Annotated in this window: 58 protein-coding genes and 1 other annotated feature (1 of these 59 running past the window's edge); of the genes, 46 read left to right on the top strand and 12 right to left on the bottom strand. The window is 37.2% G+C overall.

Going from position 1 to position 57,671, the window contains the following annotated elements:
- Both GMJ66_RS15155 and GMJ66_RS15150 read right to left on the bottom strand, forming a co-directional pair.
- A protein-coding gene (locus GMJ66_RS15155; RefSeq protein WP_156291160.1) for an RsfA family transcriptional regulator crosses the window boundary here: on the bottom strand, positions 1-435 show its 5' portion. 240 nt of this gene lie to the left of the window's left edge; only the first 435 of its 675 coding nucleotides appear in the window; it begins with the start codon at positions 433-435; the stop codon falls past the left edge of the window.
- Positions 436-623: 188 nt separating this feature from the next.
- Positions 624-1,907 carry a replication-associated recombination protein A gene (locus GMJ66_RS15150; RefSeq protein ID WP_156291159.1) on the bottom strand — a complete coding sequence of 428 codons (1,284 nt, stop codon included), beginning with the start codon at positions 1,905-1,907 and terminating at the stop codon, positions 624-626.
- 731 nt (positions 1,908-2,638) lie between these two features.
- Between GMJ66_RS15150 and cymR the strand changes: the two genes are divergently transcribed.
- The 17 genes from cymR to mtnN all read left to right on the top strand — a co-directional run bounded on the left by cymR (position 2,639) and on the right by mtnN (position 19,907).
- Positions 2,639-3,058, top strand: coding sequence for a cysteine metabolism transcriptional regulator CymR (gene cymR / locus GMJ66_RS15145; RefSeq protein WP_156291158.1), 420 nt, complete (start codon positions 2,639-2,641; stop codon positions 3,056-3,058).
- Positions 3,059-3,101: 43 nt separating this feature from the next.
- Positions 3,102-4,244 carry a cysteine desulfurase family protein gene (locus tag GMJ66_RS15140; protein ID WP_156291175.1) on the top strand — a complete coding sequence of 381 codons (1,143 nt, stop codon included), beginning with the start codon at positions 3,102-3,104 and terminating at the stop codon, positions 4,242-4,244.
- 17 nt (positions 4,245-4,261) lie between these two features.
- On the top strand, positions 4,262-5,374 hold the full coding sequence (gene mnmA / locus GMJ66_RS15135; protein ID WP_156291157.1) for a tRNA 2-thiouridine(34) synthase MnmA: 1,113 nt from the start codon (positions 4,262-4,264) through the stop codon (positions 5,372-5,374).
- Positions 5,375-5,393: 19 nt separating this feature from the next.
- Positions 5,394-6,065 carry a tetratricopeptide repeat protein gene (locus GMJ66_RS15130; protein ID WP_156291156.1) on the top strand — a complete coding sequence of 224 codons (672 nt, stop codon included), beginning with the start codon at positions 5,394-5,396 and terminating at the stop codon, positions 6,063-6,065.
- 13 nt (positions 6,066-6,078) lie between these two features.
- Complete coding sequence (recD2, locus tag GMJ66_RS15125) at positions 6,079-8,406, top strand: SF1B family DNA helicase RecD2 (protein ID WP_156291155.1); 2,328 nt, start codon at positions 6,079-6,081, stop codon at positions 8,404-8,406.
- Positions 8,407-8,481: 75 nt separating this feature from the next.
- Positions 8,482-8,667, top strand: a complete 186-nt coding sequence (locus GMJ66_RS15120; RefSeq protein ID WP_197046725.1) for a hypothetical protein — start codon at positions 8,482-8,484, stop codon at positions 8,665-8,667.
- 44 nt (positions 8,668-8,711) lie between these two features.
- A complete protein-coding gene (locus tag GMJ66_RS15115; RefSeq protein ID WP_156291153.1) occupies positions 8,712-9,785 on the top strand; it encodes an AI-2E family transporter in 1,074 nt (357 codons plus the stop codon).
- 55 nt (positions 9,786-9,840) lie between these two features.
- Positions 9,841-10,052, top strand: a binding site (T-box leader).
- Positions 10,053-10,180: 128 nt separating this feature from the next.
- Positions 10,181-12,820, top strand: a complete 2,640-nt coding sequence (gene alaS / locus GMJ66_RS15110) for an alanine--tRNA ligase (protein WP_156291152.1) — start codon at positions 10,181-10,183, stop codon at positions 12,818-12,820.
- 436 nt (positions 12,821-13,256) lie between these two features.
- Positions 13,257-13,523: an IreB family regulatory phosphoprotein gene (locus GMJ66_RS15105; protein WP_156291151.1), complete on the top strand. Its 267-nt coding sequence runs from the start codon at positions 13,257-13,259 to the stop codon at positions 13,521-13,523.
- Positions 13,524-13,937, top strand: a complete 414-nt coding sequence (gene ruvX, locus GMJ66_RS15100) for a Holliday junction resolvase RuvX (protein WP_156291150.1) — start codon at positions 13,524-13,526, stop codon at positions 13,935-13,937.
- Between the two features lie 16 nt (positions 13,938-13,953).
- Positions 13,954-14,235, top strand: a complete 282-nt coding sequence (locus GMJ66_RS15095; RefSeq protein ID WP_156291149.1) for a DUF1292 domain-containing protein — start codon at positions 13,954-13,956, stop codon at positions 14,233-14,235.
- A gap of 664 nt (positions 14,236-14,899) precedes the next feature.
- Positions 14,900-16,015, top strand: a complete 1,116-nt coding sequence (gene mltG, locus GMJ66_RS15090) for an endolytic transglycosylase MltG (protein WP_156291148.1) — start codon at positions 14,900-14,902, stop codon at positions 16,013-16,015.
- Positions 16,016-16,136: 121 nt separating this feature from the next.
- Positions 16,137-16,778 (top strand): O-methyltransferase, encoded by a 642-nt coding sequence (locus GMJ66_RS15085; RefSeq protein WP_156291147.1) that lies wholly within the window; start codon positions 16,137-16,139, stop codon positions 16,776-16,778.
- Between the two features lie 14 nt (positions 16,779-16,792).
- Positions 16,793-17,443, top strand: a complete 651-nt coding sequence (udk, locus tag GMJ66_RS15080) for a uridine kinase (protein ID WP_156291146.1) — start codon at positions 16,793-16,795, stop codon at positions 17,441-17,443.
- A gap of 113 nt (positions 17,444-17,556) precedes the next feature.
- Positions 17,557-18,033, top strand: a complete 477-nt coding sequence (gene greA, locus GMJ66_RS15075; protein WP_156291145.1) for a transcription elongation factor GreA — start codon at positions 17,557-17,559, stop codon at positions 18,031-18,033.
- Between the two features lie 499 nt (positions 18,034-18,532).
- Positions 18,533-19,189 (top strand): YrrS family protein, encoded by a 657-nt coding sequence (locus GMJ66_RS15070; protein WP_156291174.1) that lies wholly within the window; start codon positions 18,533-18,535, stop codon positions 19,187-19,189.
- A 25-nt stretch (positions 19,190-19,214) separates the two neighbouring features.
- Entirely contained in the window at positions 19,215-19,907 is a 693-nt protein-coding gene (mtnN, locus tag GMJ66_RS15065; protein WP_156291144.1) for a 5'-methylthioadenosine/S-adenosylhomocysteine nucleosidase, read from the top strand.
- A 218-nt stretch (positions 19,908-20,125) separates the two neighbouring features.
- Here the strand turns inward: mtnN and sigK are convergent, their stop codons facing one another.
- The 8 genes from sigK to sda all read right to left on the bottom strand — a co-directional run bounded on the left by sigK (position 20,126) and on the right by sda (position 27,276).
- Positions 20,126-20,833, bottom strand: coding sequence for an RNA polymerase sporulation sigma factor SigK (gene sigK / locus GMJ66_RS15060; protein WP_156291143.1), 708 nt, complete (start codon positions 20,831-20,833; stop codon positions 20,126-20,128).
- 380 nt (positions 20,834-21,213) lie between these two features.
- Complete coding sequence (gene mnhG, locus GMJ66_RS15055) at positions 21,214-21,591, bottom strand: monovalent cation/H(+) antiporter subunit G (protein ID WP_407939237.1); 378 nt, start codon at positions 21,589-21,591, stop codon at positions 21,214-21,216.
- Positions 21,578-21,883, bottom strand: coding sequence for a monovalent cation/H+ antiporter complex subunit F (locus GMJ66_RS15050; protein ID WP_156291142.1), 306 nt, complete (start codon positions 21,881-21,883; stop codon positions 21,578-21,580). Before GMJ66_RS15050 ends, mnhG begins: the two co-directional genes overlap by 14 nt.
- A complete protein-coding gene (locus GMJ66_RS15045; RefSeq protein ID WP_156291141.1) occupies positions 21,880-22,356 on the bottom strand; it encodes a Na+/H+ antiporter subunit E in 477 nt (158 codons plus the stop codon). The genes GMJ66_RS15050 and GMJ66_RS15045 overlap by 4 nt, the downstream gene beginning before the upstream one ends.
- A 6-nt stretch (positions 22,357-22,362) precedes the next feature.
- On the bottom strand, positions 22,363-23,844 hold the full coding sequence (locus GMJ66_RS15040; RefSeq protein WP_156291140.1) for a Na+/H+ antiporter subunit D: 1,482 nt from the start codon (positions 23,842-23,844) through the stop codon (positions 22,363-22,365).
- The gene (locus GMJ66_RS15035) at positions 23,837-24,175 is read right to left on the bottom strand and encodes a Na(+)/H(+) antiporter subunit C (protein WP_156291139.1); all 339 of its coding nucleotides are present in this window, start codon (positions 24,173-24,175) and stop codon (positions 23,837-23,839) included. The genes GMJ66_RS15040 and GMJ66_RS15035 overlap by 8 nt, the downstream gene beginning before the upstream one ends.
- Positions 24,176-26,494 (bottom strand): Na+/H+ antiporter subunit A, encoded by a 2,319-nt coding sequence (locus GMJ66_RS15030; RefSeq protein ID WP_156291138.1) that lies wholly within the window; start codon positions 26,492-26,494, stop codon positions 24,176-24,178.
- Positions 26,495-27,129: 635 nt separating this feature from the next.
- Positions 27,130-27,276: a sporulation histidine kinase inhibitor Sda gene (gene sda / locus GMJ66_RS15025; RefSeq protein WP_156291137.1), complete on the bottom strand. Its 147-nt coding sequence runs from the start codon at positions 27,274-27,276 to the stop codon at positions 27,130-27,132.
- Positions 27,277-27,776: 500 nt separating this feature from the next.
- Between sda and GMJ66_RS15020 the strand changes: the two genes are divergently transcribed.
- The 12 genes from GMJ66_RS15020 (at position 27,777) to GMJ66_RS14965 (ending at position 37,014) form a co-directional block, all read left to right on the top strand.
- Entirely contained in the window at positions 27,777-28,292 is a 516-nt protein-coding gene (locus GMJ66_RS15020) for a YqeG family HAD IIIA-type phosphatase (protein WP_156291136.1), read from the top strand.
- Positions 28,293-28,294: 2 nt separating this feature from the next.
- Positions 28,295-29,395: a ribosome biogenesis GTPase YqeH gene (gene yqeH / locus GMJ66_RS15015; RefSeq protein WP_156291135.1), complete on the top strand. Its 1,101-nt coding sequence runs from the start codon at positions 28,295-28,297 to the stop codon at positions 29,393-29,395.
- Between the two features lie 207 nt (positions 29,396-29,602).
- Positions 29,603-29,746 (top strand): hypothetical protein, encoded by a 144-nt coding sequence (locus GMJ66_RS15010; protein ID WP_156291134.1) that lies wholly within the window; start codon positions 29,603-29,605, stop codon positions 29,744-29,746.
- Between the two features lie 227 nt (positions 29,747-29,973).
- Positions 29,974-30,819 carry a shikimate dehydrogenase gene (gene aroE / locus GMJ66_RS15005; RefSeq protein WP_156291133.1) on the top strand — a complete coding sequence of 282 codons (846 nt, stop codon included), beginning with the start codon at positions 29,974-29,976 and terminating at the stop codon, positions 30,817-30,819.
- Between the two features lies 1 nt (position 30,820).
- The gene (gene yhbY, locus GMJ66_RS15000; protein ID WP_156291132.1) at positions 30,821-31,111 is read left to right on the top strand and encodes a ribosome assembly RNA-binding protein YhbY; all 291 of its coding nucleotides are present in this window, start codon (positions 30,821-30,823) and stop codon (positions 31,109-31,111) included.
- Between the two features lie 11 nt (positions 31,112-31,122).
- On the top strand, positions 31,123-31,692 hold the full coding sequence (locus tag GMJ66_RS14995) for a nicotinate-nucleotide adenylyltransferase (RefSeq protein WP_156291131.1): 570 nt from the start codon (positions 31,123-31,125) through the stop codon (positions 31,690-31,692).
- Entirely contained in the window at positions 31,679-32,266 is a 588-nt protein-coding gene (gene yqeK / locus GMJ66_RS14990) for a bis(5'-nucleosyl)-tetraphosphatase (symmetrical) YqeK (RefSeq protein WP_156291130.1), read from the top strand. Before GMJ66_RS14995 ends, yqeK begins: the two co-directional genes overlap by 14 nt.
- Complete coding sequence (rsfS, locus tag GMJ66_RS14985; RefSeq protein ID WP_156291129.1) at positions 32,256-32,612, top strand: ribosome silencing factor; 357 nt, start codon at positions 32,256-32,258, stop codon at positions 32,610-32,612. The genes yqeK and rsfS overlap by 11 nt, the downstream gene beginning before the upstream one ends.
- 4 nt (positions 32,613-32,616) lie before the next feature.
- Positions 32,617-33,354, top strand: coding sequence for a class I SAM-dependent DNA methyltransferase (locus GMJ66_RS14980; RefSeq protein ID WP_156291128.1), 738 nt, complete (start codon positions 32,617-32,619; stop codon positions 33,352-33,354).
- Between the two features lie 120 nt (positions 33,355-33,474).
- Positions 33,475-34,068 (top strand): helix-hairpin-helix domain-containing protein, encoded by a 594-nt coding sequence (locus GMJ66_RS14975; RefSeq protein ID WP_156291127.1) that lies wholly within the window; start codon positions 33,475-33,477, stop codon positions 34,066-34,068.
- An 81-nt stretch (positions 34,069-34,149) separates the two neighbouring features.
- The gene (locus GMJ66_RS14970) at positions 34,150-34,716 is read left to right on the top strand and encodes a ComE operon protein 2 (protein WP_156291126.1); all 567 of its coding nucleotides are present in this window, start codon (positions 34,150-34,152) and stop codon (positions 34,714-34,716) included.
- Positions 34,717-34,731: 15 nt separating this feature from the next.
- Entirely contained in the window at positions 34,732-37,014 is a 2,283-nt protein-coding gene (locus GMJ66_RS14965) for a DNA internalization-related competence protein ComEC/Rec2 (protein WP_156291125.1), read from the top strand.
- Positions 37,015-37,153: 139 nt separating this feature from the next.
- Here GMJ66_RS14965 and GMJ66_RS14960 read toward each other — a convergent pair whose 3' ends face one another.
- Positions 37,154-37,288 carry a YqzM family protein gene (locus GMJ66_RS14960; RefSeq protein ID WP_156291124.1) on the bottom strand — a complete coding sequence of 45 codons (135 nt, stop codon included), beginning with the start codon at positions 37,286-37,288 and terminating at the stop codon, positions 37,154-37,156.
- A gap of 454 nt (positions 37,289-37,742) precedes the next feature.
- Here GMJ66_RS14960 and holA point away from each other — a divergent pair, with 454 nt between their 5' ends.
- Complete coding sequence (holA, locus tag GMJ66_RS14955) at positions 37,743-38,762, top strand: DNA polymerase III subunit delta (protein ID WP_156291123.1); 1,020 nt, start codon at positions 37,743-37,745, stop codon at positions 38,760-38,762.
- A gap of 188 nt (positions 38,763-38,950) precedes the next feature.
- On the opposite strand, the gene rpsT is transcribed toward holA, so the two are convergent.
- A complete protein-coding gene (rpsT, locus tag GMJ66_RS14950) occupies positions 38,951-39,217 on the bottom strand; it encodes a 30S ribosomal protein S20 (protein ID WP_156291122.1) in 267 nt (88 codons plus the stop codon).
- A 966-nt stretch (positions 39,218-40,183) separates the two neighbouring features.
- On the opposite strand from rpsT, the gene gpr reads away from it, so the two are divergent.
- The 16 genes from gpr to GMJ66_RS14870 all read left to right on the top strand — a co-directional run bounded on the left by gpr (position 40,184) and on the right by GMJ66_RS14870 (position 57,572).
- Positions 40,184-41,332, top strand: coding sequence for a GPR endopeptidase (gpr, locus tag GMJ66_RS14945; protein WP_156291121.1), 1,149 nt, complete (start codon positions 40,184-40,186; stop codon positions 41,330-41,332).
- Between the two features lie 109 nt (positions 41,333-41,441).
- Positions 41,442-42,623: a stage II sporulation protein P gene (gene spoIIP, locus GMJ66_RS14940; RefSeq protein ID WP_156291120.1), complete on the top strand. Its 1,182-nt coding sequence runs from the start codon at positions 41,442-41,444 to the stop codon at positions 42,621-42,623.
- The gene (locus GMJ66_RS14935; protein ID WP_156291119.1) at positions 42,620-42,943 is read left to right on the top strand and encodes a hypothetical protein; all 324 of its coding nucleotides are present in this window, start codon (positions 42,620-42,622) and stop codon (positions 42,941-42,943) included. Before spoIIP ends, GMJ66_RS14935 begins: the two co-directional genes overlap by 4 nt.
- Before the next feature lie 316 nt (positions 42,944-43,259).
- Positions 43,260-45,068: a translation elongation factor 4 gene (gene lepA / locus GMJ66_RS14930; protein ID WP_156291118.1), complete on the top strand. Its 1,809-nt coding sequence runs from the start codon at positions 43,260-43,262 to the stop codon at positions 45,066-45,068.
- 119 nt (positions 45,069-45,187) lie between these two features.
- Positions 45,188-46,348: a radical SAM family heme chaperone HemW gene (hemW, locus tag GMJ66_RS14925; RefSeq protein WP_156291117.1), complete on the top strand. Its 1,161-nt coding sequence runs from the start codon at positions 45,188-45,190 to the stop codon at positions 46,346-46,348.
- A 90-nt stretch (positions 46,349-46,438) separates the two neighbouring features.
- Positions 46,439-47,470, top strand: a complete 1,032-nt coding sequence (gene hrcA / locus GMJ66_RS14920) for a heat-inducible transcriptional repressor HrcA (protein ID WP_156291116.1) — start codon at positions 46,439-46,441, stop codon at positions 47,468-47,470.
- 112 nt (positions 47,471-47,582) lie between these two features.
- A complete protein-coding gene (gene grpE / locus GMJ66_RS14915; RefSeq protein WP_407939239.1) occupies positions 47,583-48,152 on the top strand; it encodes a nucleotide exchange factor GrpE in 570 nt (189 codons plus the stop codon).
- A 33-nt stretch (positions 48,153-48,185) separates the two neighbouring features.
- A complete protein-coding gene (gene dnaK, locus GMJ66_RS14910) occupies positions 48,186-50,018 on the top strand; it encodes a molecular chaperone DnaK (RefSeq protein WP_156291114.1) in 1,833 nt (610 codons plus the stop codon).
- A 204-nt stretch (positions 50,019-50,222) separates the two neighbouring features.
- Positions 50,223-51,353 (top strand): molecular chaperone DnaJ, encoded by a 1,131-nt coding sequence (dnaJ, locus tag GMJ66_RS14905; RefSeq protein ID WP_156291113.1) that lies wholly within the window; start codon positions 50,223-50,225, stop codon positions 51,351-51,353.
- A 115-nt stretch (positions 51,354-51,468) separates the two neighbouring features.
- Positions 51,469-52,407 (top strand): 50S ribosomal protein L11 methyltransferase, encoded by a 939-nt coding sequence (gene prmA, locus GMJ66_RS14900; protein ID WP_156291112.1) that lies wholly within the window; start codon positions 51,469-51,471, stop codon positions 52,405-52,407.
- Between the two features lie 79 nt (positions 52,408-52,486).
- Positions 52,487-53,242: a 16S rRNA (uracil(1498)-N(3))-methyltransferase gene (locus tag GMJ66_RS14895; protein WP_156291111.1), complete on the top strand. Its 756-nt coding sequence runs from the start codon at positions 52,487-52,489 to the stop codon at positions 53,240-53,242.
- 369 nt (positions 53,243-53,611) lie between these two features.
- Positions 53,612-53,788 (top strand): 30S ribosomal protein S21, encoded by a 177-nt coding sequence (rpsU, locus tag GMJ66_RS14890; RefSeq protein ID WP_156291110.1) that lies wholly within the window; start codon positions 53,612-53,614, stop codon positions 53,786-53,788.
- Between the two features lie 15 nt (positions 53,789-53,803).
- Complete coding sequence (locus GMJ66_RS14885; protein ID WP_156291109.1) at positions 53,804-54,250, top strand: GatB/YqeY domain-containing protein; 447 nt, start codon at positions 53,804-53,806, stop codon at positions 54,248-54,250.
- A gap of 490 nt (positions 54,251-54,740) precedes the next feature.
- Positions 54,741-56,021 (top strand): NfeD family protein, encoded by a 1,281-nt coding sequence (locus GMJ66_RS14880; RefSeq protein ID WP_407939238.1) that lies wholly within the window; start codon positions 54,741-54,743, stop codon positions 56,019-56,021.
- 18 nt (positions 56,022-56,039) lie between these two features.
- A complete protein-coding gene (gene floA, locus GMJ66_RS14875) occupies positions 56,040-57,032 on the top strand; it encodes a flotillin-like protein FloA (RefSeq protein WP_156291108.1) in 993 nt (330 codons plus the stop codon).
- Between the two features lie 30 nt (positions 57,033-57,062).
- On the top strand, positions 57,063-57,572 hold the full coding sequence (locus GMJ66_RS14870) for a hypothetical protein (RefSeq protein WP_156291107.1): 510 nt from the start codon (positions 57,063-57,065) through the stop codon (positions 57,570-57,572).
- Positions 57,573-57,671: the final 99 nt, after the last annotated feature.

Raw genomic sequence — 57,671 nt, 5'->3', positions numbered from 1 at the left:
TGATGCTTTTGATTGATTGGAAGCATAATAGTCTTTTTTTAGTTCTCTTAAAAATTGAATAACCATATCTATCGTAATAGAAGGTGCTTCTGTTTGATTTACTTCTGATTGAATAGAAGTTTGTTCATCTCCGTTTGAAACTTCATAGTTGGAAGGTACGGCCATAACCGGTTTCCGAATTGGGCCGGATTTCTTTGCCATTGCACGCTTTTTCTCTTTTCGCTGTCTTTTCGCAAGGTCGATTGCACTCTCGTATTTTTGTCTGACCTCCGCATTCCAACGAAATCCGCAAGCGGCAGAGGTGCGATTTAATTTGTCTCCAACTTCTTCAAACGCATTTAATTGTGTGCTACCTTCTCTGATATGGCGTAATACAGTTTCTGCTAACAGTAAATCATCTTCATGTGACCAAGCATCTTGTCTGACTTTTGCCATTATGTTCAACTCCTTTTCCTAGCAGCATAAACAATAGATTTGTACAGATAGTTATTTTTAAAACTTAAATGAGTTTAGTAGGATATCTATCTGTATGAATTGTTTGTTACAAGTTAGTTCATCTAAGGAAAATAGATTTTCCTGATGACTAGTGACTTTTTTATTATTCTTACCGCAAGGAATCGGATTTATACCTTATTTCTTTTTTCTCGTTTAATTTTATCGTAGACTTTTTTCAGAGCCTGTTCAAATTTGCCAGATTCCTTTGGATGGTAATAGTGTTTATTTTTTATAGAATCCGGTAAATATTGTTGACTCACCCATCCGTTTTCATAATCATGGGGGTAGATATAATCCACACCTCTTCCCAGTTTTTTTGCTCCTTGGTAGTGTGCGTCTTTCAGATGTGCAGGGATTTCTCCACCTTTTCCGCTTCTGATATCGGACAGAGCTGCATCCAATGCTTGATATGCGGTATTGGATTTCGGTGAAAGGCAAAGTTCAATTATTGCTACACTAAGCGGGATGCGTGCTTCTGGAAAACCTAATCGCTCCGCAGCTTGAACAGCTGCAATTGCTCTTGGTCCAGCTTGTGGGTTAGCCAGACCAATATCTTCATACGCCGTTACAATCATCCTTCTAGCAATACTATCCAGATCCCCAGCTTCAATTAATCTTCCTAAATAATGCAGTGCTGCATCTACATCACTGCCGCGTATGGATTTTTGAAAAGCAGAAATAACATCATAGTGTGCATCCCCATCTTTATCATGGGAGAAGCTTTTCTTTTGCATACATTCCTCCGCAGCCTCCAGTGAAATGTTGATCTTATTCTGTTCATTAGGTGGAGTGGATGAAATGGCTAATTCCAATCCGTTTAATGCCGAACGTAAATCGCCACCTGAAGCGACGGCGAAATGTTCTAACGCTTCATCTGTTATATGTATATTTTTGTTTCCAAATCCCTTTTCCTCATCATATATAGCACGCTGTAACGCGGTTTTAATGTTTTCTATCGTTAATGGATGAAGTTCAAATAGGTGACATCGGCTTCTGATTGCCGGATTGATTGCGTGATACGGATTGCTGGTTGTGCAGCCTATTAATGTTACCAGGTTGCTTTCCAAATGGGGGAGAAGAAAATCCTGTTTTGCTTTATCTAGACGATGAACCTCATCAAGAATAAGGACAAGGTTTCCACGCATTTTGGCTTCTTCCACTACTATTTCCATATCTTTCTTTTTATCCGTTACAGCATTAAGTAATTTTACAGGCAGTCCTAAGCTTTTCGCTAAAGCATTTGCCATTGATGTTTTTCCTGTACCTGGAGGTCCGAACAGTATCATGGAAGAAAGCTGTTCTGCCTTGATCATTCGATATAAGATTTTTCCTTCTCCAACCAAATGTTCTTGTCCAATGATTTCTTCAATATGGTTAGGGCGCATTCGAAAAGCTAGTGGTTCGTGTTTCATTTCAATCGTCCTTTACTAGTACGCTTCAAAAAGGTACAATCACTTTTGCACTTCTTTTGAAGACATTTAATTTTAATGATAATTTAGTATAAAGCTTAATTCCAATTCGGTATAAATGCAAGAGACAGGTTATTCATGCTATAATATCATGGATTATGAAATAATGTTCAAACAGGGCACTAAACTCTGCTGGTTTTTCTTTTGAATATATGTCGAAAAGGCTTTTTTCAAAGCTTGTTGCATCTAACTATCGCAGTTGATATAAACTATGACATAGTTTCAGATGATGTTGGAGGTATTCTACCGCTACGGAATACACTTCGCGCACCTTAGGGTGACCCGTGAGCCTCCTCGTGCTGTCTCGTCTTTTGGGGTCTCACTTTGGCCACTTTTCCCGCAGGAGTCTTCGTGTATTTCCTTCGCTGGTTTCGTGCTTTTAATTTATTTTAGCTTAATTAATTTTTAGCATAGCGAACCACTAATAAGTGGTTGATTGGAGCAGAGGGCAGTCGACTCTTGCGGGAAAACGGGCAACTGAAGACCTAGCAGGAAGTGCTTTTCTTCCGAGGAGGCTGAAGCGTTGCCCTAAGGTGCTCCATTGCCCGGAGCGGAAATCGGAGCACTATATTCGCAGTTTATGTATTTTATGTCCAAACGACAATTTTTTTGAAAATAGAGATCAAAAAATAAGAACGTTTAGTTTAACGATGAAAAAATAGAGGTGTTAATTAATGAAAATTTCAACTAAAGGAAGATACGGTTTAACGATTATGATTGATTTAGCAAAAAAGCAAGGGGAAGGCCCAGTATCGCTTAAATCGATTGCAAAGGACAATAATCTATCCGAGCATTATTTAGAACAACTCGCATCTCCATTGCGAAATGCGGGTCTAATAAAAAGTATACGTGGAGCATATGGTGGTTATGTTTTAGCAAAAGATGCAAAAGATATGACTGCAGGAGATATTATTCGGGTGTTGGAAGGGCCAATCACATTGGTTGAAGGCATTGAAGAGGAACAGCCTGCCCAGCAGGAGCTGTGGGGTCGAATTCGGGATGCGATTAAAAATGTGTTGGATAAAACTACATTGGAAGATCTTAAAAATCATGATGATGATGAAAAGCAGCAAGCATATATGTTTTATATTTAAAGATGTATCAAGTACGGCTTATGTTTAGAAGGGAAAGAGATTGATGGAAGCAATATATTTGGATCATGCAGCAACGACACCAATAGAGCAAGAAGTAATTGACACCATGTACCCAATCTATCAACAAACATTTGGTAATCCATCCAGTGTCCATTCTTTTGGGAGAAGAGCGAGGCGACTGCTGGATGAAGCAAGACGTGTCATGGCTAAAAGTATTCATGCCAATGAAAAAGAGATTGTCTTTACCAGTGGGGGGACAGAAGCCGATAATTTAGCGCTGATTGGAACAGCTTTGGCAAACCGGGATAAAGGAAATCACATCATTACTTCCGTTCAGGAGCATCATGCGACACTCCATACGGCAGAATATCTAGAAAAAGAAGGGTTTGATGTGACGTATTTACCTATTTATGAAGATGGGAAAGTACGAGTGGAGGATTTACAAGAAGCATTACGTGATGATACGATTCTTGTTTCTATTATGTTTGTTAATAATGAGACAGGAATAATTCAGCCAATCAAGGAAATCGGTGAAATACTTACCGACCATCAAGCATATTTACATACGGATGCGGTACAGGCTTTTGGGTTATTGGATATTGATGTGAAAAAAATGGGAATCGATTTATTATCGGTATCTTCTCATAAAATATACGGACCAAAAGGTGTAGGTTTTTTATATGTAAGAGAAGGTATTCCAATCAACACGTTGCAGTTTGGTGGAGAACAGGAACGTAAACGACGTCCTGGAACGGAGAATGTCGTTAGTATCGTGGGTTTCCAAAAAGCGGTGGAGCTAGCGATGGAAAATAAAGAAAATCGAAGACAACAGTACCAACGTTTTAAAGAGTTATTTTTAAGAATACTTAGGGAAAATCATGTAACATTTGAGATAAATGGGGATTACCATACGCAAATTGAATCGATTGTTAATTTGAGTTTCCCTGGGGCAAATGTCGAACAACTCCTGACAAACTTTGATTTAGAAGGAATTGCTGCATCTAGTGGAAGTGCATGTACGGCAGGAAGTGTGGAACCTTCTCATGTATTAACTGCTATGTTTGGTAAAAATAATCCTTGTACAACCAATTCCATTCGATTCAGCTTTGGTAATTTTAATACCATGGAAAATGTAAACGAGGCGGCTAACCGAGTGGCAAAGATTGTAAATCGATTAACTTCATAAAAGGATAGTGAATAAATATGAAAGATAATAAAGATATACGTGTTGTAGTAGGTATGAGTGGTGGTGTTGACTCCTCTGTAGCGGCACTGTTGTTAAAAGAGCAGGGTTATGATGTTGTCGGTATTTTTATGAAGAACTGGGATGATACGGACGAATTTGGAGTTTGTACCGCAACAGAAGATTTTGACGATGTAGTTCGTGTTTGTAATCAACTGGATATACCTTATTACTCCGTCAATTTTGAGAAGGAATACTGGGATAAAGTATTTACTTACTTTCTCGATGAATATAAGGCAGGCAGAACACCAAATCCGGATGTGATGTGCAATAAAGAAATCAAGTTTAAAGCCTTTCTGGATCATGCATTATCGTTAGGGGCGGACTACTTAGCGACTGGTCACTATGCCCGGGTGAGGGAAGTGGACGGGAAGGTGCAAATGCTTCGTGGTGTCGATGATAATAAGGATCAAACCTATTTCCTTAATCAATTATCAGAGGATATTTTAAGTAAAGTCATGTTTCCACTAGGTGAATTACCAAAACCTAAAGTACGGGAAATCGCGAAAGAAGCTGGCTTAGTAACAGCTACGAAAAAAGATTCAACAGGGATTTGTTTTATTGGGGAGCGAAATTTCAAACAATTCTTAAGTGAATATTTACCTGCACAACCTGGTGAAATGAAAACGTTGGATGGCGAAGTAATGGGACGTCATGAAGGGTTGATGTATTATACCATTGGACAGCGTCAAGGGCTCGGAATTGGCGGCCCAGGAGATCCATGGTTTGTTGTCGGTAAGAATTTAGGAGACAATGTATTATATGTTGAACAAGGCTATTCCAATGATAAACTATATTCAGAAGCATTAATTGCAACGGATGTAAATTGGATTAACCCAGATGATATTCAAGAAAACTTTACCTGTACGGCAAAATTCCGCTATCGTCAAAAAGACAGTGACGTGACCGTTACATTAATGGAAGATAATAAGGTGAAAGTGGACTTCTATGAAAATCAACGTGCCATTACACCCGGACAAGCGGTTGTTTTTTATCATGGGGATGTATGCCTTGGTGGTGGAACGATTGATGAAATCATCAAAAATGATCAAGCACTTCAATATGTAGGCTAAAGATTGAGGAGTCGTTAAGATGGATAAAAATGCGCAAGGAATTACATTCATGCAAGAGCATAAATATGAAGAAGCAGCAAAGCTTTTTAATGAAGTGATTGAGGAAAATCCAGATGATCCTTTAGGATTTATCAACTTTGGGAATTTATTACTCCATATAAAAGAGTTTTCTCGTGCTGAACGTTTTTTTAATAAAGCCATTGAATTGGACGAAAATACTGCGACTGCCTATTACGGGCTTGGAAATCTTTATTTTGAACAATCTGATTTCCAAAAAGCGGTTTCCCATTTTCAAAAGGCACAACAGCTTGGCCTAGAGGAAGCGGATGTTTATTTTATGCTCGGGCTCTCCCTTCTCCATGAGGAACAGTTTAAACTGGCTCTTCCTTATTTATTAAGGGCGAGTGAACTTGCTCCTGAAGATGAGGAGGTTCAGTTTCAGTATGGACTTGCATTGGCACAGAGTAATCATCTGATAGAGGCAAAGAATGTATTTTTAAAAGTTTTAAAGAAAAATAAAAATCATGCAGATTCACACTACAACCTCGGTGTCATTGAATTATTCGATGAAAATATAAACGAGGCACTAAAATATTTTGATGAGGCATTACGTCTTCAGCCAGATCACTTACTAGCAGCAAACGGCAAAAAAAATGTAGAGAATCTGTTAAAGGAAAATAAGAAAGAATAGTGAGGTTGTTTTTATGGAAAACGTTCAGCAATCTGAAGAACAAAAGTATATTAAAGGGGAACTATTGTATACCATTTTTCATAATGAGTCTGAACATTTTTCCATTGCAAAAGTAAAAGTCAAAGAAACAAACGAAGACTTTAAGGAAAAAGAGCTTGTTGTAAAAGGCTATTTTTCCAACCTTCAGGAACAGACAACCTACTATTTTTACGGTGAATTTGAAAGACATGCCAAATTCGGCTTACAATACAAAGTTCTTTCTTACCAAACTTATGTCCCAGAGACAGAAGATGGACTGGTTGCCTATCTTTCCAGTGATTTATTTTATGGAATTGGAAAGAAATTGGCGAAGCGGATTGTGGGGAAATTGGGCTCCAACGCTATTAATAAAATTCTTAATCATCCAGATTGTTTAAAAGATGTTTCTGGTATTAACAAAGAGACTCGTGAAAAACTGGTTCAGAGCATCCGGGAAAATCAAGGGTTTGAGCATGTTGTTGTAAATTTAGCGAAATATCATATTGGATTAAAAATGGCACAAAAAATATATGCTGTTTATAAAGAAGAGGCTGTTGAAAAGCTGGAAGAGGATCCTTATCAGTATGTATTTGATATCGAGGGATTTGGTTTTCAAACGGCAGATGAAATTGCAAGACAAAATGGCCTCTCATTAACTCATCCTAATCGAATAGGTGCGGGGTGTATTTATGTCTTACAAAGAAGTGTGCAGGATGGTCATGTTTATCTTCCTTTAGACTATTGTGTAAGTGAAGTAATCGGGTTACTTCATGCCAATCATGAGTTAACAGAAGACCTTATTATGGATAGATTAGAAGAGCTTAATAAAGAAAAGAAAGTGATTATTCAAGAAGGTAATGTATATTTGTCGTCTCTGTATTATGCAGAAGATGGATTTTCTGCCCATCTGGATAGAATCCTCCAAAAAGAAGTGGAACACCGTACGCCTTTGGCAGAATTAATGAAAATCATTGGGGATATAGAAGAACAGGAAGTTTTAAGCTATGGGAAAGAACAGTTTGAAGCAATCAATCAGTCTATTCATTCTAAAATTATGATTTTAACTGGTGGACCTGGAACAGGAAAAACAACAGTAATTAAAGGGATCATTAAGGCTTATGCAGCCATTCATGACCTCTCTTTAAACCGGGACGATTATAATAACAAATCGGAATTCCCATTTGTTTTAGCTGCACCGACCGGCAGAGCAGCTAAACGATTAACTGAATCTACAGGACTGAAGGCTTTCACGATTCATAGATTGTTAGGATGGAATGGCAATAACGGATTCGATAAAGATGAACAGGAACAACTGGATGGCAAATTTTTAATTGTGGATGAGTTTTCCATGGTTGATATATGGCTGGCTCATAGTTTGTTTAAAGCGATCCCTGAAGATATGCAGGTTCTTTTGGTAGGGGATGAAGACCAGCTTCCATCTGTAGGACCAGGACAGGTACTTTCTGATTTATTGAGCAGCGGATTGATTCCGTCCATTCGTCTTAATGAAGTGTACCGTCAAAAAGAAGGGTCGAAAATTATACAGCTTGCACATGAAATTAAAAATGATACGTGTACGGTTGATTCTTTGAAAAATGACCGTGATTTTAGTTTTATTGCTTGTCATGAATATCAAATGATTGATGTCATTACAACCATTTTTTACCGCGCCCAGGAGAAAGGGATTGATGTGAAAGGGATGCAAGTATTAGCACCGATGTATCGCTCCCAATCCGGGATTACCGTGATTAACAAACATCTGCAGGAACTGATCAATCCGAAGACGAAAAGAAGGCGCGAAGTAAAAGTAAACGATGTCGTGTTTCGGGTTGGAGATAAAGTCATTCAGCTTGTTAATCAGCCGGAAGATGGGGTATACAACGGGGACATCGGTGAAATAGTGGCTGTCTTTCAAGAGGATGAAAACAAGGAAAACGTCGAACAAATTGTTATTTCCTTTGATGATAAAGAGGTTTCCTATGAAAGAAAGGGTTATGTTAATTTTATGCATGCCTATTGTATTTCCATTCATAAATCACAGGGAAGTGAATTTCCAATTGTTATATTGCCAGTGTTATCCACTTACAATAGAATGCTAAGAAAAAATCTACTATATACAGCGATTACGAGAAGTAAAGAATCCTTAATTATTTGTGGTGAGAGAGAAGCGTTTTTCAAAGGGATTCGCACAGTAGATACCAATCGTCGATATACGTCATTAAGTGAACAATTGACGAGTAGATTAAGTAATCAGGATAAAATGGAGATACCGGAAGTGGAAGAGGAGGAAAAAGATTTTTCTCCTTATGATTTCATGGAATAATATGTATATTTTAGAATGATTCGGGCAAGCCTATCATTGAAAACTTATCTTAGAAATGAGGTGTTTTTAATGGTAATGCGTTGTCCGAATTGTAATGGGAAGGATATTGGAAAAATAGGAGCTCAAAACTATTATTGTTGGTCGTGTTTCATAGAAATGTCTGTCGTAGATAATGAGTTAACTGTTCATCAAATCGAAGCAGATGGCAGTTTAAGTTCCTTAAATGATTTATTCTCAGAAGAGGAATTAAGATTACCATAACCCCCCATAGTTATATAATCAATAGAGCTAAGGGAGGTAATGGTGTGTTTCAGGACGAAAAACGAACTTCTATTATTTATTGGCTTATAATCGGTATCCTATTATTTTTATTCGTATATTTGCTTGTAAAAACTTTTCCATACTATGGTGAGGTTTTTTCCTTTCTATGGAAGCTGTTTACGCCATTTCTAATTTCCTGTTTAATTGCCTATTTACTCTATCCAATTATTGAAAAGCTGCATAGCTATAATATTCATAGAGGATTGGCCATTTTATTTATTTACTTATTATTTTTTGGTGGTATAGGATATCTCATTTATCGCGGTTACCCTGTCATTGTTCATCAGCTCCAGGACTTGGCAAATAACTTGCCGGAAATAATTGAAACATATCAAACGCTGATTTACAGTTTGTATGAGTACACATCTTTCATGCCAGAAGTAGTACATGACAGAATGGACCAGTTTTTCATTAATATCGAAAATTCGCTGGATACCCTATTATCCAATTTACTGGGTGGATTCACAAAAATATTTGATATGATTATTACTATTACCGTGATACCTGTTCTTGTATTTTACTTCCTAAAGGATTACGATAAAATCAAATCGTTTTTGAAACGGTTTATTCCCAGTAAGTATCGAAAAGAATCAAGTGAAATGATTCATGCTATGGACGACAGTCTAGGAGATTATATTCGCGGTCAACTTATCGTGTGTTTATTTGTAAGCTTAACCGCACTCATTGTGTTTAAGTTTTTACATATTGAATACGCGTTATTATTAGCGATTATTATGGGTGTTACTAATATTATCCCATATTTTGGTCCCATCTTAGGAGCCATTCCTGCAGTCGTTATAGCATTTACGACAACCAATTCTCTTCAGTTGGTTATATTTGTGATTATTGGTATTTTTGTTATTCAAATTATTGAGGGAAATCTCCTGTCTCCTTACATTGTCGGAAAAAGTGTCGCTATCCATCCGGTAGCTATCATTTTTGCATTATTACTGGGAGGGCAATTATTTGGGGTTATTGGCATGATATTGGCAGTTCCAGTATTATCTATTATAAAAGTAATAGTAAACCATGTTTTAGCTATTCCGGTTAGGCGTTGACAAGATGTTTAATTTTTTTTATACTCAAGTAAGCAAAGCTATATGCAGTGAAAAATAGAAAACGTTGAAAGTGATAAGTACATGAAGGTCAGGCTTTTAGAGAGGGATTTTCATAGGCTGGAAGAAATCCCAGTACTGGTTCATGGAAAGCTACACTGGAGTGCGGTTAATACCCGCCGGTTTCACACCGTTAACATGATTGAAGTGATGAATGATAGTAGATCGTTCATAATTAGGGTGGTACCGCGAATCTATCTCGTCCCTGCAATAATGCAGAGAGGAGATTTTTTTCGTTTATACTAGAAAATATAAGGAATGAACAACTAGGATACTTGCGAAAGAAGCATGGAATGTAAGTATATCTGGCAACTTTGTAAAGAGGAGGATGATTATTGATGAAACAGTTAACTTCGGCAGAAATAAGACAAATGTATATTGATTTCTTTAAAGAAAAAGGGCATCGTGTAGAACCAAGTGCATCACTCGTTCCTAAGGATGATCCAACATTATTATGGATTAATAGTGGGGTAGCTACGTTGAAGAAGTATTTTGATGGACGTGTGATACCAGAAAATCCGCGAATCGTAAATGCACAAAAATCGATTCGTACAAATGATATTGAAAATGTCGGATTTACAGCAAGACACCATACATTTTTTGAGATGCTTGGCAACTTTTCCATCGGGGATTATTTTAAAAAAGAAGCGATAGAATGGGCGTGGGAATTCTTAACAGGCGAAAAGTGGCTGAGTCTAAACCCGGAACTATTATCTGTTACGGTACATCCTGAAGATGATGAAGCATATGATATTTGGCTAGATGATATTAAAATTCCAAAAGAAAGAATTATTCGTTTAGAGGAGAATTTCTGGGATATTGGGGAAGGACCAAGTGGGCCAAATACAGAAATTTTCTATGACCGTGGAGAGGAATTTGGAAATGACCCGAATGATCCAGAACTATATCCGGGGGGCGAAAATAGTCGTTATTTGGAAATTTGGAATTTAGTATTCTCACAGTTTAATCATAATCCTGATGATACGTATACACCGCTTCCTAAGAAAAACATTGATACTGGAATGGGACTGGAGCGTATCGTTTCTGTCATCCAGAATACGCCAACTAATTTTGAAACAGATTTATTTATGCCAATTATCCGCAAAACGGAAAAACTTGCATCAACGGCTTACGGGAAGTCAGTGGAAGGTGATACAGCATTTAAAGTGATTGCAGACCATATTCGAACTGTAAGCTTTGCAATTGGAGACGGGGCACTTCCATCTAATGAAGGCAGGGGCTATGTATTAAGACGATTACTTCGCAGGGCAGTCCGATTTGCTAAAGAGATTGGCATTCACAAACCGTTTATGTATGAGTTGGTGGAAACGGTTGGAGAAATTATGAAAGATTTCTATCCAGAAGTATTAAAACAACAGGAATTAATTGAATCCGTGGTAAAGGTCGAAGAAGAACGATTCCATGAAACATTAAATGATGGCCTGGAAATATTAACTTCCATTATAGAAAAGGAAAAAGCTAAAGGTAGTGCGGTATTCCCAGGGGAAGAAGTTTTTCGCTTGTATGATACGTATGGCTTTCCTAAGGAATTAACCGAGGAATATGTAGAACAGCAAGGCTTTTCTGTTGATGAAACTGGTTATCATAGAGAAATGGAAAAACAGAGAAATCGTGCTAGAAGTTCCAGACAAAAAGTCGATTCCATGCAAGTACAGGATACCATTCTAAGTGAAATCGAAGTGGATAGTGAGTTTGCTGGGTATGAGCAATTGGAAACTGAAACGAAGATTGAAGCGATTTTTGATGGAAACTCAATCGTAAATCGTGCTAAAACCGGAGATACAGTATATGTCTTCTTAAATAGAACACCGTTTTACGCGGAAAGCGGTGGACAGGTTGCAGATAATGGTTGGATTTATACCGAAACAGCATCCGCATTTGTAGAAGATGTCCAAAAATCACCGAAGGGACAGCACATTCACCGTATTGTTGTAAAAGATGGCGAACTTCAAACCAATGAACAAGTAAAAGCAATGGTTTCCAAAGAATTTCGTCAGTCAATTATTAAAAACCATACCGGTACTCACTTATTGCATCAAGCACTAAAAGATGTGCTTGGAAGCCATGTAAATCAGGCTGGTTCCCTTGTTACTCCCGAGAGGCTGCGTTTTGACTTCTCTCACTTTAATCCTGTATCACAGGATGAGCTTGAAAAAATTGAACAGATTGTTAATGAAAAAATCTGGGAGGCACTTCCTGTAGAAGTGGATCTTAAGAAATTGCAGGAAGCAAAAGAAATGGGAGCAATGGCACTATTTGGAGAGAAGTACGGAGATATCGTGCGCATAGTACAAATAGGGGAGTACAGTTTGGAACTTTGCGGTGGCTGTCATGTAAAAAACACTTCTGATATTGGTCTATTTAAGCTCGTATCTGAAAGTGGAATCGGTGCGGGAACCCGAAGAATTGAGGCAGTAACAAGTAAATATGCCTATAAATACTTGAGTGATAAATTAAATGTACTTCAAACATCTGCACAGTTAGTAAAATCAACAGAAGAAAATCTTCCTGAACGAATTGAAAGCCTGTTCCAGGAAATTAAACAGCTACAGAAAGAAAATGAATCATTAAGTGCTAAATTGGCTAACGCAGAAAGTTCATCTATACTGGACCAAGTGGAAACAATAGAGGGAATATCCTTACTAGCTCAGCAAGTCCAAGTAAAAGATATGAACCAGTTAAGAAATATGATAGATGATTTAAAACAAAAACTGGATTCAGGTATTGTCCTGCTTGCAACCGAAAAAGATGGAAAAGTACAGCTGGCATCTGGTGTATCCAAAGATTTGGTAGAGAAAGGTTTCCATGCAGGTAAACTGATTAAGCAAGCAGCACAAATTTGTGGTGGAGGCGGTGGAGGCCGTCCGGATATGGCGCAGGCTGGTGGAAAAAATCCTGATAAAATATCTGAGGCAATCCAATATGCTAAGGATTATGTGCTGGAAATTTTAAAGTAATACATGATTTTCTTAGATAATGAGATAATAATCATATCTGTATATAATGAGATATTTCGACAGTTACCACAGGTGACTGTCGAAGTTTTCCTCACTTAATGAACTGGCTGTAAGGACTAATTTAACCGATAAGTAGGGATTACAACCAGTAAACAGCTAATTTGTTCATTTGGCAATTCGCAGGAAAGGATGCTCCTACAATTTGAAATTCACTTTATCTTCAATTTAATATATGTATTTCCTTGTTTCACTTTATGATACTTACATGTTAAAATGATGATAGATAAAGATTTCGACATTATTTTAGTATTTTATCAAAGAAATACAGTGGTAGTTTTTCAAAGCAAATTGGAAAATATAAAATTCCTTTATGCATATGTGTCAAAGGTTATTGCAAAAATAGTGGTAGCCAAGTTTTTAAGAACGGGGTGTCTAAATGAGTTCAATGGACAAAACAATGAAATTTAACTTTTCGGAGGAACCTTATGACCAGGACATTAAAGAAATCCTTTTTACGGTTCATAGTGCCTTAAAAGAAAAAGGGTATAATCCTATTAATCAAATTGTTGGATATTTATTATCTGGTGATCCAGCTTATATCCCACGGCATAATGACGCAAGAAATTTAATACGTAAGGTAGAGCGGGATGAAGTAATAGAAGAGTTAGTAAAATATTACTTAGAACAGCAAAAGGCAGATTAAATGAAGATTATTGGATTTGATGTTGGCTCCAAGACCATTGGGGTTGCAATCAGTGATGCATTCGGCTGGACAGCACAAGGATTAACAACAGTTTATTGGGATGAAACTGATATAACCTCAGCAGATGAAGAACTATCAAAAATAATAAAAGAGCATGAAATTGGCAAAGCTATAGTAGGACTTCCCAAAAATATGAATGGTACCATTGGTGAACGGGGAGAAGCGTGTCAAAGATTCGCAAAGCATATCGAAGAAAACTATGGTATTCCAACAGTACTTTGGGATGAAAGGCTTACAACGATGGCTGCTGAAAGGGTATTACTTGAAGCAGATATGAGCCGAAAAAAACGCAAGAAAGTAATAGACAAAATGGCTGCAGTCATGATTCTGCAAGGCTATTTAGACCAAAAATAATAAATGAGGTGAAGGTGTGCCACTTGAGAAGAAAGAACGTATCATCGTTCCAGATGAGAATGGCGAGGAAAATTTATTCGAAGTCTTATTTACCTTTGATGTGGACGAAACGGGCGATTCCTATATTGCTGTAGTTCCTGTTGAGCAAGCGGAAGATGAAGAAGTCGAAGTTTATGCTTTCCGTTATGAAGAAACGGAAAAAGAGGATTTAACCTTATTCCCAATTGAATCTGATGAAGAATGGGATATGGTGGAAGAAATGTTAAATACATTGTCAGACGAAGAATTAGTAGAATAACCATGTAACTGATGTCGATAGCCGGCATCAGTTTTTATTTAGGCTGTTATCAAAAAGATTGGGACTATGACTGCATTACCCCGGCAAAAGTAAAGAATTAATCAGAGTTATCTTTTTGCGGCCGACTCTTCCCTACGAAAAAGATTAAAACTGTTTTTGACTAAAAATATAACTCCTTACTAATGAAAATTCCTATGGTGATGCTCTCGCTTGTTCTAATGATGATAGCGGACTTTATTCGCTCCGGCAGAATACTTACGGTTCGTGGGCATGACCTAAAACCAGCGGAGGAAAATAAACGGAGAATCCTTGAAAAAGAAAAGCGCTTTTTCTGCGTGCGATGTAACGCTGCCGAAGCCTTCCTTGTCCTGCGGGAAAAGTGGCATCGGTGAGACCCCTAAAGAAGACAGCATGAGGAGGCTCACCAGCCGCCCTAGGGTGCGCGGAGTGTATTTCCGTAGCGGTAGGTGTAGCACCAATATTATCTCAAGTTAGTTTGCAGTTTTTATCAACTGCGATGTTTAAAAGTAATAGCCTGGGTAAAAGCTGGTCGTTAAAAATTTTTCCCCCTAAACACGGTGCAGTTGCATGTAATCTTACATAAAAATTATGGATATTATTGCACTTTTTTAGTATAATAAATCGAATGAGAGGGGGAGACCGAATGTCCAAAAAGAAAAATACGGGAAAATTTAAGGACAACCTCATCGCAAGAAGTGAAGAGGCTAGTAGAGTGAGAAAAATAGTATCTGTGATCATATTAGCACTTTTATTAATATTAGTGATTGGTGGTATATCCGGATATATGTATATAAAATCAGCTCTAGAACCTGTTGATCCAACCAGTAATGAAGAAATATTTGTAGAGATACCACTTGGATCATCGTCTTCAACGATTGCTAATATTCTTGAAGAAAATGGGGTAATTAAAAACGCATTTATTTATCGGTTTTACATAAAACTCAATAATGAAACAGAGTTTCAAGCAGGAAATTATACGTTTACTCCATCGATGACATTAGAAGAGATTACCGAGAATCTGAAAACAGGAAAGATGATGCAGGAACCATTATTTACGGTAACGATTCCTGAGGGGAAAAACATAGAAGAAATTGCCGAAATATATGCAGAACAGCTCCATTTTAAAAAAGAAGAATTTTTGGAAGTAGTAAATGATAAACAATATATCGAGGAATTGATTAATAAATATTCCATATTATCTGAGGAAATATTACATGAAGATATAGTAACCCCTTTAGAAGGATATTTGTTTGCTGCCACTTATGATTTTTATGAAGAAGAACCGACTATTCAATCCATTATTGAACAAATGCTTCTTCAAACACAAAAAGTAGTTACTCCATATCTGGATGAAATATCCAATCATGAACTCACTCTGCATGAAGTAATAACATTTGCATCATTAGTTGAGAAAGAGGCCAGCAAAGAAGAACAGAGAAAGGAAATTGCAGGAGTGTTTTATAATCGTCTGGAAAAAGATATGCGTTTAGAAACAGACCCTACCGTTGCCTACGCAGTCGGGGAACATTTAGAAACAACGTTATATGAGCATTTAGAAACTGAATCACCTTATAACACATACTATATTAAGGGGTTACCAATTGGTCCTATAGCGAATTTCTCGGAAAGTTCTTTAGAAGCGGTGTTAAACCCAGAGGACTCTAACTATTTATTCTTTCTGCATGATAGTGAAGGACAAATTCACTACGCGGAAACTAACGAAGAACATAATCGAAATCGAGAGAAATACTTGAATTAAGAACAGGAAAACACATGGGAAATATGAGCGATATTCATATTTCTCTTCTGTTTTTATGAATGCGGGTTTTATTTTACCTCTTAAGCATAAGTAGCAATGTATACAGAAATGAGGCATAAGCATGTTAGATGAGCAACTGCGCTATTATTTAAATCAAACACACCCTCCAAAAGGAGAATGGGTAAAAGAATTAGAAGAGCAGGCAAAAACAGATCATGTACCTATTATGGAAAGTGTTAGTATGCATTTTGTTATGCAAATTATTCGCATCAGCAAACCAAAAAGAATATTGGAGATTGGAACGGCAATTGGATATTCTGCTCTTCGGATGCTCGAAGCAAATCCAAATACATCTATTGTAACAATAGAAAGGGATGAAGTGCGTTACCAGCAGGCATTAGATAATATTCAGCGTCTAAACAAGCAGCATCACATAGACGTTATATATGGAGATGCATTAGAAGAAATAAGTAAACTGCAAAATACTGCAGATCCCTTTGATTTGATATTTATAGACGCAGCAAAGGGTCAGTATAAACGATTTTTTGAACTTTCTGTGCCATTGCTATCTAATAATGGATTAATTATTACAGACAATGTATTATTTAGAGGGTATGTAGCCAATCCTGAATCCAGTCCTAAAAAATACCGGAATATGGTAGACAAAATTAAAAATTACAATGATTTCCTAATGAGTCATTCTGATTTTACAACCTCTATCATACCTGTTGGTGATGGAGTTGCTTTAAGCTACAAGACATGAAAGGAGTATACCTAATGAAAGGAAAGCCTGTAGTAATTGGTGTTGCTGGAGGCAGCGGAAGCGGCAAAACTTCTGTTACCCGTTCCATTTGCCAACGTTTTACCGATAAAACTATTCTTGTTATTGAACAGGACTATTATTATAAAGATCAAAGTCATCTTCCTTTTGAAGAAAGATTAAATACCAATTATGATCACCCACTAGCATTTGATAATGACTTATTAATGAAACACCTTCATGATTTATTGAACAATAAACCAATTAATAAACCGGTGTATGATTATAAAGTACATACCCGTTCTGATGAAGTAATTACAGTGGAACCAAAGGATGTTATTATTCTAGAAGGGATTCTGATTTTAGAAGATCCACGACTTGTTGATCTGATGGACATCAAGGTATTTGTTGATACGGATGCAGATATTCGGATTATTAGAAGATTACAAAGGGATATAAAAGAGCGCGGTCGAACACTGGATTCCGTTATTGATCAATATTTGCATGAAGTTAGGCCGTCACATTTGCAATTTATTGAACCCACCAAGAGATATGCTGATATTATTATTCCAGAAGGTGGCGAAAACCATGTTGCTATAGACATAATGGCATCAAAAGTTGAAAGCATATTATCAAAAAAGCATGAAAATGATGAGGAAATTTCTTGATTATTTATTTAAAGTCTGCCATAGTAATGATTAGCATATTTTATAACTGTTATTAAACTCGAGCGTTATGTAAACGCTCATTTGATATGTATAGTGTAAAAGGAGTGTTTTTAATGGCTGTAGAGAAAAGTTATTATATGACAAAAGAGGGGAAAGAAAAACTAGAAAAAGAACTGCAATATCTAAAAACAGATCGCAGACAGGAAGTTGTAGAGCGTATTAAAATTGCTCGTGATTTTGGTGACCTGTCTGAGAACTCTGAATATGATGCAGCGAAAGATGAGCAAGCTTTTGTAGAGCAGCGAATTACCCAAGTAGAAAAAATGATTCGTAATGCGGTTATTATAGAAAATGATGAAGAAAATGCTAATATTGTTTCCCTCGGGAAATCCGTTACGTTTATCGAACTTCCAGATGGCGACGAAGAAACGTATACAATCGTTGGTAGTGCCGAAGCAGATCCTTTTGAAGGAAAAATCTCCAATGATTCTCCAATGGCAAAAAGCTTGCTCGGGCAAGAAGTTGGTTCTGAAGTGACAGTAACAACTCCTGGTGGAGACATACAAGTGAAGATAAAAAAAGTCGAATAGATTGAACAAAGTGGGAGCTAATCACTCCTGCTTTTTTAATATAAGTGCTTATTCAAAAAGGAGGATGAAAAGGACCGGTCAGCTAAGATCGCAACGTCCTGGGACTGCGGTTACTCGTCCCACCGAAAACATTTGTTGCGGGCGCTGACACTAGTACGTCCTATGCGCCTTAAAGTTCGAGGCGGCGAAGCTTTGACTAGCGGGATCCGAGCGTGTTGTGGTGACTTCTACGTTGCCCACAGGACAAGGAACACTTTGTCAGCGGTACATCGCACGCAGAAAAAGTGCTTTTCTTTTTCAAGGACGTGGGCGGTTTTAGTAGACCTGTCGATGTGTAATTTTCACCGGACTTTTTGAACATCCTCTATAAGGCATATTTCCAGTCTGACCTGATGTAATAGAGATGATGATTAATTGTAATATAACTTTTCTATATCATTGCATATCAATTGTGATAATATAATAGAGTAACATAGGGAGGGAAGAAACAGTGACAGATATGGAAAAAAGGACACGCACAGACAGATATGAAAAACGAAGAAAAAATACAAAATCAATCTCTATTTTGCTAGGTGTTGGTATTGTACTTCTTATCTCTTTAATCAGTATTTGGCTGTTTGGTGGGGGAGATAATGAAGCAGTGGACGATTCCTCTAAGGAACAACCTGAAACGTCTGAAGTGATGGAAGAAGATGAAGATGCACAAGAGGCATATGTACAGAATGATGAATCAGAAGCAGGGCAAACAAATACAACAGAAGAATCTGAACTGGAAAACGAACATGATGAAAATAATCAATCCATTGTTACGGAAGAAGTGGAACCATCCGATGACAATGTAATAAGAGCATATACAGCGGATTGGGAGCCGGTTGGTACAGAACAGGAAGAACCACATATTGTATCCTTTGACAAGGAATCCCAGGATTGGTTAGAGATGAAAGAGGCTATTTTATTAGCTACTGGGTTAAATGAAAATGATTATCATGCATGGTGGATAGGAAATGGTGGAGATCAAAAAGCAATTGCTACGGTTTCTGATAAAGAGGAGACCGAAGTATATCGTGTCTATCTGTCCTGGGTTACCAATGAGGGCTGGCAGCCAACGAAAGTGGAGCTATTAAAAGAAAACGATTGGGAAAAATATCGAAACTAGTAAAACAGAAAATGGAGGCATTTTTATGACGATCGGAATTATCGGGGCAATGGATGAGGAAGTAAGCCTACTCTTAGATAATATGACAGATAAAAAAGAACAGACAGTAGCTGGCTGTTTGTTTGTAGAAGGCGTAATTCAGGATAAAGAGGTAGTGCTATTAAAATCAGGAATAGGCAAGGTAAATGCTGCAATAGCAACCACGATTCTGCATGAACGTTTTTCCCCATCCTATGTGATTAATACGGGATCAGCGGGTGGATTTTCGGATAAATTAGAAGTTGGAGATGTCGTCATTTCCAGTAAAGTAGTTCACCATGATGTGGATGTTACTGCTTTTGATTATGATTATGGACAAGTTCCTGGAATGCCGGCAATGTACACGGCAGATTCCAAATTAGTTTCCCAAGCGATTGATGCAGTCAAACATATTGGATTAAATTATGAAGAGGGCATTATTGCTACAGGTGATTCTTTTATGGAGGATGAAAAACGGGTATCTTTTGTAAGAGAAAAATTCCCTTCCATGATTGCGTCTGAAATGGAAGCAGCTGCAGTAGCGCAAGTTTGTTACCAATATGACAAACCCTTTGTTATCATACGCGCACTTTCTGATATCGCCGGCAAGGAATCATCGGTTTCGTTTGATCAATTTTTAGAAAAGGCAGCAAAGAATGCAGCAGAATTAATAATGATTATGGTTAAGGAAATGAAATAATTAGCTGTTGTCTAAAAAAACAGTAAACCGATAATCTGCGACTTAACTATCGTGTTTCTAAGGTCCCGTGGCTCGAGCTCATCATCCGCCTAAGGTTGTGTGTAGACGGACTTCCATAGCAGTGGTTTGTGTTGCATTTCATGTAAACTGCGAAAATTTATAAAAAGAGCTAAAAGGAGCACATATCCATATAGGAATTAGTGCTCCTTTCTTGCCTTTTAATTACTATCTCTTTCCTTGCGATAATACTCATGAAATACTTTCATTAATGCTCTTTTTTCAATTCGTGATACATAACTTCTGGAAATATTTAACTTCTTGGCTATTTCCCGTTGTGTCATTTCCTTTGAATCATTTAACCCATATCGATATACAATCACTTCTCGTTCTCGGCTATCCAGAATAGAAAAATACTCTTGCATTTTTTCGATTTCCATATTTAATTGAATATATTCAATAATATTTTCGTTTTCCGCTTCCAATATATCAATCAAACTTATTTCATTGCCTTCCTTATCCTGACCAATAGGATCATGAAGTGAAACGTCTTTCTTTACCTTTTTCAAAGCACGTAAATGCATAAGTATTTCGTTTTCAATACAACGGGCCGCATAAGTTGCAAGTTTCGTCCCTTTATCCAGGGAAAAGCTTTCAACGCCCTTTATTAATCCAATGGTACCGATGGAAATAAGGTCTTCCATATCTTCTCCTGTATTCTCAAACTTTTTTACAATATGTGCGACCAGACGTAAGTTATGTTCAATCAGTTTATTTCTGGCTGTTTCACTCCCATTTTGCATTTCTTTTATATATTTCATTTCTTCATCTGGTGGTAATGGTTGAGGAAAGGCATGATTTTTTACATAAGAAACAAAAAAGAGGACTTCCTTTACAAGAAGAGCAAGAACGGTTAATATTCCAGACAAACACATGCACCTCCTAAGAAGATTGATTCCATATTTCTTGGTTGGGTATTTGCCTATATAACATCTCTATGAAGAGTGGGGGGCTTTTGTGTCTGTCCACTTAAATTAAATTAGAAAAACTCGGATCCTCAAACATTTAGGATAGCGAGTCTTTTCTAAAGTACTTTTCGTGAAATTTTTCTCCTTAATTAATACAGTTGATAAAATGTGCAACGTACCTTTGAGGTGTTAGTCTGGTGCGTAATTAGAGCAGTATCTATCATACGCCGTACAATATATATTTAGTGGTATAAAAACAACAGTCTTCTGGAAAATTGCCTTTTACATTCAAACATTCAACAGGTTAAAATGTCATGAAAAAAGTGACTTCCCGGAGGAAGTCACTCGCTTGTTAATTTTGTTTTATATTGTTCAAAGTCATCTTCGCGGTTTCTGATAACTGGCTTTATTCCTTTTGCATGTGCTGCTCTGGATATCATATGTGCCGAGACAGGGTTTGTAATCATAATAAACAGAATAGCCAATAATAATTTTCCACTTACGATGCCATGCTGGATATATAGGAACAAAAATGCACCAAGTAAAATTCCGGCAAGTCCTAGAGTTGACGCTTTGGTAGCGGCATGTAATTTTGTGTATATATCCGGAAACCGAATGATGCCAACCGTGGCAGAAAATACAAAGAAAACACCAATTAGTACCGTGAAAATAATTATAATATTAACAATGATATGCAGTAACATTTCACTTTCTGTCAATGATAACACCTTCTTCTAAATATTTAGCAATACCAACCGTTCCCAAAAAGGCTAAAATCCCAATTAGTAAGACAATATCATTGAGCTTATCCGTAACAAGATAAATCGAAAGCAGTACAGCAATTGCCATTAAGTTTATGCCAATTGTATCAAGAGCAACCGCACGTTCTACATTGTGAGGCCCAACAATAATCTGGTACATTAATAGAATTAGTGAAATTGCAATGGCCAGGAAACCAATCCAAATGCTAATCTCAAGAATATTTTCCGTTAGTTCCAAAACCTCACTCATCTTGTCACCTCCATAATCAGTTTTTCAAACGTGTCTTTAATGGAACGGATTGATTCATTTACATCTTCAATGTTCATCGCATGTATAAATAATGTTTCATTGTTTTCAGAGACGGCTACAGATAACGTTCCTGGTGTTAAAGAAATCAGTGTAGCCAAAATGGTAATCTCCCAATTTGATTTCACATCAAGAGGTAATGAAAATATACCAGGTTCTGCAATCTTTTTTGGTGAATAGATATACTTTAGCATATCTATATTTGAAACAATCACTTCTTTAATAAATACAAGGGTAAGCTTTAGTATATTTAATACCTTTTTAAAATAAAATTCTCCTGGAATAAAGCGACGTAATACAAATAATAAGAGAATCCCAAATATAAAACCGGTAATGAAGCTTGGCATCGTATACGATTCACTCAAAAACATCCACAGAAAGCCGACGATTAAATTTATAATAATTTGAAAGGCCATGATTAACTACTCCTTTAGTACAGAATCAATATAAATCTCAGGATCAAGCAAATATTCTGCAATCGAGTCACTAATTGGATAGAAAAATTCTGCTCCTATACCTAAGATTACCGTGAATGACAAAAGGAATACAATTGGACCAATCATTCCTTTTGTAGATTTCTTTTCTAAATTTTTTATGGTATCTTTATCACCCCAAAATCCTCTAATAAAGATTTTGATTACAGAATAAAGAATTAAGAGGCTTGTAATCAGGGCAATGATTGCAATAACAATATCTCCCCCTTGAAAAGCGCCTTCCAATAAAAGCAGTTTCCCGATAAATCCACTAAATGGAGGTATTCCTGCCAGCACAAAAGCAGAAATAAATAATAGCCAACCCAAGACAGGGTAGTGGTGTATTAATCCACCCATTTTACGTAAATCGGAAGTGCCTGCAACATAAGCAATAACTCCTACCAGCAAGAAGAGCGCTGCTTTTACTATCATGTCTTGAACAAGATAGTAAATGGAACCACTTAATGCTTCTTGATTAAAGATACCAATCCCCATAATCATATAACCGATTGCAGGAATAATGTTATAGGCTACAATAAGCTTTATATTATTAGTTGAAAGAGCACCAATGACACCAAAGATCATCGAAAGTCCGGCTATCCATATAAAGAATTCATGTGTCAATTCCAGTCGATGGGTAAAGATTAATGTAAAGACACGAGTAATGGAATACACACCAACTTTTGTCAGTAATGCTCCAAATAAAGCTGATATAACTGGATTTGGAACAATGTACGAATTTGGAAGCCAGTAATAAAGCGGAAATAATGCTGCCTTTGTAGCGAAAACAAAGAAAAGCAAAAATGCTATAGTCGTTAATATTCCCTGCTGCTCTACTTCGCCTACTCTTTCAGAAATCTGGGCCATGTTAATGGTTCCAACTACCCCATAAATAAAGGCAATAGCTGTTACGAATAACATGGAGGAAAACAGGTTAATTAATAGGTACTTAATGGACTCTCTAAGTTGTACTTTATCTCCGCCTAAAACGATTAACGCATAAGAAGCCATTAACAATACTTCAAAGAAAACGAAAAGGTTAAACAAGTCACCAGTTATAAATGCACCGGTCACACCTGTTATAAGAAAGAAGAAAAAGGGATAGAAGTAAAACTTCTCCTTTTCTCCTAAACCAGCGTGTGCGGCATAGAAAGCACATGCAACAGAAACAATATTCGTTGTCAGAATCAGCACGGCGGACAGTGCATCGACAACTAATATAATTCCATAAGGTGCAACCCAGCTCCCGGTTTGTAGGGTTATCGTTCCATTTTCCATTACATGCAAGAAAACATAACCCGCAACTGCTAGACCTGCAAGTGAAAAAACTTTCGTTAACAATCTTGAAATTTTTACATTAGAGTTAAAAAATATTAAGATTATCGCTGCTATTAACGGCAAGACGATTGGTAAAACTGCTAAATTACTCATTTGATTTACCCCTCAATTGTTCCATATTATCTGTATTGTTTTCCTCTGTTGTTCGGTATGCAAGTACAAGAAGAAGGCCAGTTATACCGAAACTGATAACGATTGATGTCAGAATTAATGCTTGTGGTAAAGGGTCTGTATATTGTGAAATACCTTCCGTAAGTACGGGAGGCTGACCTGTTTTTAATTTGCCCATCGTTAAGATAATGAGATGGGCACCATGTGATAATAGAATCGTACCAATGATTATTCGGAGCAGCTGCTTTTGCAATAAGTTGTAGATTGCTGTAGCAAATAGTACTCCGCTTAGAATAATAATCAGAAATTCCATTTACTCCGCCCCCTTTTTCTTTTTCATTTTAATGAGAGCAACGACGGCTAATGCAGCAATTCCTAATACAGCAATCTCGAATAATGTATCCAGACCACGGAAGTCAACCAATATGACGTTTACGATATTGTCCCCGCCCCCTAGTTTATAGGAATTTTCGACAAAGTAGCTGGAAATTGAATCAAACCAGTCTGAACTATGTGCGGAAATACCAACTAAAGTGATTAACAAACCAAAGCCTGCAGAGATGAAGAAATTCGTCAGTTTTGTTTTTGGAGCTTCTTCTCTCTTCTGTAAATTAGGCAAGTGGTAGAAACATAATAGGAATAATGCAATAGATACAGTTTCGACTACCAACTGGGTTAGGGCGATATCCGGTGCACGATAGATGACAAATAATGTTGCTACACCGTAACCAACAATCCCAGTGACTAATATGGCCGCGATATTGTTTCTCATAAATAAAGTTGCGATGGCACCAATTATAATGGTAATTACGACGGCTACTTCAAGAACAGTTACCTCGGCTAAGTTACCAACGTTGATCGTAAATCCGTCTGTCAGGAACATGTAGCCTGCAGTTACAATCAGTGTTGCTCCCAGAATTAATACCATGTAGGTTCTTAGTGAACCAGTCATGTATGTATTTGTAATTGCTGCAGAGTACGTATCCATTTTTTCGACAATGAAATTATATACTCGGTTAAAGCTTAGTTTGCCTGGAAGCACGTGATACACTTTATCCCATTTTCTACGTGTTACAAATAGAATGATCCCGGCACCAACAACAGTTAGAGACATCATAAGTGGTGTGTTAAAGCCATGCCAGAAATAAACTTTATGATACTCTACATTTTTGTTAACTGACTCCGCGGCGTGCTGTAGAAATGGAGCATTAACCATTTCAGGGAATATCCCTATTAATATAACACCTAGTACAAGGATAATCGGGGATATCAGCATACCGAATGGTGCTTCATGTGGTTTTTTCGGTAATTGTTCCAATTGTTTTGGTCCAGTAAATACTCCGAAGAAGAAGTACATGGAATAAACAAATGTAAAGATACTTCCAAGTACAGCTAAATAAGGAATGGCCTGGCTTAGCCATGCTGCACCTTCCAAATCAATAGTTGCGTCAAAGAATAATTCTTTACTATAGAACCCATTTAAGAAAGGAAGTGGTACCCCGGCCATGGAAAATGTTGCGAATACGGCTAAAGTAGCTGTCATTGGCATAAGTGTTATTAATCCACCAAGTTTTCTAATGTCACGTGTACCTGTCTCATGATCAATAATCCCTGCAACCATAAACAAGCTTCCTTTAAATGTTGCATGGTTTAATATATGGAAGACAGCAGCAAATACAGCAGCCTCCGTGCCAAAACCTAACATGGCCATAATCATACCTAACTGACTAATGGTTGAAAAAGCAAGTATGCCCTTTAGATCCGTTTGTCTGACTGCCATATAAGATCCCCAGCAAAGTGTTACAATTCCAACAAGACTCACACTAATAAAGAAGCCTTCGTACCCAGCAAAAATTGGTGAAAATCTAGCAACTAAAAATATCCCAGCTTTAACCATCGTTGCCGAATGCAAATAAGCACTAACCGGTGTTGGCGCCTCCATTGCGTCTGGCAACCAGATATGGAATGGGAATTGTGCTGATTTTGTAAATGCACCTAACAGGATAAATGTTAAGATTAGCGGTAAATATTTACTAGCTAAAATGACATCTACCTGTTCAATCATTCCCTGAATACTGGTAGTACCAGTTATAACTGTCAGTAGAACAAATCCACCAAGTAAACTCAGCCCACCAAAAACGGTTATAAGCATGGATTTTAATGCACCATACCGCGAACGTTCCTTAAAGTTCCAATATCCAATAAGTAAAAACGAAGAGATAGAAGTTAATTCCCAAAATGCATATAAAACAAATACGTTATCAGAAAGCACGACACCTAACATAGCCGCCATAAACATTAATAAAAAGACATAAAAATGTCCAAGTCTTTCAGATTTCTCTAGATAAAAAACTGAATAAAGCACAACCAGGGATCCTATACCACTGATTAGCAAAACGAATAGTAAACTTAATCCATCCAGATAGAAATCAAAGTTCATATTTAATGAAGGAACCCAGTTATAGGTTTCTCTAATTGGAGAAAAATCGGCTCCAACAAATTGAATAAAGTAAAGAAAAATAATGAACGGGATAAAAAATACAAAAATACCAGTATGTATTCGATCTTTATGTTTACTAATCCATGGGACAAGTATAGCAAACAGTAAAGGGGCAAAAACTGCATAAATCATCTATGCTATTCCTCCTTAATAATTCTTTCCAAAATAGATTTTGTATCATATCCATAATAGGACGATAGTATTCATCTAACTCTTTGTTTTCTGATAACTTTGATCTAAAAGATCCTGGGGATTGGAAATCGATAATCCAATGGGAATTGTAAAGATTTGTGGCGATATGTTTACGCTGGAAAACTAATATTCATTATAATATATAGTGAAAACAGACACAAACAAATACTATTAGTGCGTGTTCAAAAGGAGGATGAAAAGGACCGGTCGGCTAAGATCGCAACGTCCTGGGCCTGCGGTTACTCGTCCCACCGAAAACATTTGTTGCGAGCGCCGACACTAGCACGTCCTGTGCGTCGATAGTTCGAGGCGGCGAAGCTTTTTAGTAGCGGGCTTCGACAGGATGTCGTGACTTCTACCCACAGGACAAGGAACAATTCGTCAGTGATACATCGCACGCAGAAAAAGTGCTTTTCTTTTTCAAGGACGTGGGCGGTTTTAGTAGACCTATCAATGTGTCATTTTCACCGGACTTTTTGAAGATCCTCTATTATATTTTATTACGCAGAAAAATAAATAACTCCTACCTTAACTAGGCAGGAGTGTGGAACAGTATAATGAGATTTTATCCTTTATTAACTAGATTTTATGCATTTAATTTTGTGGGTTAAACTTCTTCTATGGATTTCTTCTTCTATTAAGGAAATAAAATCAGGGCTTAAATTTAAATCGTTTGCTGTATAATAGGATTCTATTAGTAGTTCATCTGATAAATGTTCCATTCATAGCCCTCCTAAGTAAAATGTCTTACTTGTTTAAGTTAATAATAATTTACCATGTTTCTTAAACCAGGACAAGACGCAAGTTATCTACATCAGGCTGTAGATAACTTGTGGGTAATAAAATCGTTATCCTTATAAATAGAACGATAAAGGCTGTTAAAAATGTGAATAATGTTATCCACAATACGAATGATGTAGAGATTTGTCGAACGATTTTTTAGTTTTTTATCGAATTATAGCATATTAATATTGGTTTTTATCATATAATTTCTATTTGTTACTAATAATGCGTGTTCAAAAGAGGTTGAAAAGGGCTGAGATGTTCGATGTGTCCTTTTTATCGGACTTTTTTACCATTCTCTAATAATGAAAATTTTTCTTCGTATATAATTAATGGGAACAGAACTTTTATTCTATGGTAAATTATTGTAGGATTAGTTTATAATGGATACTTAAAATAGAGAAAATATCTTTACAGAAATATGATGAGGTGTAATAACGTGATCAATAGATTTTTACCAAACGAGTATGTGAAAAGTATATTTGATATACATCCAGATAAATTAAAAGAAAAGGGTATTAAGGGAATTATAACGGATTTAGATAATACACTTGTCGCCTGGGATGTACAGGATGCTACTCCTGAAGTCATGGAATGGTTTAAATTAATGAAAAAACATGATATACAGGTTACCATTATTTCCAATAATAATCTTCAGCGAGTGAAGATTTTTTCGGAACCGTTGGACATTCCATTTATTTACAGTGCCCGAAAACCACTAAGGCGAGCATTTAAAAGAGTGCAAAAACAAATGAATTTAAAAAAAGAAGAAATTGTTGTTATTGGAGATCAACTGTTAACTGATGTTCTAGGTGGTAATAATGCAGGATTATATACTATACTGGTCGTTCCGATTGTTCAAACAGATGGTAAAATAACGAGAATGAACAGGAAAATTGAACGTATTATTTTAAATAACTTACGAAATAAAGGGAAAATCGGCTGGGAGGAATAAGGTTGGAAATTATTTTTTGCCAGGGATGTGGAGCACAGATACAAATATTTGATCCTGATAAACCGGGATATACTCCCTCATCCTCATTAGAAAAAGAAAATATTTTATGTAAGAGATGCTTTCGACTAAAGCATTATAATGAAATTCAGGATGTATCGATAACAGATGACGATTTTTTAAAAATGGTCAGTTCCATACGAAACGCAAATGGCTTAGTTGTTCATGTAATTGATATTTTTGATGTGAATGGAAGCTTAATTAAGAGCCTGCCACGTATAACGGGGGAGAACCCTATTATATTAGTTGGAAATAAGATGGATTTATTGCCTAAATCTACCAATCAGCGTAAACTGAAACAATGGTTAAGAACCCAAGCAAAAGAAGCGGGCATAAAGGTGTTAGAGGTATTTTTGATTTCATCTATTAAAGGTCATGGCATGGAAGAGTTAACCAGTCAAATCGAACAATACCGCAAACAGCGGGATGTTTTCATTGTTGGCACAACCAATGTAGGGAAATCGACGTTTATTAATCGCTTGATTAAACAGACAACAGGACATGGAGATGTCATCACGACATCTTATTTCCCAGGAACAACATTAGGATTTATCGAAATACCACTGGATGATAAAACATCCTTAATTGATACCCCTGGTATCGTTAATAGACAGCAGATTTCTCACTATATTTCTGAAGAAGATATGAAGCTGGTTACACCAAAAAATGAAATAAAACCGAGAGTCTATCAACTAAATAGTAACCAAACTTTATTCTTCGGTGGACTGGCTCGCCTTGATTTCATTAAAGGGGACAGGCAGTCATTTGTCTGTTATTTTTCAAATATGCTTCCAATTCACCGTACGAAACTGGATAATGCCGACAACTTATATGAGAACCATGTGGGTGAAATGTTGTCACCACCTAATGAAAAAACATTGGAAATTCTGCCTGAGCTGACAGAAAGTACCTTTAAAATAACAAATGAAAAAACAGATATCGTTTTTCCGGGTTTAGGTTGGGTAAGTATATTAGGGGAAGATACCACTGTTCGGGCATACAGTCCAAAGGGAGTAGCTGTTTCTGTCAGAAAATCATTGATTTAAAATGAAGGCTGTTTTCTAAAAAGATTGGGACTGTGGTTACTCGTCCCATGAAAAAACTTGTTGCTTTTTTACAGGGAAATTTTTGTGTTTGATATAAATTCCTGACTAATAGGATACTGCTAACACACCGCTACGGAAATACACTACGTGCACCTTAGGGCGGCTGGTGAGCCTCCTCGTGCTAACGCGTCTTTAGGGGGCTCACCGATGCCACTTTTCCCGCAGGACAAGGAAGGCTTCGGCGGCGTTACATCGCACGCAGAAAAAGCGCTTTTCTTTTTCAAGGAGTCTTCGTGTATTTCCTTCGCTAGTTTGGTGCTTTTATATATTTTTAGTAATATTGCTAAATAAATTTAGTATAGCTAAGCTAATCACTATTAAGCTGGTTGATTGGAGCGGAGGGCAGTCGAGTTTTGCGGGAAAAGCACGTGTCTAGACCTGAGCAGCGGCGGTTTTCCGCGAAAAGACTGAAGCCGTGCCCTAAGGTGCGCGACTGCCCGAAGCGGAATCGGGCAGTGCACTACTTAGTCCGGAGTTTATACAAATTCTATAACAAAAAAATAGGGGGAGGAGAGTCAATGTCTTTTACATTTCAGCTTATTGGGTATCCAATTAAACATTCCCTTTCACCTTGGATACATGAGCAATTTTTGAGAAAAGCTAACTTAAAGGGAACCTATACGATAAATGAAATCGAATTGCATGATTCATTTGAAGAAAGAATTCAACAAATGAGAAATGAAAATTTGGATGGATTTAATGTTACCGTTCCATATAAAGAAAAAATCATTCCATTTTTAGATGATCTCGACGCATATGCAAAAAAAATTGGAGCAGTTAATACAGTTTTAAATAAGGATGGAAGATGGACGGGATTTAACACAGATGCAACCGGTTATGTACGTTCTTTAGAAACGAAATATCCTAATTTGGCGAAGGACAGAACGAAACACATATTAATCATTGGATCCGGTGGTGCAGCTCGTGGAATATACTGTGGATTGGATATGGCAGGCTATCAACACATTGATATTGCAAATAGAACAACAGAAAAAGCAAAAGAAATTGCCAGTCTTGCTGGTAAAGCAACCAAAACAGACATCATCTCTTTACAAGAAGCAGAGCTTCATTTAACTAAATATGATGTTGTTATTCAAACAACTTCTGTCGGCATGAAACCAAACACAGAAGAGTCAGTTATGAGGTTACGTACCCTTAAACCTGGTGCAATTGTGAGTGATATTGTATACCAGCCAATAAAGACAGCGTTCCTAAAACAAGCAGAAGGTGCAGGTGCCAGTATTCATTTCGGTCATACCATGCTTTTATATCAAGCCTTGTATGCATTCGAAATCTGGGCAGGTCAGCAAATCTCCATTAACAATATGGATGAAGAATTACAACAAATTCTGGAAGGAAGATAATATGTTAACAGGAAAACAGAAGCGATTTTTACGTTCAGAAGCACATCATTTGAAACCTATTTTCCAAGTGGGAAAAGAAGGCGTCAACGAGAATATGGTGAAACAGATTAGTGAAGCATTGGAAAAACGCGAGTTATTAAAAGTAAGTATCCTGCAAAATTGTATGGATGATAGAGATACAGTTGCAATGCAGCTGTCGGAACGAACAGAAGCTGAGGTTGTTCAGATTATTGGAAACAACATTGTATTATATAAAGAATCCAGAGAAAATAAGCAATTACAGTTACCTTAAAGGAGTTAAGAATGAAACGAGTTGGAATTTTAGGTGGGACATTTGATCCACCTCACTTAGGTCACTTACTCATTGCTGAAGAGGTTCGGATCTCCCTTCAGCTAGAGGAAATTTGGTTTATACCTACCTATACACCGCCACATAAAAATGAATCAAAAACAAGTGCGATGGATCGTCGCAATATGCTGGAATTAGCAATTAGAAGCAATACCTATTTTAAATTAAATACGATGGAAATGGAAAGAACAGGAAAATCCTATACGATAGATACAATAAAAACGTTAAAGAATCAACATCCTGAACATGAATTTTTCTTTATCATTGGTGCAGATATGGTGGAGTATTTGCCTCACTGGCATAAAATCGAAGAACTAATGGAGCTGATTCAATTTGTTGGTGTCCAACGTTCAGGTTATAAGTTAAACACAACATACCCTATCATGGAAGTCGACATTCCTTTGATTGACATATCCTCATCGATGTTAAGGGGAAGATTACGCAAGCAGGAACCGGCAAAGTATATTGTTCCTGACGAAGTATATCGTTACATTAGGGAGAAGAGGCTATATGAAAATAGATGATGCGATTCAAATAGTTAAACCACATTTAACAGAAAAACGGTTTGACCATACGCTTAGGGTCAAGGATACTGCTGTTCGTTTAGCTGAAATGTATGATGAATCCAAACATAAGGCAGAGTTGGCTGCAGTGTTTCATGATTATTGTAAGTATCGCCCGCTGGAGGAAATGGAACGGCTAATTAAGATGAGTTCTCTTCCAAAGGATTTGCTGAAATACCATCACGAATTATGGCATGGGCCAGTTGCATCGATTCTTGTAGAAAATGAATATGGAATTAGTGATCGTGATATTAGGCAGGCTATTTATTACCATACAACAGGAAGAGCGAACATGAGTAAGTTGGAAATGATAGTATTCTTAGCGGATTATATAGAACCAGGAAGAGATTTTCCAGGTCTTGATGAGGTACGGGAAATGGCTAAAAAAGATTTATTGCTTGCATGTTGGATGACTTCCAAAAATACGATATCCTATTTAATGAAAAAGAATGCAACCATATATCCTGATACCTTTTATGCATATAATGATCTTACAATACGTATTAACGGAGGTAATAAAATAAATGGAAATTAAAGAAATGGTACAGCAAATCGCAAGAGCATGTGATGATAAACGTGCAGAGGATATCCTCGCATTAGATATGAAGGAAGTATCACTTGTAGCCGATTATTTCGTAATTTGTCATGGGAGCAATGAACGACAAGTACAATCCATTGCCAGAGAAATAAAAGATAAAATGGATGAGTTAGGGATTGATGTAAAACGTATGGAAGGCTTTGAGCAAGCGCGGTGGGTTTTGGTTGATGTCGGCGATGTTGTCTGTCATGTATTCCATAAAGATGAACGGAACTATTATAATATAGAACGGCTATGGGGAGATACGGAAAGACTTCCATTAGAAATAGGGTTAGAAGGTTAATATGATGGCTTATCAACAAATGGCCTATTTATATGACCAATTCATGTCTGAGGCTCCTTATGATAAATGGATTGATTTTACAGAAAACATTATTGAAGACAGTCAAGTCAGTCGAATTGCTGATTTAGGATGTGGAACTGGAGAAATAGCGGTAAGGCTGGCGGAACGAGGCTACCAAATGACTGGTGTAGATTATTCTGCAGATATGCTCACTTATGCAGATTCCAAGGCAAACGAAAAAAATTTATCCATTACTTGGCTGCATCAGGATTTGCGTGAATTGGAAGGCTTGGCAAATCTGGATTTAGCTGTTAGCTTCTGTGATGTTATTAACTATATTACCAATAAAGATGAGTTGGAAGATGTGTTTCAACAAATTTTTGCCATTCTAAAGCCAGGTGGATTATTTATATTTGATGTTCATTCCATTTATCAAGTGGAACATCATTTTAAAAACCAAACCTTTGCCGATGTATTGGATCATATGTCATATATATGGTTTTGCATCGAAGGAGAAGAAGTAGGTGAAATGTTTCATGATTTAACCTTTTTTGCTCAAGAAGGAGACAAATATATACGATTTGATGAATTCCATCATCAGCGAACTTATTCTATTGAATTTTACCACCAATTATTATTCGAAGCTGGATTTAACAACATAAAAGTGTATGCTGATTTTTCCTTGGAAAACCTTGTCCATAAAGATTCAGAAAGAATTTTTTTTGTAGCAGAAAAAGCATGAGATATAAAAAATCTCATGCTTTTTTAGAAGGAATTTTGTATATTAATGTCGAAACAATATATAACCATCATATTAACTTCTGTCATTCCCCCATTAATTCTGCGATAGGATGTGTTCCACTTGATAGAACTTCTCAAAAAAAATCTCTTCTTTCTAATCATCGGTGCAGTCACCATTTTCATTATTATTTTTTCAAGGGAGGATACTTTCAATAATGAGAGTTTAAATCCTGCTGTTTCTACGGACGGTTTGAACACAGAAACGTTGGAAATGAAAAGTGAAGAACAATTAACACAGGAAATTCTAGTAGATGTAAAAGGTGCCATTATCGAGCCCGGTGTTTACGAAATGAAAGCTGGTGATAGGGTAAATGATGTAATTGATAAAGCTGGTGGTTTTACAAAGGAGGCCGATCAAACACAAGTAAATTTGGCTCAAAAAGTGCACGATGAAATGATAGTAATGGTTCCCGCAATAGCAGAACAGGGAAGTGAAACCATAGATTCTGTGTCTAATCATGGTAAAGTACGATTAAATTATGCTACACAGGAAGAAATAGAATCATTGACCGGTATAGGACCTTCAAAAGCTCAAGCTATTATTCAGCATAGAGAAGAGAAAGGTTACTTTAAATCGGTAGAGGATTTGCTGGAGATTTCAGGAATCGGTGAAAAGACGCTGGAAAACATTCAGGATGATATCCAGGTTCCATAGACAGGTGTCGTATATTGACGGATTTTTATTTACCCGTGTAAACTAAGAGCAATGCCAGAAAAAAGAAAAGGGGAAGTATAAATGGAAAGAATATCATGGGATCAGTATTTTATGGCGCAAAGTCATTTGCTTGCATTACGAAGTACGTGTACAAGACTAATGGTAGGAGCAACCATTGTTAGGGATAGACGGATTATTGCGGGTGGATATAATGGCAGTGTGTCTGGAAGTGTGCATTGTGTAGACGATGGCTGCTATGTGATTGACGGACACTGTGTTAGAACGGTTCATGCAGAGGCAAATGCCTTATTGCAGTGCGCGAAATTTGGTGTCCCAACTGATAATGCAGATCTTTATGTGACACATTATCCATGTCTTCAATGCTGTAAGCAAATTATACAAAGTGGCATTAAAACCGTTTACTATGCCGAGGATTATCATAATCACGAATACGCCATCCGGTTATTTAAAGAGGCTGGGGTAGAAACCAAAAAAGTAAAACTGGACTACTTGGCAGTAGACACAAACTATCAAGAGAAAAATAAGTTCGTTCAAGAATTATTCGTCAAACTGGAAAATTCCGATGTAGATAAGGAAGAAATAAGCGCATTAAAGGATGAGGCTGAAAAGTTATTTACCCAAAAATAGAATAGGGTGATCTTTATGAAAGGATACTGGCATATTGCTGCATTATCAGCAGTCTTTGCCGTGTTGACCATTCACTTTAATAATTATGGTTTTATCGTTTTCTATATATTTTGGTTAGGTTATTTATTACGAGATAATCGGTTAGGGAAATTACCTGCACTTGTTTCCTTAACCCTACTCCTCTTTTTTCTCCTGTATATCCCCAAAGTTGATCCAATACATTCTCAAGCTTTGGAAAAAGAAGCGGAATCAATATATGGTAAAATTATTAGCCCGGTGTCCAAGACCGATAAAAAGATAGAGTTCACTTTTCAAGAAAAAGGTTCCGGGGATAAGCTATTCATTCTTCATTTTCCTGATCAATATAAACTAATGCCGGACATCCAACAGTTAAAATATGGGGCTAAATGTGTCGTCGAGGGGAAGAGAGAACTCCCTGTTCAAAGCACGAATCCAGGGCAATTTGATTTTCGAAAGTATGCAATGAAACAAGGAATTTCTTCCCAAGTATTTGTTGACTCACTGGAGGACATTCGCTGTCAAGGAGATTCATTATTAGACCGACTTTTCCAGGTAAGATTTAATCTTGTTGCGAAGGTTAATGATAAGGTAAGTCCTTTTACTGCATCCTGGCTAAATTCTCTCGTTCTCGGGGATGATTCCTCCTTGGATGAGGATACGAAACGGCTGTTTCAAAATTGGGGATTAACTCATATTATCGCCATATCTGGTACGCATATTGCATTATTGTTAGCATTTATATATTTTTTTACTGTGAAATTATCCATCTTAACGAAAGAGAAGGCTCAATGGTTTGTTATTCTAATTCTTCCGGTCTATGCGGTATTGGCTGGAGGGGAGCCTTCTGTCTGGCGGGCAAGCATGATGGCTGTTTTGATTATTATGCTTCATAAGTTAAGGTTGAATTACAGTGTTATGGATGTATTATCCCTTGTGTTTATTCTCCTCATTTTATGGAGTCCATCTATTATATACCACATTGGCTTTCAGTTCTCTTTTCTTGTAACGTTTGGGATTATACTTTCAAGGAAATGGTTATCCACTTCCAATTCTTCCATTATGCAGGCATTACAAATTAGTTTTCTGGCTCAAATGGTCATTATACCTCTCCAATTTTCTTATTTTTTTCAGTTCCAGCCTTTATCCATTCTGTTAAATATACTTATTATTCCGTACTTTACTCTGATCGTAATTCCTTTTATGTATATATTGCTTCCTTTAACCTTCTTTCCTCAGCCTCTCACTGACTTTTTAGATGATGTTTTTGTTTTTATCCATGAAACGGTTTTATTGTTTATTGGATGGGTTGATTCTATTGCAGATTTACCATTAGTGATAGGATCTTTCCCTTTAGGGGTAGCCATTCTTTATTACGTGTTTTTAATTCTTTTGATGAAGGAAATGCAGTTTCAAAAAGGATATAAAGCATTTCAATACGGCCTATCTATTTGTATATTGATTTTGATGATAGGCATTCGTCCTTACTTATCACCCGTTGGAACAGTAACCATGCTGGACATAGGCCAAGGAGATGCATACATTATTGAATTACCATATAGACAGGGGGTAATTATGATTGACGCGGGTGCGACTGTCTCCTTTTCCGATGGGATAGTTAGTAATAATGTATACGAACAAATAATTAGACCATATTTATACTCAAAAGGGATTCAACAGATAGATGCATTGTTTTTAACCCATGAAGATGTCGATCATATGGGGAGTGTATCTTTCATCATTAAAGAAGTGGATGTTGAAACAATATATATCCATCGTTATTATGAACCATCTGAAGAAGAAGAACAGTTATGGAATCAGTATCATGTCGATATGGAAAGAATTGGGAATGGTGAAACGGTAAGCATAAAAAATCAGTCATTTCTCGTGATGGGACCAACAAAACCAGCAGATACACCAAATGATAATTCAATCATATTATTTACAGAAATTGGTGGTTTAAATTGGTTATTTACAGGGGATATAGGTAAAGACATAGAGAAAGATACCATCAACAGATTTCCGAATTTAGATGTGGATGTACTTAAGGTTGCCCATCATGGCAGCAATACTTCCACCGATGAGAGTTTTATAAGAACAATCAGCCCTGAGGTAGCACTTATATCTGTCGGAAAAAGTAACAGGTATGGACATCCGAATATGGAAGTGATTGAACGTTTGGAAGAACAGGGAGCTACCATCTTGCGTACTGATTACCATGGAGCCGTTCAATTTCGTTTTAAGAAAAATACAGGAACATTTTTTACATTTTTGCCATAGTATAATCACGGATAGGGTTAGAAATCCGCACGATTTTCCGGAATAGTATTTAAGGGTTACGAAAAAAGAGACTGCACGTATTCAGTCTCTTTATTACGCAAAAGTATGTGTTTTTATTCAAACCTATAAGTACATGTATCTACCCACCAACTACACTTATTACAACACCGATTGCGAAAATTGCTACAAAGAAAATAAATGATCCAACAAATCCTTTAATAGAATCTACAACATCGTTATTCTTTGATTGTGGATTGTTTTCAAATTCGTTCACATTTACCCCTCCCATTTCATCAATAGTATATAGTAAATAAAGGAAAAAATCTACTTAAGAAAGAAAAATGTCATAAATATTATGACTTATGTTGTTAAGAATAGTATAAGTTTTTTATTCCAGATAATGCATAACAATTGGGTACGACTATTATCCGCTAATGACAATTCAAAGGAATATTTTATACTTTCTTACTGAATTAGAAAGACTTTACATCTATAGTTTTGTTAAGAAGACATATGCTATTAACAAATATCGTTTAACATATAGTTTCTAGAGCTATATGTTAGGCGTTTATATAGATCATGGAGGGAAATTGAAGGAATTCAAGGGTGGTTAAATTTCCCTCCACTTCCTTCTTGCTATTCCTTTCTTTACAATTTACCATATATGTATACATAAAATGAACTAAAAAGGCATTAGTTTCATTTGGAAGGTAATGGTGTAAATAAAAATGTCATATATGGAAGTAATGAAAGAAGTAAGAAAAAATCAAATCGCTCCTATTTATTTTCTCTTTGGTTCGGAAAATTATTTTATAGAAAATATAAAAAAAGAACTTGTGAACCGTGTATTAGGTGATAATAAAGATAATTTGTCTGTTTATGATTTAGAGGAAGTTCCTATTCAGGAAGTAATCAGTGATGTAGAAACATATCCATTCTTTGGTGAACGAAAACTTATTATTGCGACCAATCCAGTATTTTTAAAAACAAAACCGGAAAAGCTGCCATTTGAACATGACTTGGATGTTCTTCAGACCTATTTGGAAAATCCGGTAGATTATTCTGTGTTTGTATTAATTGCTCCATATGAAAAATTGGATGAACGGAAAAAAATCAGTAAATCATTAAAGAAACATTCAGCTGCAGTAAACTGTGAGCCAATTAAAGAAAAGAATATTTCAGAATGGATGAAAACACTGATTCAACAATTAAATATTACAATGGATGAAGAAGCGTTTGAGATTATTGACAGTGAATTATCCACCAATCTTCAATTACTGGAGAAGGAAATAACAAAGTTTTCGCTATTCGTGGGACAAAATGGTCATGTTACAAAGGAAATTGTGGAAAGTTTAATTTCTCATACGTCAAACAGCTCTTCTCTAAGATTGGTTGATGCTGTCATCGCAAGAGATTTACATCGAGCGATTTCGATTTATAAGGATCTGGAAAAGATGAACGAAGAACCAATTGCGTTAATAGGACTGCTTGCATTTCAATTTAGAACATTACTGCGTGTTAAGCTTCTCCGCCAAAAAGGATACAGCCAATTTCAAATTCAAAAACAACTAGGCGTACATCCTTATGTCGTTAAAATAGCGATGAACAGAGAAAGACAATTTTCCATTGAAAAACTACATAAAATCATCGACAAATTAACAGACACCGATACAGTAATGAAACAAGGAAAAATGGAAAAACAACTGGCATTTGAAATGTTATTGTATGATCTTATCCATGCAGCGTAAGAAAAAAGATTAAAGAAACTTACATTCGATGGTCTTTTGGAAATGTTGCAGTTTTTCTTATACAATAGACAGTGAAATTTTAGCTGCGTTGAACCCTCTCCCTGGATAACATTTTATACTTTTCTAAAGTATAATAAAAAACGATCCATGTCGGATCGTTTTTTTTATTAAAAGTAAAACATTCAGGATTATGCTCCGATATTGTTCACTTTTTTCACTAGACGTGATTTTTGGCGGTTACCATTGTTTTTATGGATAAGACCTTTTTGAACAGCTTTGTCAATCTGTTTTACTGTATCTTTAAGTGCTGTTTTTGCAGATTCTACGTCTTTTGCCTCAACTAATTTCTCAACGTTCTTGATAGCAGTACGCATTTCAGACTTTTGAGATTGATTAGCTGAACGTTTTTTATTGCTTGTTTCAACACGTTTAATTGCAGATTTAATATTTGCCATGTATTTCACCTCCTAAGCAGGACATGGTAAGACTTCATTTTGAACATCAATTACATATTCTACGCTAATATAGTCTACCTTTCAATAACTTTCGAGTTAACAAATGATATTTTACCAAAGGAATCTGTTCTTTTCAATAAATTTATTAATAGCAGCTAAAAAATTTCATCCTTTTTGCATAAGTCCCCTTCCTAAACTATGTAGCTTTTTCATCCTCGCTGTTGATATAAAATGCGCATTAACAATAGATGTTATGTTGAGCAATATCTACCGCTACGGAAATACACTACACACACCTTAGGGCGGCTGGTGAGCCTCCACGTGCTGCCTCGTCTTTAGGGGTCTCACCGATGCCTCTTTTCCCGCAGAAGTCTCCGTGTATTTCCTCCGCTGGTTTTACGCTATTCAAACTTTCTATCCGAGTATTACTAAGTAATTTTGATTGGAACAGAGAATAGTTTATTTCTCTAGAATAAAAAGATTTTTCTTTTTTACGCTGTCTTATGTATCTTTTTACTTAGAATAAAGTAAGCTCTCACTTCAAGTAAAAGAGGCTTATTATCAAACATCCTTTTTATAATTTATAGCTATACATGAATCAGAAAACCAGTACTAGCGTATGCAGAATACGTAGCCTCCTCGAAAATAAAAACCGTTTTTTTTTTTGCGATGTAGAGCTGCAGACCGCGTTCCTTGTCCTGTGGGAATAGCACGTTCCAGACCTGAGCAGCGGTGGTTTTCCGCGAGGAGGCTTTAGGTCGTGCCCACGAACCGTAAATATTATGCCGGAGCGAGTGCAAGCACGCTTTCATCATTAGAACACATCACAATAGGAATTGTTTGCTATAAACAATAATCTCATAGAAGACTGTAATTCATAAAGAGTGCTTTTGTTTGGGGATTCTGTATGTTTTTGGCAAACTTGTTCATTCTAATAATAAGATAATGTGAAAGGATGTCTTAATTATGGATAACAAGGAACAAAAATACCAAGACAACAATGAACAAAATGAACAAAAATACCAAGTAAGAACGGACTTAGCCGTTGAAGCGAGAGACATGTATGTAGAAACGGAACAGAAGGCAAAACAAAAACAAGAAAGGGAGAGCGAATTAAAGGGAGTTACATTCAAGGAGAAACATCAGGATAACATTAAAATCTCCTATGTTGATATAAATGAAGAGGGAGCCCAGTTAATCGGAAAGAAAGCAGGTTCCTATGTCACTATTTATGCGGATGGGGTTAAAAGGCAGGATACAAAGCGCCAGGAAGCTGCTGCAAAGATATTAGCAAAAGAATTGGAGCAATTGATACAAAAAAATAATATTCCTAAAGATGGTACAGGGTTAATTGTAGGATTGGGCAATTGGAATGTAACGCCTGATGCTCTTGGACCTATGACTGTGGAAAAGACATTAGTTACCAGCCATTTATTCAAATTACAATACGAAACGGTCTCGGACGGTTATCGACCGGTCGCTGCGGTTACACCGGGAGTAATGGGGGTTACCGGAATTGAGACGAGTGACATTATATTTGGTATTGTCGAAAAGTTTAAACCGGATTTTGTTGTTGCAGTGGATGCTCTTGCCTCTCGGTCGATTGAGCGTGTTAATGAGACAATACAGCTTTCCGATTCTGGAATTCATCCTGGATCCGGTGTGGGTAATAAACGGAAGGAGTTAAGTAAAGATACATTGGGAGTACCAGTGATGGCAATAGGTGTGCCAACGGTAGTGGATGCTGTAACAATCACGAGTGACACGATTGATTTCATCTTAAAACACTTTGGACGAGAATGGAATGAGAAGGATCGGCCTTCCAAAGCATTAGCTCCTGCTGGAATGTCGTTTGGAGGAAAGAAATATACAGAAGAAGATCTCCCTGATGAAGAAAAGAGACAGACCTTTATGGGGATTGTTGGAACTTTATCCGAAGAAGAGAAAAGAAAACTTATTCAGGAAGTACTGACTCCGACAGGACATAATCTAATGGTTACACCAAAAGAAGTCGATGGTTTTATGGTGGATATGGCCAATCTTATTGCAGAGGGAGTTAATGCTGCATTACATGAGAATGTGGACATAACCAATTTTGCTCAATATTCCCGTTAGATTCTTCTAATTTTCTACTAAATTTAATAGAAAATAAAAAAGATGGGTTCTACTTTCTGATAGTTACTCATAGAGTTTACTATGAGTGACATCAGAAAGAGGTGGAATAGTGGTTTCTAAAAATAAACACCTGAGGGAACGGACCTATCTTTTTTATAAAAGAAGCGGGTTATATATAAGCAGTATTATTATTTTATTTCTATTAATTGGTGTACTGACTACTGTACAGCCTACGTATAGAATTTCATCAGAAACCATTACAAAATGGACAAGTGATATTGATGGTTCTGTTTTTCTGCATTTACTCGGAATGGAAAACAGAGGGTTTAAACAAGCATTTCTGGAAGAAGATCAATTACCGAGTTTATCTTCTACGTTGTTTCAAGTAGCAACAAGTATTAAACCCAATGATCCCAGAAGTCTTTTAGGAAATGAAATACCCGGTTTTTCGATTTATGATAGTCAAATTTTAATAGCAGGAGAGGGAACGGATTATACCAATCTTCCTTATGAATCCTCCCCACCACTTGAAGAAGTGTTACGAGATAGAGAAGCGGTAGTTGAAACAGAAGAGGGGGATGAAGAAGAACCAGAGCAAAATGAGGATATGCCAACCACAGGTGACAGGGAAGTAGTTTATATTTATAATTCCCACAATCGGGAGTCGTTTTTACCACATTTACCTGATGAAACCAACCCGGATTTAGCCCATCACCCAGAGGTAAATATAACCATGGTTAGTGAACGGCTAGCGAGGTCTTTAGAGGCAAAGGGAATCGGATCACAGGTTGAAGATACCGATATTGGAAGCCTGCTTGATGAAAGAGGATGGGAATATGGTCAATCTTATGATGCTGCCAGAGATGTAGTCCAAGAAGCTTTTGCGTCGAATCAAGATATTCAGTTCGCCTTTGATTTGCATCGCGACTCGCTGTCGAGAGAACATACAACGAAAGAAATTGATGGTGAATCATATGCAAAAATTATTTTTGTCGTAGGAGAAGAGCACCCTAACTATGAGAAAAACCTTGAATTAGCGACAGAATTACATTATTTAATCGATGAAAAGTATCCTGGTTTAAGCCGAGGGGTCTTGCCTAAAGGTGGAGCTGGAACAAATGGTGTTTTCAATCAAGACTTAAGCGGAAATGCCTTGCTTGTAGAGTTTGGTGGAGTTGAAAATAATATGGATGAATTGTATCGTTCCGCTGATGTTTTTGCAGAGGTATTTAGTGACTATTATTGGGATGCAGAATCTGTAGATGGAAATTCTGGGGAGGAGTCAAAATGATTCGTATGATTATTATGCTGTTATTGTTAGCGGTGGTTTTTCTATCTGGAACACATTATGGAATGAGTCAAAGCAGTGGTGAGAAAGAAGTTGATTTAATAAGCGGAAGTAATGACATGGAAACGATGATACCAAGTCATCATATTTCGGAAAACAGTGAAACGCCTGTTACGCCCACGCCCATAGTCAATCAAGATGTAATGATGGACGATGAAGTACATCTTACGCAAAAAACAGCGTCCTTTTTGGAAACGAGTGTCCAAGGATTTTATGAAATTGTTGTTGGCGTAATGTATCAGATAGCAGAAACATTCTTTTAAATCATGATTTAAACTAAATTGTACGGATTATTTACAGGTTCTAGATTGAATATCCCACATTCAATTGCTATAATCAACATTATTGATTACCTTTGTAATTTTTGAATCTTTTTCTGTGACTTAGGAAAGTATAATATTCTAGCCAAGAAGAGGATTCGGTGTAGTAAAATTTTAATGTCCATCGTATAAGAAATCCTATCACATTCGCTAAAAGATGAGCGATGATGAGTTTTTCTGAAAAAAAAGGATAATTGTGAGCGTTCAAAAAGTGTTTTTTTGAACTAACTCTAATGGATATGTAGGAGTGAACATCAGAATGGGGAGCAAACAAAGGAAAGTACGTAATTTTTCGATTATAGCTCATATTGATCATGGTAAATCGACATTGGCTGATCGGATTTTAGAGAATACTGAAACGGTTTCTAAGCGCGAAATGAAAGAACAGCTTTTGGACGGTATGGAGCTGGAAAGGGAACGGGGAATAACCATCAAGCTAAACGCCGTACAACTGAAATATCATAGTAAAAACGGGGAAGAGTATATTTTTCATTTAATAGATACCCCTGGGCATGTCGACTTTACGTATGAGGTATCGAGAAGTCTTGCTGCATGCGAGGGTGCGATACTTGTGGTGGACGCTGCACAGGGAATTGAGGCACAAACGCTGGCGAATGTTTACTTAGCAATGGAAAACGACTTAGAGATTATTCCTGTTATTAACAAAATTGATTTGCCGAGTGCTGACCCTGATCGAGTGAAACAGGAGCTTGAGGATGTCCTTGGAATCGATGGGGATGATGTTGTTTTAGCATCAGCAAAGGCCAATATTGGAATAGAAGATATCCTGGAAAGAATTGTGGAGGTCGTTCCAGAGCCGGCTGGCGCCCCGGAAGCACCATTAAAAGCACTTATTTTTGACTCTTTATATGATTCGTACCGTGGTGTTATCGCCTATATTTGTATTAAAGAGGGTTCTGTGAAGGTGGGCGATAAAATTAAAATGATGGCCACTGGAAAAGAATTTGAAGTAAATGAGGTGGGGGTATTTACACCAAAAGCTGCCTCCAGGGAGGAACTGACGGTAGGGGATGTAGGATTTATTACAGCATCCATTAAACATGTTGGAGATACACGTGTAGGGGATACGATTACGCATGTCGATAATCCTGCTAATGAGGCGCTTCCTGGATACAGACGGTTAAATCCAATGGTTTATTGCGGACTGTACCCTGTTGATTCCAATGATTACAACGATTTAAGAGAAGCGCTGGAACGTTTGGAACTGAATGATTCCGCCCTGCAATATGAACCTGAAACGTCCCAAGCATTAGGATTTGGTTTTCGCTGTGGATTTTTAGGGTTATTGCATATGGAAATAGTTCAGGAACGGATTGAGAGGGAATTTAACATTAGTCTGATAACAACTGCTCCCAGTGTTATATTTGAGGTGGAAAAGACAGACGGAGAGACCATTTCCGTTGATAATCCATCCGAAATGCCTGATCCGCAGCAAATTCAGGACATCCGTGAACCATACGTGAAAGCAACCATTATGGTGCCGAACGATTATGTAGGAGCGGTCATGGAGATTTCTCAGAAAAAGCGCGGTAATTTTGTGGATATGCAGTATGTAGATGATATTCGGGTAAATGTGATTTACCACATCCCTTTATCGGAAATTGTCTATGACTTTTTTGATCAACTAAAATCACAAACAAAGGGTTATGCATCGTTTGATTATGAACTTATAGGATACCAGTCATCAAAATTAGTGAAAATGGATATTTTGCTGAATGGGGATACTATTGACGCGCTATCCTTTATCGTTCACCGGGATTTTGCTTATAATCGCGGAAAACAGATCGTCGATAAATTAAAAGAGCTCATACCACGACAGCAATTTGAGGTTCCGGTTCAGGCAGCCATTGGCAATAAAATTGTTGCCCGTTCCACTATTAAAGCGGTTAGAAAAGATGTTACTGCAAAACTGTACGGTGGAGATATTTCACGTAAGCGTAAGTTGCTCGAGAAACAAAAAGAGGGTAAAAAACGCATGAAAATGGTTGGGGCCGTCGAAGTGCCACAGGAAGCATTTATGGCCGTACTTGAAATGAATGAAGATTAATATGATTTCATAAGGGAAAACTTAGCTGCGTGTTATACCACTAAGTTTTTCCTTTTTAGGTTACAAGTAAATAAGACGACGAGGCGTATGCCTGTTTTAAAATAAGGAGAGAAACATTTGTGAAACAAATTCAATCCGTATACATCCATATTCCATTTTGCACACAGATTTGCCATTACTGTGATTTTGTGAAGTTTTTTTATAACGAGAAATTGGCAACAGAATATTTGCATGCATTGGTTAATGAGATTAATACAAATATAGAAGGAAACCATAATAAAATACGAACCCTCTATATCGGAGGAGGTACACCAACCGCATTAAATGATAAGCAATTAAAGTTTCTACTGGAATTTCTCCGTAATAAATTTGACTTGGAAAACTGTGAGGAATATACAATTGAAGTCAATCCGGGAGATATTGACAGTGAAAAAGCCAAACTATTAAAAGACAATGGGGTATCTAGGATTTCCTTTGGTGTGCAAGTGATGGATGACAAGCTGCTGGAAGAAATTGGCAGGGTACATCGTGTAAAAGATGTATATAAGACAGTGGATTTGTTTCATCAGTACCACTTCAGCAATATTAGTCTTGATTTAATGTATGCATTACCACATCAAACAGTTGAGCAATTTAAACATTCACTTGATCAAGCATTGGAGTTTAATCTCCCTCATTATGCTACGTACGGGTTGCAGATTGAACCTAAAACAGTCTTCTACCAGCAGCATAAAAAAGACTTGCTGCATCGTCCTACAGAAGATGATGAAATCTTCATGTATGAAATACTAAAGGATTCGATGAACAAGAAGGGGATTAAACAATATGAAATCAGCAACTTTGCAAAGCCTGGGTTTGAAAGTAAACATAACCTAACCTACTGGGGAAATGGTTACTATTATGGATTTGGAGCTGGGGCCCATGGTTATTTGCCGGGAAAAAGAATTACTAATTTGAGACCATTACCAGCCTATGTCAAAAAAGCTATGAACGATGGAAAGCCTGTGTTGCAGGAGGAAGGGATTACACGTAAAGAAGCAATAGAAGAGGAGATCTTTCTTGGGTTACGCAGGATGAAGGGGCTGAGTAAACAAGCTTTCCTTTCCAAGTTCGGATTGTCTGTTGATGCTCTATTCAAGGAACAAATTCTCAAATTAACCAAACAGAATTTGATATATGAAGAAGATGATTCCATACGTTTAACGGATAGTGGAATGCTGCTTGCAAATAGAGTGTTTGAAGAATTTATGTTAGAAGATTCCGATTTAGTGTGGATATAGGCTTACTTTATTGACAAAGAATATAGGATTTGATAATTTATAAATAGAATTAGCACTCAGAACTTAAGAGTGCTAACAGGGGTGAACATCATGCTAACTGAAAGGCAACTATTAGTATTACAAATGATTATTGATGATTTCATCGAGACCGCTCATCCGGTTGGCTCACGTGCCCTTTCAAAAAAGGAAAGCATTCCATATAGCGCTGCCACAATAAGGAATGAAATGGCAGATCTTGAGGACATGGGTTTTTTGGAAAAAACACATTCTTCTTCTGGACGTATTCCTTCTGAAAAAGGGTACCGTTATTATGTGGATCATCTTATAGCACCATTGTCCAATCAGCATAATATGAAAATAATAAGGAATGTTATTGAAGACGGCTTTTATGAATTTGAACAAATTGTTCAGATGTCAGCAGAAGTGCTTTCGGAGTTGACCAATTATACTTCGATTATATTAGGTCCTGAGTTAGGTGAAACCAAGCTGAAACAACTTCAGATTCTGCCTTTATCTGTCCATACAGCAGTTGCAATTTTAGTTACGGATACCGGCCATGTAGAGCATCGGTCGTTTACGCTTCCGGATGAGATTAATTCCTCTGACCTTGAAAAAATGGCGAATATACTTAATGACCGGCTGCAAGGTGTTCCAATCATTTGGTTAGAAGAAGTATTTCAAAGGGAAATAGTTGGTTTACTGAAACGTTATATTCGTGATTTTGATCAATCGTATCAATATTTACAGGCAATCTTCTCGCATGAGCATCCTGTAAAATTATATATAGGTGGAAAATCCAATATTCTCATGCAGCCGGAATTCAATGATGTTGATAAGATTCGCTCTTTTTATACCATGATGGAGAATGAAAATGAAATAGCGAATCTCCTTAAAAACACAAAGCATGGTATCGGTGTTTCTATTGGAAATGAAAATGAGGTTGACGCAATAAAGGATTTGAGTCTGATAACAGCATCCTACCAATTAGGTGAAGGACAAATTGGAACCATCGCACTGCTCGGACCTACGAGAATGGAGTACAAAAAAGTGATTTCGCTTTTGTCCAGTCTATCCAATGAAATGTCAGAGGCGCTTTATAAATGGTACAGAGCTTCTGAATAGGATTTTCCCTAAGAATGTGGTAGGGTATATCTGCCACATTTCTTAGGGGTGTGTTCTTATGTTTAAAAGTTTTACATAGTGTAAAGCAAAAATTTCACAAGTGGAGGTGGCAATATTGGAAGAAAACAACAAAACAATAGATGAAGAAGTCCATCAGGATGAGGAAGCTCAAGAAGAAGTTGTGGACAAAGAGGTACCAGAAGTGGAAGAAGAAAATAATTCTATCAAAGAGCTGGAGAAAAAAATAGAATTGCTTCAGACAGAAAAAGAAGAAAATTATCAGCGTCTGGTCAGGTTGCAGGCAGAATTCGATAATTATAAAAAGCGAACACTTAAAGAAAGAGAAGCGGAAAGAAAGTACAAATCGCAGGATTTAGTCAACGAATTATTGCCGGCAATCGATAACTTTGAACGTGCATTGCAAGTTGAAGTAACAGGCGATGCCAAAAACCTTGTAGAAGGGATCACGATGGTCTATAAGCAGCTTTTAGAGGCATTAAAGTCTCAGGGTGTGGAAACAATAGAAACAGAAGGAAAAGAATTTGATCCTAGCTTACATCATGCCGTGATGCAAGTGGAAGATGAATCTATTGAATCCAATACAGTAGTAGAAGAGCTGCAAAAGGGATATATGTTAAAAGACCGTGTCATTAGACCGGCAATGGTAAAAGTGAATAAATAATAGATAGAAGTTGTTAAGGAGGAAATAATAGTTATGGGTAAAATAATCGGAATTGACTTAGGTACAACTAACTCTTGTGTTTCTGTAATGGAAGGTGGAGAAGCAGTTGTTATTCCAAATCCAGAAGGAAACCGTACAACACCATCTGTAGTCGCGTTTAAAAATGGGGAAAGACAAGTTGGGGAAGTAGCAAAGCGTCAGGCTATTACCAACCCTAATACTATCCAATCTATTAAACGTCATATGGGTACAGATTATAAAGTTAAAATTGAGGATAAAGAGTATACACCACAAGAGGTTTCTGCAATTATTCTGCAACACATTAAATCCTATGCAGAAGATTATATTGGTGAAACCGTTGATAAAGCAGTTATTACTGTTCCTGCTTACTTCAATGATGCAGAACGTCAAGCGACAAAAGACGCTGGTAAAATTGCTGGGTTAGAAGTAGAACGTATTATTAACGAACCAACTGCAGCAGCACTTGCATATGGAATTGATAAAGATGATCAAGATCAAACAATTTTAGTATATGACCTTGGTGGTGGTACATTTGATGTATCTATCCTTGATATCGGTGATGGTACATTTGAAGTTGTAGCAACAGCAGGTGATAATCGTTTAGGTGGAGATGACTTTGACCAAGTCGTCATTGATCACCTTGTTCAAGAATTCAAGAAAGAAAATGGAATTGACTTATCTAATGATAAAATGGCTATGCAACGTTTGAAGGATGCAGCGGAAAAAGCGAAGAAAGATCTTTCCGGTGTCACACAAACTCAAATTTCCCTGCCATTCATCACTGCAGGTGAGGCGGGTCCATTACACTTGGAAATGAACCTGACTCGTGCAAAATTTGAAGAATTATCTTCTGATTTAGTAGAGCGTACAATGGTTCCTACTCGCAAAGCATTGTCCGATGCTGGATTATCCAAAAACGATATTGATAAAGTTCTTCTTGTTGGTGGATCTACACGTATTCCAGCAGTACAGGAAGCAATTAAGAAAGAAATTGGTAAAGACCCATCTAAAGGAGTTAATCCGGATGAAGTGGTTGCATTAGGTGCTGCCATTCAAGGTGGGGTTCTTCAAGGTGATGTCAAAGACGTTCTATTATTAGACGTAACTCCACTTTCACTTGGTATTGAAACAATGGGTGGCGTATTCACTAAGCTAATTGAACGTAATACAACAATTCCTACAAGTCATTCACAAGTTTTCTCCACTGCTGCTGATAATCAAACAGCTGTAGATATTCATGTAATGCAAGGGGAACGTGAAATGGCGGCAGATAATAAAACACTTGGGCGTTTTCAATTATCTGATATTCCACCGGCACCAAGAGGTGTACCGCAAATTGAAGTATCATTTGACATTGATGCCAATGGTATAGTAAACGTACGTGCGAAAGATTTAGGAACAAATAAAGAACAATCGATTACGATTAAGTCTTCTTCCGGTCTTTCTGATGAAGAAGTGGATCGTATGGTTAAAGAAGCAGAAGAAAATGCGGAGGAAGATAAAAAACGCCGTGAAGAAGTAGATCTTCGCAATGAAGCTGATCAGCTTGTGTTCACTACAGATAAGACGATAAAAGACCTGGGTGATAAAGTTTCTGATGACGAAAAACAAAAAGCAGAAACAGCAAAAGATGAATTGAAACAAGCATTAGAAGGAAATGATTTGGAACAAATTAAAGCGAAGAAAGAAGCACTTCAAGAACAAGTGCAGCAGCTTTCAGTAAAGCTTTATGAGCAAGCTCAGGCAGCAGCTCAAGCATCTCAAGGTGAGGAAGGCGCAAACACTGACGATGATGTTGTGGATGCGGATTACCAAGAAGTAGATGATGACAAAGATAACAAATAATAAGATGTAATAGTTTCTATATATCCTAACCCAAAGTCAAAGTCAGGACTATCTTGACTTTGACTTTTTTACTCATGGCATGAAGAACAAGAAGCGTGTAATTATGGATATTAGAGTATTAGAATAAAGGAATATTTGCCATGATTAGTAGATTGATGGTATGATAAAACCTATGCTAAAGTGTGTCGGGAGAGTGATTTAACAGTGAGTAAGCGTGATTATTATGACGTATTAGGAATAGAAAAAGGTGCAACAAAAGATGAGATAAAAAAAGCATATCGTAAACTGGCAAGAAAATATCATCCAGATGTGAATAAAGAGTCGGATGCTGCAGATAAATTTAAAGAAGTAAAAGAAGCATACGAAGTGTTAAGCGATGATAATAAGCGGGCACAATATGATCAATTTGGCCACGCTGGGACTAATGGCCAAGGCTTTGGTGGTTTCGGCGGTGGAGCGGAAGACTTCGGTGGTTTTGGTGATATATTCGATATGTTCTTCGGTGGTGGGGGAAGAAGACGTGATCCGAATGCCCCGCAGCAAGGTGCTGACCTTCAGTATACGATGGTTCTTGACTTTGAAGAAGCTATTTTTGGTAAAGAGACTGATATTCGCATCCCTAAAGAGGAAACTTGTGATACTTGTGATGGTTCAGGGGCAAAACCTGGAACAAAAGTCGATACTTGTTCTCATTGCCATGGTACTGGTCAGCTTAATCAAGAACAGAATACACCTTTTGGTCGTGTAGTTAATCGGAGAGTATGCCATTACTGCAGTGGAACCGGAAAAGAAATTAAAGAGAAATGCAATACATGTGGTGGCAGTGGTCGAGTGAAGAAGAATAAAAACATCCATATTAAAATTCCTGCAGGTATTGATGAAGGGCAACAAATACGGGTTTCCGGAAAAGGGGAACCTGGTATTAATGGTGGCCCAGCTGGAGACCTCTTTGTCGTGATTCAAATAAGAGAACACGAATTCTTTGAGCGTGAAGGAGATAACATCTATTGTGAGCTGCCAATTAATTTTGCGCAAGCAGCCTTAGGTGATGAGCTGGAAGTACCAACCGTTCATGGAAAAGTGAAATTAAAAGTACCTGCTGGAACGCAAACAGGAAAAATGTTCCGATTAAAAGGGAAAGGTGCACCAAATGTCCGTGGTCGAGGACAAGGAGATCAGCTAATCAAGGTGCGAGTTATCACCCCAACTAACTTAACGGAAAAGCAAAAGGACTTATTGCGTGAGTTTAGCGAGCTGGGCGGTAATGATGTGACGGAAGAGCAAGATGGATCATTTTTTAAACGATTTAAAAATGCATTTAAGAACAATGATTAATCAATTGGGCTTTTTGCATAAAGTAAAGGATAGTTAAGATGCTGGAATGAATAGGGGAAATCTAATGCTTGGGCTGAGCTAAGCCTGAGCTTTTTCTAAGAAATGGGTGATCAATATGAAGTGGTCGGAGATTAGTATTCAAACAACTAATGAGGCGATTGAAGCCATCTCCAATATTCTGCACGAAACAGGTGCAAGTGGGCTGGTTATTGAGGATCCTCAGGATTTAATTACTGCGAAAGAATCGCCATTTGGGGAAATCTATGAACTGGATCCGAACGATTATCCGGAAGAAGGGGTTCGGATTAAAGCATATTTGCCAGTAAACAGCTTTTTAGGAGAAACGATAGAAGAGATTAAACAGGCGATTAATAACCTGTTGATCTATGATATTGATATTGGAGCAAACGAAGTCATGTTAAGTGAAGTGAATGAGGAAGAATGGGCTACAGCTTGGAAGAAGTATTATACTCCGGTGAAAATTTCAAAGAAAATTACAATTAAACCAACCTGGGAGGATTATACACCTGTTTCAAGTGATGAAATTATTATTGAATTAGACCCAGGAATGGCGTTTGGTACAGGTACGCATCCTACAACGGTATTAAGCATTCAAGCATTGGAGCAGTATCTTAAAAATAATGATATGGTTATAGATGTGGGCAGTGGTTCTGGAGTATTAAGTATTGCATCAGCTTTACTCGGAGCAAAGGAAGTATTTGCCTATGATTTAGACGATGTTGCAGTGAAAAGTACTAAAGAAAACGTAAAACTTAACCATTTAGAAAACCAAATAACTGCGAAGCAAAATAATTTATTGGACCATGTAAATGTAAAAGCAGATATTATTGTGTCTAATATTTTAGCTGAAATTATCGTTCGTTTCATCGGTGATGCGTGGGAAAATCTGAAAGATGGTGGATTATTTATTACTTCAGGCATTATCCAAAATAAGAAACAGCTTGTAAAAGATAAATTAATGGAGCAGGGTTTTGAAATTGTAGCAATAAATGAAATGGAAGACTGGATTTCCATTGTTGCTAAGAAAGTTTAATTTAAGGTCACTTAGCGTGTGTTTAAAAGAAACAACGGTATTAGTCATGCTATGTATTAATGAAAAGTAGGTGCATAAATTGCAACGATATTTTATTCCAACAAATGCATGGAAAGAAAATAAAGTTGTTATTACTGGTGATGATGTACACCATATTACGAGGGTAATGCGCTTTACATCAGGAGATAAAATCATATGTAATGATGAGAATGGGAAGGCTGCACAGTGCGAAATTTCACGAGTAGACACTGATTATGTGGAAGCAGCTGTTCTGGAATGGATGGAAGAAAAGGTAGAACTTCCGATAGACGTAACCATTGCACATGGTATACCTAAAGGGGATAAATTAGATCTTGTATTTCAAAAGGGAACAGAATTAGGAGCATACGCATTTATTCCGTTTAAGGCCGAGCGGTCTGTTGTCATTTGGGATACAAAGAAATGGGAAAAGAAATCAAACCGCTTTAACAAAATTATAAAAGAGGCGAGTGAACAGAGCCATCGTAATAAAATACCACATTTAATGGATCCAATGACGATAAAAGAAATAATCAAGGAAAGTTCAAACTATCATATGAAAATCTTTGCATATGAAGAAGAAGCGAAGGTACAGGATTACCATACATTTGGTTCCGTATTGAAGGAAATGGATATCAAACAGAAATTATTCGTATGTATTGGCCCTGAAGGTGGCTTTTCAAGTGAAGAAGCGAATTTACTTAAAGATAATGGCTTTCATGCGGTACGGTTAGGGCCTAGAATTTTACGAACCGAAACTGCACCATTATACGCATTGGCAGCCATTTCCTATCATTTTGAAGAATTGGAACGATAGGTGGAAGGCAAACCTTGGGTGAATGCAAAATCAGCGAATTATGGATTAAAAGCAATTAAAGGAGCGTCTACCAAAACAGCAATTTACCCATATTATTGGAAGAAGTAAAAGAGATACAATATTCCTGTAAAAAGCAACCTTTTATAAAAACACAGCTTTTAGTTGAGCTATTTTCTTGTAGTATTGCCTAGATACTGCTTCTGAAAATGCTTGTGACGAACCGGTCATAAAATTGTATGCTTTTTTTAACGTGTAAAATAATCAGTTGACCTATTGATAGGATTATATTATACTTTAAAGTGGCATGTGCGACGTGTTTACATATGCCTTATAATTTTGGTTTTGTGCTTCGGAGGGAGGGAAATTAGCATGTCAAATACAACTCGCGTTCGTAAAAACGAGTCTCTTGAAGATGCTCTTCGTCGCTTTAAACGCAGTGTATCAAAAAGTGGTACACTACAGGAATATCGCAAGCGTGAACACTATGAAAAACCTAGTGTGAAACGCAAGAAGAAATCTGAAGCTGCTAGAAAGCGTAAGTATTAAAGAAGGTGCGAACTCATGTCATTACTCGACAAATTGAATCAAGATATGAAGCAAGCGATGAAGGATAGAGATAAAGAAACTCTAGGCGTAATTCGCATGATAAAAGCTTCAATACAGAACGAATCGATTAAACTTGGTAAAGATACACTATCTGAGGAAGAAGACTTAACAATTTTGTCAAGAGAGGTAAAACAAAGAAAAGATTCCCTCCAAGAATTTAAATCCGCTGGACGCGACGATCTTGTTAAAAAAATGGAAACCGAGATATCTATTGTTGAGAGATATATGCCTGAACAGCTTTCTGATGAAGAAATATTAGAAATGGTTCAGGAAACGATTCAGGAAGTAAATGCTACATCGAAGAAAGATATGGGTAAAGTAATGGGAGCAATTATCCCTAAAGTAAAAGGGAAGGCAGATGGCTCACAAATAAAAGATGTTGTTATGCAACAATTGAACTAACAGGAAAGGTTCTTATCAGAGGATAAGAACCTTTTTTTCTTAAAAGTGCGTGTTCAAAAAGGAGGATGAAAAGGATCGAGAAGTTTGAGGCGTTGAAGCTTTGAGTAGCGGGCCCCGAGCGTGTTGTGGTGACTTCGACGTTCGACACAGGACGTGTCGGTACTTAGTCGAAGATCCCCTATCGATGTGTCCTTTTCACTGGACTTTTTGAATATCCTATAAAAGATAAGAATGTATGAATTATTGTGTTTCAATGCCTAGCTGAAGGGCTAAAGATGATGTCACACTTCCATACTGCCACTTAGGTACAATCTATCTTTATGTTTCTCTGAGGGATATGATTATGGTAGTATCTAGGTAGGAAAAATTATTTCCGTTAAATGAAACTATTCCATCTATAGGCCGTATATACTAATAACAAGTAAGGAGGTGATAAAGTTTGCGGAGAAAGACGACATCTATATACATAGCCTTAATGGGAATTATGTTCATGGTTTCCTTTTTAAATATTGATTATATCCATGCTGAAAATGATGAAGGAAGTGGTCAATCTGTTTATATAATTCCGATTGAACGTGAAGTAGAACGTGGATTGGAAGCTTTTTTAAAAAGAACGACCAGTGAAGCAATAGAATCTGGTGCAGATCATATTATTTTTGAGATTGATACACCAGGTGGTCGTGTCGACTCAGCTGGACAGATTGGCACGTTGCTGCAGAATTTGGAAGTCCCCACAACCTCATTTATCATTAATGAAGCATTATCAGCCGGTTCGTATATTGCATTAAATACCGATTACATCTATTTTGCGCCTCATGCAACCATGGGTGCAAGTGGTGTCATTAATAGCGATGGGACTGCAGCAGATGACAAAGCACAATCAGCTTGGAAAGAGAGAATGATTGCTAGTGCCCAATCGAAAGGAAGAGATCCTATTTATGCTGAAGCTATGGCTGATTCTAATATAGATTTGCCTGAATATGGAGCACCAGAAGGAGAATTTTTAACTTTGGGACCCTCTGATGCAGTGGAGGTAGGTTATGCGGAGGGGATTGTAGATGACCGTGTTGAGTTACTTCATGAATTAGGATTATCTAATGCTGCAATTATTGAAAAAGAACCAACGTTGGCGGAAGAAGTTGCCAGATTTTTAACAAATCCGGTTGTTTACTCTATTCTTCTATCTGTTGCCAGTTTGGGGTTAATTGTTGAACTGTATTCACCTGGATTTGGTATTCCTGGGATTATGGGGGTCACCGCATTAATTCTGTTTTTCTATGGACATATTGTTGCTGGTTTAGCAGGAATGGAAGCGATTGTCCTACTACTAATAGGAATCATCTTAATCATTGCCGAGTTATTTGTACCTGGAGGAATCCTTGGATTAATTGGTGTAGGAGCTATCCTTGGATCTTTGCTGATGTCAGGTTATGATTTGGGACAAATGTCGATGAGTGTAGGGATTGCGTTTTTAGTTGCAATCATATCCAGTGTTATCCTATTTAGGAGAATTGGACTGGATAAAGGGGTTTTTCGGCATATCATTTTAAGGGATCGGACAACGACAGAATTAGGGTATGTATCTACTGCCAACCGTCTGGAGCTTATTGGAAAGGAAGGTGTGGCAGTTACCTCTCTAAGACCATCTGGAATTGGCGAATTTACGGATGAACGGATTGATGTTGTTTCTGAAGGAAGTTTTATTGAAAGTGGTAGTCCAATCAAAGTGGTTAAAGTAGAAGGAGTAAGGGTTGTTGTCAGAGAAAAATAAATTTTAGGAGGAATTGAAATGTCTATTTATGATTTAATGCCATTAATTGTTATCGCGGTTATTCTAATTGCCGTAGTTATTTTATTCACGTTTATTCCGGTAGCACTCTGGATTAGTGCACTAGCAGCTGGGGTTAGAGTCAGTATCTTTACATTAATTGGAATGCGTCTTCGTCGAGTCGTACCAAACCGGGTTATTAATCCGTTAATTAAGGCACATAAAGCAGGGTTAGGTGTAAAGATTAATCAATTGGAAAGCCACTACTTAGCAGGTGGGAATGTTGACCGTGTGGTTAATGCTCTAATTGCCGCACATCGTGCAAATATAGAACTTAGTTTTGAGCGCGCAGCCGCAATTGACTTAGCTGGCCGTGATGTATTGGAAGCTGTACAAATGAGTGTAAATCCTGAAGTAATTGAAACACCATTTATTGCCGGTATTGCAATGGATGGGATTGAAGTAAAAGCGAAAGCAAGAATAACCGTTCGCGCCAACATTGACAGACTTGTCGGTGGTGCAGGTGAAGATACAATTATTGCTCGTGTTGGTGAAGGTGTGGTAAGTACAATTGGTAGCTCAGATACCCATGCGAAAGTACTGGAAAATCCTGATTCAATATCCCATACTGTGTTAGCAAAAGGATTGGATGCAGGTACGGCGTTTGAAATTCTATCCATCGATATCGCTGATGTGGATATCGGCAAAAATATTGGAGCGATTTTACAAACGGATCAGGCTGAAGCAGACAAAAACATTGCACAAGCAAAAGCAGAAGAACGACGTGCAATGGCGGTTGCCCAAGAACAGGAAATGGTTGCTCGGGTTCAGGAAATGCGTGCGAAAGTTGTGGAAGCAGAAGCAGATGTGCCACAAGCATTGGCAGAGGCATTGCGTTCCGGGAAAATGGGTGTCATGGACTACTTAAATTATCAGAATATCAATGCAGATACAGATATGCGTGATACGATAGGTAAATTAACAAAAGAAAATGATGACCATGATAAGGAGTAAATTACTTGAAAGTGTAAAGGAGGGGGTCAAATGGAAGGCTTTTTAGAAGCGATTTTTAGTAATTTCTTTCTCATTCTAATTATCCTTTCTGGGATTATTGGCTTTTTCAGAAATAATGCAAATAATGCTCGAGAAGAACAAAAGGAAAAACAGTTAAATCGACCTAAGCCAGCTTCTACTCCTCCTAGTCACAAGAAACGGCCTGAGAATCCGTCAAGAACTGGAAATCGTCCAGATCCAGCAACAACAGTTTCTATGGAGAAACAGCAGCAAGAGCAAATGGAACGTTTAGCTGATCAATTAAAAACGACAACTAGAGATACGATTAAAAATATAAGTGAACAATATAATACAAGTGAAGAGACCATTCTTCAGCCAAAAAATAATTTAACGAAAGAACAAGCCCAATTAAAAAAAGAGATTAACACGAGCTTAAATCAAAAAGGATTAATTCAAGGTATTATTATGTCGGAGGTATTGGGTGCTCCGCGCGGAAGAAAACCATACCGAAGTGTCATAGAAGAACGAAAAATCAAATAAGCTTTATATAGACCATCAACGAATAAGTGAATCACTTATTTGTTGATGGTTTTTTAATTACTTAGCGTACAATGTCAAATACTTTTTTCAAGTTTTTGG

Origin of the sequence: Oceanobacillus salinisoli, assembly GCF_009733865.1 — a bacterium.
In the GTDB taxonomy this organism is placed as follows: Bacteria; Bacillota; Bacilli; order Bacillales; family Amphibacillaceae; genus Oceanobacillus; species Oceanobacillus salinisoli.
The sequence above is the reverse complement of the archived record's forward strand: the minus strand, read 5'-3'. Positions and strand labels throughout refer to the sequence as shown.

Excerpts from the sequence above, each read along its gene's own strand:
- GMJ66_RS14870 (WP_156291107.1), top strand. The coding sequence starts at position 57,063 with ATGGAAGGCTTTTTAGAAGCGATTTTTAGTAATTTCTTTCTCATTCTA.
- GMJ66_RS15035 (WP_156291139.1), bottom strand. The coding sequence starts at position 24,175 with ATGGAATTTCTGATTATTATTCTAAGCGGAGTACTATTTGCTACAGCA.
- GMJ66_RS15105 (WP_156291151.1), top strand. The coding sequence starts at position 13,257 with ATGAGTTCAATGGACAAAACAATGAAATTTAACTTTTCGGAGGAACCT.
- GMJ66_RS15130 (WP_156291156.1), top strand. The coding sequence starts at position 5,394 with ATGGATAAAAATGCGCAAGGAATTACATTCATGCAAGAGCATAAATAT.
- GMJ66_RS15030 (WP_156291138.1), bottom strand. The coding sequence starts at position 26,494 with ATGATTTATGCAGTTTTTGCCCCTTTACTGTTTGCTATACTTGTCCCA.
- GMJ66_RS15140 (WP_156291175.1), top strand. The coding sequence starts at position 3,102 with ATGGAAGCAATATATTTGGATCATGCAGCAACGACACCAATAGAGCAA.
- hrcA (WP_156291116.1), top strand. The coding sequence starts at position 46,439 with ATGCTAACTGAAAGGCAACTATTAGTATTACAAATGATTATTGATGAT.
- GMJ66_RS15010 (WP_156291134.1), top strand. The coding sequence starts at position 29,603 with ATGCCACTTTTCCCGCAGGACAAGGAAGGCTTCGGCGGCGTTACATCG.
- mltG (WP_156291148.1), top strand. The coding sequence starts at position 14,900 with ATGTCCAAAAAGAAAAATACGGGAAAATTTAAGGACAACCTCATCGCA.
- mtnN (WP_156291144.1), top strand. The coding sequence starts at position 19,215 with ATGACGATCGGAATTATCGGGGCAATGGATGAGGAAGTAAGCCTACTC.
- udk (WP_156291146.1), top strand. The coding sequence starts at position 16,793 with ATGAAAGGAAAGCCTGTAGTAATTGGTGTTGCTGGAGGCAGCGGAAGC.
- mnmA (WP_156291157.1), top strand. The coding sequence starts at position 4,262 with ATGAAAGATAATAAAGATATACGTGTTGTAGTAGGTATGAGTGGTGGT.
- GMJ66_RS15085 (WP_156291147.1), top strand. The coding sequence starts at position 16,137 with ATGTTAGATGAGCAACTGCGCTATTATTTAAATCAAACACACCCTCCA.
- alaS (WP_156291152.1), top strand. The coding sequence starts at position 10,181 with ATGAAACAGTTAACTTCGGCAGAAATAAGACAAATGTATATTGATTTC.
- holA (WP_156291123.1), top strand. The coding sequence starts at position 37,743 with ATGTCATATATGGAAGTAATGAAAGAAGTAAGAAAAAATCAAATCGCT.
- ruvX (WP_156291150.1), top strand. The coding sequence starts at position 13,524 with ATGAAGATTATTGGATTTGATGTTGGCTCCAAGACCATTGGGGTTGCA.
- GMJ66_RS15040 (WP_156291140.1), bottom strand. The coding sequence starts at position 23,844 with ATGAGTAATTTAGCAGTTTTACCAATCGTCTTGCCGTTAATAGCAGCG.
- GMJ66_RS14970 (WP_156291126.1), top strand. The coding sequence starts at position 34,150 with ATGGAAAGAATATCATGGGATCAGTATTTTATGGCGCAAAGTCATTTG.
- GMJ66_RS15050 (WP_156291142.1), bottom strand. The coding sequence starts at position 21,883 with ATGAGTGAGGTTTTGGAACTAACGGAAAATATTCTTGAGATTAGCATT.
- GMJ66_RS14980 (WP_156291128.1), top strand. The coding sequence starts at position 32,617 with ATGGCTTATCAACAAATGGCCTATTTATATGACCAATTCATGTCTGAG.
- prmA (WP_156291112.1), top strand. The coding sequence starts at position 51,469 with ATGAAGTGGTCGGAGATTAGTATTCAAACAACTAATGAGGCGATTGAA.
- rpsT (WP_156291122.1), bottom strand. The coding sequence starts at position 39,217 with ATGGCAAATATTAAATCTGCAATTAAACGTGTTGAAACAAGCAATAAA.
- dnaK (WP_156291114.1), top strand. The coding sequence starts at position 48,186 with ATGGGTAAAATAATCGGAATTGACTTAGGTACAACTAACTCTTGTGTT.
- GMJ66_RS15045 (WP_156291141.1), bottom strand. The coding sequence starts at position 22,356 with ATGGCCTTTCAAATTATTATAAATTTAATCGTCGGCTTTCTGTGGATG.
- GMJ66_RS15120 (WP_197046725.1), top strand. The coding sequence starts at position 8,482 with ATGCGTTGTCCGAATTGTAATGGGAAGGATATTGGAAAAATAGGAGCT.
- GMJ66_RS14995 (WP_156291131.1), top strand. The coding sequence starts at position 31,123 with ATGAAACGAGTTGGAATTTTAGGTGGGACATTTGATCCACCTCACTTA.
- GMJ66_RS15070 (WP_156291174.1), top strand. The coding sequence starts at position 18,533 with ATGGAAAAAAGGACACGCACAGACAGATATGAAAAACGAAGAAAAAAT.
- GMJ66_RS14965 (WP_156291125.1), top strand. The coding sequence starts at position 34,732 with ATGAAAGGATACTGGCATATTGCTGCATTATCAGCAGTCTTTGCCGTG.
- gpr (WP_156291121.1), top strand. The coding sequence starts at position 40,184 with ATGGATAACAAGGAACAAAAATACCAAGACAACAATGAACAAAATGAA.
- rsfS (WP_156291129.1), top strand. The coding sequence starts at position 32,256 with ATGGAAATTAAAGAAATGGTACAGCAAATCGCAAGAGCATGTGATGAT.
- GMJ66_RS15150 (WP_156291159.1), bottom strand. The coding sequence starts at position 1,907 with ATGAAACACGAACCACTAGCTTTTCGAATGCGCCCTAACCATATTGAA.
- greA (WP_156291145.1), top strand. The coding sequence starts at position 17,557 with ATGGCTGTAGAGAAAAGTTATTATATGACAAAAGAGGGGAAAGAAAAA.
- aroE (WP_156291133.1), top strand. The coding sequence starts at position 29,974 with ATGTCTTTTACATTTCAGCTTATTGGGTATCCAATTAAACATTCCCTT.
- sda (WP_156291137.1), bottom strand. The coding sequence starts at position 27,276 with ATGGAACATTTATCAGATGAACTACTAATAGAATCCTATTATACAGCA.
- recD2 (WP_156291155.1), top strand. The coding sequence starts at position 6,079 with ATGGAAAACGTTCAGCAATCTGAAGAACAAAAGTATATTAAAGGGGAA.
- GMJ66_RS14885 (WP_156291109.1), top strand. The coding sequence starts at position 53,804 with ATGTCATTACTCGACAAATTGAATCAAGATATGAAGCAAGCGATGAAG.
- yqeK (WP_156291130.1), top strand. The coding sequence starts at position 31,679 with ATGAAAATAGATGATGCGATTCAAATAGTTAAACCACATTTAACAGAA.
- rpsU (WP_156291110.1), top strand. The coding sequence starts at position 53,612 with ATGTCAAATACAACTCGCGTTCGTAAAAACGAGTCTCTTGAAGATGCT.
- GMJ66_RS14935 (WP_156291119.1), top strand. The coding sequence starts at position 42,620 with ATGATTCGTATGATTATTATGCTGTTATTGTTAGCGGTGGTTTTTCTA.
- floA (WP_156291108.1), top strand. The coding sequence starts at position 56,040 with ATGTCTATTTATGATTTAATGCCATTAATTGTTATCGCGGTTATTCTA.
- GMJ66_RS14880 (WP_407939238.1), top strand. The coding sequence starts at position 54,741 with ATGGTTTCCTTTTTAAATATTGATTATATCCATGCTGAAAATGATGAA.
- lepA (WP_156291118.1), top strand. The coding sequence starts at position 43,260 with ATGGGGAGCAAACAAAGGAAAGTACGTAATTTTTCGATTATAGCTCAT.
- cymR (WP_156291158.1), top strand. The coding sequence starts at position 2,639 with ATGAAAATTTCAACTAAAGGAAGATACGGTTTAACGATTATGATTGAT.
- yhbY (WP_156291132.1), top strand. The coding sequence starts at position 30,821 with ATGTTAACAGGAAAACAGAAGCGATTTTTACGTTCAGAAGCACATCAT.